Genomic DNA, 57,671 nt, shown 5'->3' on the forward strand with positions numbered 1-57,671 from the left:
AGCTAAAAGGCAAATACGGAAACGTATTCTATGATGTAACGAACAACAAATTCTACTATATCAAAGAGGATGGAACCCAAGGCGAAATCGATTGGTCTTCGATCAATACCACCAACGTAAGTTTTACGCTTGACGCTGATATGTTGACGATTACCGATTCGGATGGAAATACAGTACAGTTAGACGTTAAGGAAATTGCGAACAACTCAACGTTCATTACAGAATTGACGAACAATGAGGAATTTATCACAAGCTTAACGAGTAACGAAACGTTGATTACCGAAATCGTTAATAAGCTGAAAGGCAAATATGGAAACGTATTCTATGATGTAACGAATAACAAATTCTACTACATCAAAGAGGATGGAACCCAAGGAGAAATTGATTGGTCATCGATCAATACAACCAACGTTAGTTTTACGTTGGACGCTGATATGTTGACGATTACTGATTCTGATGGAAATACAGTACAGTTAGACGTGAAGGAAATTGCGAACAATTCTACCTTCATTACGGAATTGACGAACAATGAAGAGTTCATCACAAACTTGACGAGTAACGAAACGTTGATTACCGAAATCGTTAATAAGCTGAAAGGCAAATATGGAAACGTATTCTATGATGTAACGAATAACAAATTCTACTACATCAAAGAAGATGGAACTCAAGGCGAGATTGATTGGTCATCGATCAACACAACTAACGTTAGCTTCACTTTAGATGCTGATATGTTGACGATTACTGATTCTGATGGAAATACAGTACAGTTGGATGTTAAGGAAATTGCGAACAACTCAACATTCATTACAGAGTTAACGAACAATGAAGAGTTCATCACAAACTTAACGAGTAACGAAACGTTGATTACCGAAATCGTGAACAAGCTAAAAGGCAAATACGGAAACGTATTCTATGATGTAACGAACAACAAATTCTACTACATCAAAGAGGATGGAACCCAAGGCGAAATCGATTGGTCATCGATCAATACAACCAACGTAAGCTTTACTTTAGATGCTGATATGCTAACGGTTACCGATTCTGATGGAAATACAGTACAGTTGGATGTTAAGGAAATTGCGAACAATGAAACCTTTATTACTGCATTAGTAGCTAATGAAACTTTAATTACCGAGATAGTAAACAAATTATCAGGTAAATACGGAAATGTGTTCTATAATGTAACAGATAGCAAGTTTTACTATATCAAAGAAGACGGATCTAAAGAAGAAGTGGATTGGTCATCGATCAATACAACAAATACTAGTTTCACGTTGGACGCGGATATGTTGACAGTAACGGATTCCGATGGAAACAAAGTACAGTTGGATGTCAAAGAAATTGCTTCGAATACAACTTTCGTTACGGAAGTCATCAATCAATTAAAAGATCAATATGGAAATGTTTACTATGATGTAACCAACAACAAATATTACTACATCAAAGAAGATGGATCAAAAGAAGAAGTTGATTTAGGAAGCACAACCTTAGCTGGAGACGTAACTGGTGCAACTGGAGCAACAACCTTATCTAAAATCCAAGGTAATCCTGTAAGTGCCACAACAGTTGCAGATGGACAAGCTTTAGTGTTTGATGGAACTTCATGGGTACCTGGCACACCAGAGGTTGATGTTACTAAGATTACAGCAGGTAAAGAGTTAAAATCAGATGCGTCAATCACAGTAACAAATGGTACAGGAGTGCTATTAAAAGAAGCGAGTATTAAGGTTGCAGATGATGGAATAACAACTGCACATATCAAAGATGGAACAATCCTACTAGAAGATATGGCTAGATCTCTTTCACCAAATCAAGTGTTAGTGACGAATGGAAGCAATATTCCTAGCTGGGCTGATCAATCTGTACTATCAGCTTCACCATGGTTGGTACAAGGTTCATCTACTATAGCGACATTGAATACACAAAATATTTACCAAACAGGTACGATTGCTATTGGAGCCAGTCAGATTCCTGCTACAGAAACGACTGCTAAGTTATTTGTAGCTGGAGATGTCGTGACAACAGGGAAGTATTTTACAACCAATGCGGTATATGCGGATTACGTATTTGAAAAGTATTTTACAGGTAGCTCAGATATCAAGCTGACATACAAATTTAATACACTAACCGATATCGCAAGATTCGTTAAAGAGAACCATCACTTACCAGGTGTAACACCAATCAGTGAGTTAAATAAAAACGAAAGTGGTTATGGATTTGATTTAACTAATCTTTCTGTTGAGTTATTAGAAAAAGTGGAAGAATTATTCTTACATACAATCGAACAACAAGACCAAATTGATCAATTGAAAAAAGAACAAGCGACAGTCTTAGAACGATTAGAAAAATTGGAGAAATTAATGGAGAAAAAATAAGCAACATCAGTAACAATATCCTTGCTGAAAGCGATTTCAGCAGGGATTTAAAAAAGAAAAATGTATGAAAAAAGTATATTTAATAATGTTTTTCCTATGTTCTATGTTGGTTATGGCTCAAACTCCAGGAGGAGTAACTGGAACAACCATAGAATATTGGTTAAAAGCAGATGAATTGACAACGACACCGATACATGATGGGGATGATGTATCGATTTGGATGGATAAATCTGGAAACACAAGACATTTTACGAATACTACAGGTTATTACCCTAGATTTATTAAATCGGCGATGAACTTTCATCCAGCTGTAGAGTTCTATAATGACGAAGATGCAACTACAGCCAATAATGAAAGACGAAGATTAGAATCGGTTGGGAATTTTCAGATGGACCCTAATAAATCCTATTTTGTCATTTGGATTTCCCGTTTGGAAAATGAATCTTTTTCAGGTTCATTAAAATATGCTCCTGTTTTTACCTTGAATACCGCATCTAGTGGTGATAACTACGGTTGGACAGCAGGTACGGGATCAACGGCTCAACGTTTGTGGCATGAAACGAGAGGAAGCTCCTATACCCACAGCAATGATGGAAATATTTATGGAATTGGTATTGCAATGATGCCAAATAAAACAGCTACACCACAAAGTCAAATACTCAATGGGGTAGCTAGTACATCAACCATGGCAGGGCGAACGATGGCAACGGGACAAACAAAAAGTGTAATTGGAGGAGCGAGTTCAGGAACAACCAACCCCTATTACTACTATGGAGAGATCATGGAGGTTATTGTTTTGTCTAAACCAGCAGGAACTTCTGGAGCGGTTTTAACTACAGATGAGTTGCGTAAAATTAATACCCATTTTGGTGTTAAATATGGGGTAAGTTTAGATGGTAACTATATTTTATCCAATGGAACTCCTATTTATAGTAGCGTTTTACCAGGGTATTATGATTATGCAAAAGATGTTTTTGGTATCGCTAGAGATGACCAAAGTGGATTGTATCAAAAGCAAGCCATGAGTACAGACAATCCAGTACTAGCAGTATCTCTCGGTGATTTTCAGGAAACCAATGCTGAAAATACTTCAACATTAGCAGATAAAAATGCGTTGATGTTTGGAGGTAACGGACTAGAAGGAAATCAACCGTATGCACATTTAGCAGGAACAGCCTTTATGAATTACACCTTACAGGTGCACACAGATCCTGTAACAGGCGTAGTGAAACAAGAAAAACTGACGACTTTATTTAACTATAAACTTAAGGCCAAAGCAACAGGACAAAGTTCTTATACGGTGAATGCCCGTATAGGAATTGGAACTTGGTTATTGGTAAGTGCCAATCCAAACTTCCCTCCAAGTCAGTCGCGCATTTACAAAGTAGTAGATGGAGTGGCCAAAAACGTGGTTATTAACGATGGAGATTATATTGGTTTTACGTCTGAATTTGTTGCTCCAGGAGGAGTAAGCAACGGATTGAGAATGTGGTTGAATGCGTCAAAGAAAAACACCATTACGGTAGATAGTCGAGGAGAAGTGGTAAACTGGGTAGATCACTCGGGGATGGGAACAACCTATAGAAAAAGAGGTGCGAATGGATCAGCTCCTTTATATTTAGACGCTGAAGAGCAAACAAACTTTCACCCAACACCTTATTTCCGTAAGTGGGAAGATTATATGATCACGGATAAAGCGGCCATGTCGAAGGCTGTGCCTGAGGATGTTGCTTTTTATGCCGTAGTGAATCACGATTTTGAAAGTTCATCTAGATCTTATTTTATTGGATTTGGTCAACAGACAATCGGAACTAATGCCAGAAGACCATCTTTTGGTGTATATAAAGGAGGTTCGAATAATGTCGATGGATTAGGACGTATCGGTTCTTCAGGATTGACCAATAGCCCAAGTCGATTGTTTAATACAGGAGCAACGACGATTGCAGGGTATCACTGGAAGGTAGGAACAAATGTTACCTTTGAGTTTGATGGTGGACATTCCGAAACAGTAAACCATAAATATACCAACGTGTTGATGAACGGACCTGGGATGTTAGGACTAGGGAGTTCCTCTAAAAGCTACACCTTAAAAGGGATGATGCCTGAGGTAATTTTATATGAAGGAGCATTAACGGCCAATGAAAAATCGAGAATCAACTCCTATTTAGGAATTAAATACGCCATTACAATCAAGTTAGGAACGTTTGGATCCGAGAATTTCAACTATTTACTTTCCGATAATACATCCATTTGGAATGGTAATGATACATCACATAGAAATTTCCATCACAATGTGGCTTCGGTTGTACGTGATGACGATGCAGACTTGTACAACTACCAATCAAAATCAACCGATTTAGGGTCAATTGTCCACATGGGAGTAGGAACAAAGTTAGGGAATGATCCGATATTAGGTGTCATTAAAAAAGATAGAACGGCATTAACTTGGGGACATAATGATGGTGCATTAACGCGTTTCTCTTTTGCTGGAAATCAAACGATTTGTGGAGAGATGGATTCCAAATTAAGCGGTAGAATCTGGATGGTCGATAATACAGATTTCGATCAGAGTGTACTTGTACGCGCGGCAGATTCACAATTCCCTTTCAATGGTCCCAACTGGCAAGTGTTTTTGCTTGTTGCAGATTCTCCAGGTAAATTAACAGCGAACCAATGGGACCGCGTTATTCCAATGGAATACTTATACGATGGACACCAAGTGAATTATAAATTTCCGAAAGACCAATTCACCTATTTTACTTTTGCAGCAAAAGCATTGCCAGGTATCTGTGAATCTTGCGATTTCAGTGGTGTAAAACGATTAGAATTTACCAAGAATAGCTGGGCAAAAGGAGCTACTGCACAATCGTTTAATTTAGGAGATGGATTTACGGCTGATGTAAAAGTAACCGTAGAGACACCTTCTTCTTTGAGAAGCCGTTATCCTCGACCTTCAACGTATCGCTCTTTAAGAGAATATAGAAGAAGAGGCTCAGGGGATAAGAAAATGGTGACAGAAGTTGTGCTTAAACAGCATGGTTCTTTAAAAGCAGCGGCGAGTTCATTTGAAATTTTTGAAGTTGACCGTTATGGTAATCGCTATAGTAATATCGAAGTATATGGAGTTTGTGGAGAGGGAATCGTCATGCCAAATCTAAGTTATGTTTCTGCTAAACCAACCTATAAAATTGAGGAAAATAGAGCAAAAGGAAATAAATCATCAAGTTATGCTTCTCCTAAAGGAAGAATGTATGTAGAATTTGATGTTCCTGTAGAGAAAATCTATGTTGTTCATACGTTTACAGGTAGAAGTGGTGCCGGAAATATGCGCATGGGAATCGGACCAATGGATTTCTATTGTCTACCTCCATTACCAGAACCTAACGAAGAAGGATTAATCTTCACCAAACAAGGTCCGCCAGAAATGTTACTTTGTGAAGAGGCAACGTATACGTTCCGCATTGCAAATACAAACTGTGCGCCGTACAAGGTGAATTTCACAGATGTATTACCAGCGGGGATGAAATGGGTAGGCGAGTCGTTGTCTATTGATGATACTGCAGTTGCTCAAGCTACGATTAACGCGTATGCGCAAGGCAGTACACTAGATATTCAAAACATAGAAGTGCCAGGTACATCTACCTTGACCTTTAGAGCGAAGGCTATTTTTGACCTTGATGCACCGGCAGGAGTATATGAAAACAGAGGAAAACTGAGTTATCAACCGCTTGATGGTCCGGCTAGAACAGTAGAATTGCTGAGCTGTGATCGCTTGTCTACGGGATGTGAACCAACGCGTACATTAGCAACAGGAGACCCAACAGCAAGACCTTTACCTATAGAAGTGGTAAGTGCATTAACAGATAAAGGATGTTATGTTGAAAATGATGTCGTTACGGTAGCTGTTAAAGTGAAAAACCCAAATGCGTTTAGTATTCAGGATATGATATCAGAGTTCAACTTTAATGAAGAATTTACGTATGTAAATAATTCTTTGACCTCTGCATCTCTTAGCTTTGGAGGTTCAGTGATTGTGGATACTTCTGAAGTGGGTAGTTTGATTATCGAAGATTTTGTACTTCCTCCGGGAGAACATACGCTGACATTCAAAGTGAAAGCACCAAATCGTGCAGGAATTGTTATGGAAGATATTGATCCGCTTAATCCTGCTTTAGGACAAAGAGAATCACACCTGTATATTGATTTTGAATTGCTGAATGAATCGGATGATTTGTGTTTAAATAGCACAACATCAGAAGTATATGGATCTTTGGAGGTTGAGTACTGTACTGTTTGTTACTACGATCCAGTAGAAGGAGATAGTGGAAATATATTGGATTCAGCGGGTTATTTGGCGATTACGACGTTAAACAGACCAGATAAAACATGGATTCCGAATCGAGGAAATGCATTCATGGTACTAGAATCAAAAACAAAAGGATTTGTCATTACGCGTTTGACTACAGCTCAAATCGAAAGACTAAGCCCAGTAGAAGGTATGCTAGTATATGATACAACAATCAATTGTCTGAAGATGTATAACGGAACCAATTGGGGCTGTTTAGATCAAGGATGTGTGGATGAATAGTTAATCACTGTGGAAAAGGGAAGGAACACGTGTGAATTCCTTTTTCCACTACTCTAAATTTGAATTGCTATGACAAATATTATAAATAAATCATTCTTTTTCTTTATCCTCTGCTTTTGCTTGAGTGTTACTTCAACGATAGGACAAACAGCTATTGGAAAAAAGATGGTCGAAGGAAGCGATGTAATCCTCGATTTTAAAACTAATGATAATAGAGGTATCATCTTGCCTTGGGTAACGGGAGCACAACAAGTGACTACACCTGTTGGAGGTACTTTAATTTTCGATTCGAGTGATAAAAAAGTAAAATATTATAAAGGAGGCACGGAGTCCACTTGGGTTGATTTATCTATCCAAGAGGGGAATGTCGACTTAGGTATGCAGCAACCCTTTGCTGAAGATGCAGCCGTGACGCCATCTGTTTTAGGAAGCCGAACTTCAACCGCAGCTGGGGTTCTTGTTTTAGAATCAAATAGTAAAGCGATGGTTTTACCAAAAATGGAAAGCCCACATTTGAATATTTTAAGCCCAAAAGCCGGAACGATGGCATTTGATACGGTGTCAAAAATGTTGTGCATTTTTAATGGAAAAGAATGGTCTTTTTGGAAAGTCAAATAAGGATATTCCCTTGTAAATTTGGTAAAAACAGCAAGCACAGTTTAAAATTCTAGAACATGAAAAAGACAAAGTATACAATAGGACTGGCCCTTAGCCTTTTGGCAGGAGGCATAGTTCAGGCACAAAATACAGCGCAACAGGTAATGGTCAATACAGGAGTAATGTTTGTGGCATCTGATGAAACACTCGCAACTCGCTTTGACTTTACCAATACAGCGGAAGGCAAAGTAATTAACGATGGAACAGTCTACTTTTTTCGAAATTTTAATAACGATGGTCACTATGGTTATAGTGGCAGTAAAAGTAGAGCTACGAATAACAGTAAAGCCATTTTTAAGCGATATGAAGGCGAAGAAGGCGTTCAACTGATTAGTGGTAATGCATTCTCTCAATTTTATAATGTCGAATTAGATAACAGCAAACCAGAGGTTGCTTTTGATCTTAAAAACAACATGGATGTTTTTGGTACAGTGGAGTTTAAAGATGGAATTGTAAAAGTAGATGAATCGTTTAATCCTATAACAAAAGGATCTTACGGTATGTTGACGTTCCATGAAGGAGCTATTGCTTCTAGTACAAGTGATCGTTCACATGCAGAAGGAAAGGTAGAAAAAATAGGAAATGAACGATTTGAATTTCCCATTGGAGATCAAACGTATTTTCGACAAGCAATCATTAGTGCTCCTAAGAGCAAAACGGATGCTATTGTAGCAGAATATCGTTTCAATGATACTGCCTTTTTTGAAACGCATAAAACCGCGACAGGAGTTGTAAAAGAAGTAAACAACAGAGAATACTGGAAATTAGAAGGGAAGTCCAAAGAGGTAGAAACGGTTATTTTGAGCTTAAGCTGGGATGAACGTACCACCTTACCTTCTATATTGACCGATGTAGAACGAGAGCTTCATATTCTTCGTTGGGATGAAAAGCAACAGCTCTGGGTAGATGAAGGTGGAGTAGTAGATATGTCAACACAGACTGTTTCTACGCCGGCAAAAATTAAAAATTTTGGATACTTCACTTTAGGAACGGTAAAAGAGGATTGGATTTTAGAAGGAGATGTAGTCATTTATAACTTAGTAACACCTGATGGGGATGGTAAAAATGATTATTTCATAATAGATAACATCCGTAAATATCCGAATAATCGAGTGGAAATTTACAATCGTTGGGGAGTGAAAGTATATGAAACAACGGGATATGATCCAAATGGAGATGGAAGTATGAATGTATTTAATGGATATTCAGAAGGTAAAATTACAGTCGATAAAAAGAAAAAATTACCGAGTGGAACGTACTACTATATTGTGACATACGAACATACCGATGCAAATGGTAGTCGCATGATTAAGAAAGCGGCTAACTTACATTTAGAGACCAATTAAACCACAAAAACATGAGACTAAAAAAGACAACACGTACCGTATTTCTTCTAAGCTTAGGTTTGGTTGGTATAACGCAAACGTATGCACAGCAAGATCCACAATATACCCAATACATGTATAATCATTCTAACATTAACCCTGCTTATGCAGGAAGTAGAGAAGGACTACAGATATTCGGATTGTATCGCACACAATGGGTAGGACTAGAGGGAGCACCTAAAACAGCCACCCTCTCTGTTAATACTCCCTTGGGAGATTCAGGGTTGGGATTGGGAGTAAATTTTGTCAATGATCATTTGGGAGTTATGGATGATAATACGTTGTCCGTTGATTTATCCTATGCGATTGACTTGAATCACCAATATAAATTGGCCTTTGGTTTAAAGGGATCCGCGAACTTAATGGATGTAAATTACAGTAAATTAAATATTTACAATCCAACGGATCCTGTAGCGGAAGATGATATTAAAAACGAATTTTCGCCTAATATTGGAGCAGGTTTATTCTTGTATTCCGATAAGGCTTATGTCGGATTGTCAGCGCCTCATCTCTTAACGAGATCGCGCTATGATGATAACGAGGTGAGAACACTTCGCCAAAAAATGCATATGTATCTAACAGGAGGTTATGTTTTTGACTTGAATCCTAACTTGAAATTCAAACCAGCTGCTATGGTAAAAATGGAACAAGGTTCACCCTTGCAAATGGATGTCAGTGCCAACTTTATGTTCTTAGATAAGTTTACCCTTGGGGCGGCATATCGCTGGGATGCTGCAGTAAGTGGGCTCGTTGGGTTTCAGGTGTCTGAGAATATTTTCGTTGGATACAGTTATGATGCTGAAACGAGTAAGTTAGCTCGATACAATTCAGGCTCACACGAAATATTTATGCGTTTTAGTTTGTTTAACAGCTACAAGCGCGTTGCTGCGCCGAGGTTCTTCTAAAAGAAAGTATTATGGTAAAACAAATCATACAAGTTGGTCTATTGACACTTAGCTTAGGTCTTGGAAACTTAGGTTATGGTCAGATTAGAAAAGAAAAACAAGCCGATAAGAGCTTTGATCGAACGGCCTATATCGACGCTATTCAGATTTATGAACGCATGGCAGAAAAGGGGTATATCAATAGTTCTATCTTACAAAATTTAGCTGATGCGTACTATTTCAACGGAAAATTAACAGAAGCGAATAAATGGTATACGGAATTGTTTGAAGGGCAATACGAGAATAAAAATGTAAGTGAGCTTCCTTCGGAATATTATTATCGCTATAGTCAAACACTGAAAGCGGTTAAGAATTACGAGAAATCTCAAGAATTGATGAATCAATTTGCGCTCATTGAAAAACAAGATCAAAGAGTAGAAGAGTACAATAAAAATCGAGCCTATCTCGAGCATATTGAGAAGCATTCCAATCGCTATGATATTCAGTTGTTGCCTTTGAATAGTGCTTATTCAGATTATGGCGGGACATTACTTGGCAATCAGTTTGTATTCACAACGGCTCGAGATACAGATCATCAAAGTAAAAGTAAGATTCATTCATGGACGAATGAAAGCTATACGCATTTGTACCAAGTAAAAATTGACGAAAATGGAATCGGTAATCCCGAGCGTTTTCCTCTGGATGAAGCAGCTTATGTCAATGAAGCTACTGCTGTTTTTACTGCAGATGGGAACCGCATGTTCTTTACAAGAAATAATGCCAAACCGAGCGGGAAAAGCAAGCAGAATAAAGCGCATAATTCTTCACTGAAAATATACAGTGCTTTAAAGCAAACGGATGGGTCGTGGGGACAAGTATTGGAATTGCCAATCAATTCGGATAATTTCAATACTGCCCATCCTGCTTTAACTCCTGATGGAAAGTGGTTGTACTTTGCTTCAGACCGAAAAGGAACGTTGGGGCAATCAGATCTATATCGCGTTGCAGTCTATCAAAACAACGGCTATGGCCCAGTGGAAAATTTAGGAAAAGCAATCAATACAGAAGGTAGAGAAAGTTTCCCTTTTATTTCTTCAGATTACCAATTGTACTTTGCTTCGGATGGCCATCCTGGATTAGGAGGAATGGATGTCTTTGTTGCTAAAATGTATCCTGACGGTAGTTTTGGTCCTGTCGTAAATATGGGGGAGCCCATTAATAGTAGTCTGGATGATTTCGGATTGTATTTGGATCCAAAAGACGGGAAAGGTTTTGTAAGTTCCAATCGAGCAGGAGGTAAAGGAGCAGATGATATTTATCTATTCACAGCAAAACCATGTAAACAAAGTATTGAAGGAACGGTTTATGACTTAGATACAAAAGAATTACTTGTCAATGCATCTATTATTGTTTCAGATGCCTTGTATCAAAAAAGCGATACACTGCATACAAATAATCAAGGGCGCTATGTTATTTCGGATTTAAATTGTGGAGTGAAATACCGTATAAAAGCAGAAAAACAAGCATATAATACGATCGAATTAGTTTTTACCCCTAATCGTGACCCAGGAGTTAAGACGTTCGATATTGGTTTAGAACGCACAACGAAACCACTAGAAGTTAACGACGATTTATTTAAGCGATTGCAGTTGAAACCGATTTATTTTGATTTTGATAAGGCTATTATCCGTCAGGATGCAGCAATCGAATTGATGAAGATTGTAGAAGTAATGCGTGCGCACCCAACCATGAAAATTGATGTTCGTTCTCATACGGATAGTAGAGGGAATGACACCTATAATTTGAACCTATCTGATCGTCGAGTAAAAGCCACCATTCAGTGGATGAAAGAACAAGGAATAGAAGCCAGTCGTTTAACTGGACGTGGCTATGGAGAAACACAATTGCTCAATTCTTGTAGCAATGGTGTGCGTTGTACAGAAACTGAGCATCAAGTCAATAGACGCAGTGAGTTCATCATTGTCGCCATGTAAGAAGTATAGCATAAAAGCCTATAGTCGCAAGAAGAATCTTTTTAAAAATCTAGTTTAAAAAGAAAGTATATTCAGCTGTTCTACCCCTTGAACAGCTGAATAATTTTTTTGCTTTCCAGTACAGTTGAATCTCATACCCGTCGTTTGGAAATAGATTGTTTACTTGTATTGGAAGTGATATTTAACTTAAAATGATTTAATATTTTTAAATATTATTGATTTTTGTTATTTATTTTTATAAATTTATGTAAAAAATTGCTTTATAATGAAAGACACTATTTTTGATACCTATGCTTTATATGATGCAAGTGGAAATAGACATGATTTTGTATTGATGGAGATTGATCAAGCCTTGCAATTGGGGACTTCTAGTTTAACTGTTTTAAATCAACAAGACTTTTTTAAGGTCATTTACATTACAGAAGGAGAAGGCGTATATTACGCCGATTGGCAGGCATTTGAGTTGAAAAAAGGAGACATTTGTTTTGTTGGTAATTTTGAACAACAACGTTGGAGCGTAACCAAGAGTATTAAAGGATACATCATTAATTTTAAATCTGCTTTTTTGACCAAATTTATTACGAATCATTTATTTGTTCAAGAACTAGCTTTTTTTAATAGATTCACTATGCATAATTTATTAGAAAATAATTCAGTAGGAAACCGGGTAGAGCATGCAATTCAAAGCATTTTACATGAACTAAAACTTGAGATAAATAAGGATATTAACTTGATTCGTATCTATTTATTAGAAATACTTTTGATTTCTAAGCGAAAGATTGATCGGAAAAATCAGATTAAACATGAGAGTGTTAATTCTAATATTCTTCTAGATCACTTTGAGCAGTTGATTGAAAATCATTTTTATGAATATAAGTTCCCTAAAGAATACGCGACTCACTTAAGGGTAACACCGAACTATTTGAATAGTGTTTGTCGAAAGATGAAGGGTAAGTCTGCAGGTGATTTAATTCGAGATCGTATTTTATTAGAGAGCAAAAGGTTGTTGATGACAACGAATTTATCCGCTAGCGAAATTGCGTATCGGCTGAATTTTAAAGACAGTTCCTATTTTACGCGATTCTTTAAAAAATATGTACGCCAAACACCAGACGAATATAGACGAAATAGTTAGCAAATCGCTGATAAAAAGAAGGAAAGGAGTAAGGGCTCATACTTAAAAAAACAAAGCGAAACGCATGTAATTGCTGTTCCGCTTTTAAGTATCAATTAATCTTCTTCTTCAGTTAAAAAATCAGTAATGATTTCTTGCATCTCATCAATAGTTACAACTTGCGTATCGGGATGCTGTTTAAGCCAATTGGCATTTAATAAAACTAAATCTTCCTGAGGGAAATTCTTATCCTCTAATAATTGACTCGTTTCTTTGCCTTGTTCGAAAGGTTGCTGTAAAAATTTAGTTAGTTTAATTTTACTAAAAAGCTTCATTTGACGCATTTGCTTTTCAAAGTAAGCTAAATGTTCAACTGCATTCATGGCTGTTAATCCCGCTTGAATAATTTCAATCAGATCCAAATCCCACTGCGTTTTGTGAATAAAAGCAGCTAATCCTTCATTTTTTACTGTATTGTAATAGTAGTCAACGCAATAGCTTGCGAAGGCATCTGGATGTAATTCATCATCACCTACTTCTGAATGACGTAAATAGTTAACAACTGAAATATTTGAATTCACAACTGCAAGGGCTGTATCATTTTCAATGGCATCTTTAGACAATAGAATAGAGGGAAATTCTCTCATGGTAAACAAAATTAAAAAACAAAGGTAAAGCAATTGAAAGTGAAATCACAAGGGAGAAGCATGGATTTAGTGTGATTTGTAGAACATTTCTACAGAAATTCCACAACTTTAAAATAAAGGTTGTTAAAAGATAATGCTTGTATGGTTGATTAATAGGTGTAAAATGTTAAAAAACATAACAAAGAGAGGGAATAGTGTGATTCTTGTTTTATTATTAAGTAACTAAAAACAAAAACATTATGAAAAACACACTGAAAAGAATTGGAATGGTACTAGCAGGATGTAGTATTATCGCTTTTGTATCCTTATCATGTAGTAAGGATGATGATCCAACAGATAATGATCTTTTTGTTGGTAAATATAAAGGACATATCACCTATACAGAAGGGGAAACGCATATTGATGCTGAAAATGGCAATGTAGAAGTTGTGAAGATTGGCAAGGATTATAATTTTATCTTTTCAGATAAGATTCCCAACCTAACAGGAGTTAAGTTTGAGAAAGACGGTGAAAATACAGTGATTAATATTGGTTCAGATGAAGCCCATCTCATCAAAATTGATGCAAGTACGTTGATTATTGCCTATACGAAGGATGGCAAAATTTGGTCAGCTAATTGCAGTAGATAGTTTGTAATTATATATAAATTGGTTTAAAAAGAGAATGTTTATTTGATAAGCATTCTCTTTTTTTATGTTGCAAGATTAGGGAAAATAGAGCCAGATAGGCAGGACTGCTAAATTGTTTTGAATAGAAAAACTTAGACCTTTCATAACCTCAGGATAATAGTAAGCTAATAGTAATTGTCTTGTTTTGTAGCCATAATTTAAATGGAATTATATGCAAAAAATAATAGGTATACTGCTGTGTTTGCATTCATTTTGTATGGGGGCACAAACAGAAAAAAAAGTAAAATATTACGAGATTCATCAACCTTTTGCTAGAGTAGATACACTAAAATATAAGGAGTTACCAAAGGGAGTTAAGCAAACGGGCAGACACAGTGCAGGTTTGTTTGTTGATTTTAAAACCAACGCTAAACAAATTAGCGCCAAATGGTGTGTTCAACCGTCGACGGTTTATGCTTATTTGAGTGAAGTAAATCGAAGAGGCTTGGACCTCTATGCGAAGGTAGGCACAACCTATCAATATGTTCGTTCGGGATTCCCTGATGCAAAAAGTGATTGTACTGAGGCCATCATTATTGATCAACTAACAGGAGAAGATCGAGAATACCGTTTGTATTTTCCTGTATATAGCGAGTTGGTTAATTTACAGCTAGGAGTAGAAGAGGAGGCAACTTTTAAAACGATAGAACCCACTTACGACAAGCGTATTTTGATTTATGGATCGAGTATTGCACAAGGAGCTTCCGCAAGTCGACCAGGTATGGCTTATCCTGCTCAATTGGAACGAAAATATGGGTATGAGTTTCTAAACTATGGTTTTGGAGGAAGCGCTAAGATGGAAGAGGCAGTAGCTACACTTTTAGCTGATATTCCCAAAGTAGATTTATTTATTATGGACTGTGTACCCAATAGTTCTGTAGAGGAAATTAAACAACGTACAGCGGCGTTTGTCGCTTTGTATCGGAAGAAAAATCCAGATGTACCCATTGTTATGATTCCTTCTGTAATTCGCGAAGTAGGTTATTTCAATACAATCATAGGCCAACGAGTATTGGCACAGAATCAGCAGTTTAAAAAAGAGTATGAAGCCTTGATACAACAAGGTGTTCAAAACCTGCACTATGTAGATGTCGAATACTTATTGGGAACCGATCATGAAGGTACTTCAGATGGGGTGCATCCTACCGATCTTGGTTTTGCTCGATGGATCGAAGCAGTACAGCCCCATATCGAAGCATTATTTCAGCGTTATTTTTAAATTATGTATAGATATCAGTTAAAAAAACAAGTGTTAGGTTTGATTTGTTTCTCTTTTGCGTTTGTAAGTTGTAAAAGTGTACTCCCTAAAGAATCCTCTATTTTATTACAACACGATATGCCGTGGAAACAAGAACGCCTTGTGGATGATTTAATGCTTTATCGCTTAGTAGGCCAATACTATGAACCTTATGAGGCTTATCAAACTGTTCACGTGTTAGCATTGCCTAAAAAAAGTAAATCTTTGCAATTGGAACTGCTAGATATTAGGCCTGAAGATAGCTTGTCTCAAGCTGTAACGGTTGATCCCTCTATTGTTGCGGCAATCAATGGAACTTATTTTGAAAAGGGATTGACAAAAGGAAATTCAACGGCTTATTTGAAAATAAATCAGGTTTTGATTGATAGTGTTGAAGTAGATAAACACCATCAGTTTGGTTGGAAACACGAAGGCGCGTTGGCTTTTACAAAAGACCAAATGCGCATCTTAAGAGGAGACAATCAAATTTATGCGAAGGCTAAAGAAGAAAATATCATGTCAGGGGCACCCATTCTAATTGAAGCAGGAAAACCGGTAGGCGCTCATTTTGTAAAAACGCCTCATCGAGATTTGACACAATTACATTATGAAAATCCTGAACGACATCAAGGCGTTCGACATCCTCGAACTGCAGTTGCACTAACGGAAAAGGAAGTGTTATTGATTACAGTTGATGGGCGAAGTACGAAAGCTGAAGGAATGAGTGCTAAGGAATTGACTGAATTTATTCAAAAGTATTTTCCCGTGCAAGAAGCCTTGAATATAGATGGAGGAGGATCGACAACCATGTGGATATCAAGTCATACAGCCGATCCTATTCACGGGGTAATTAATTACCCTTCAGATAATCGAAAACAAGATCATTTCGGACAGCGACAACTTCGCAATGCTATAGTAATCAAGAAGATAAGATAGCATGCTGCAAAAATAGGTAGAATATAAGTGCAAAAATAAAGGCGAATTTCGAAAAGAAATACGCCTTTATTTTTATATCAAGCAGCAATTAAATTTTGCGTCTTTTCATTTCTGTTTCAATCAAATCCAATTCACGATTTGTTTGACCTTTTACGGATGTATTCTCTTGTGCTCGGCGAATTAAGTACGGAATTACGTCGCGTACTGGACCAAACGGAAGATACTTCGCTACATTGTAGTTTGCTTTAGCCAAGTTGAAACTGATGTTATCACTCATTCCGTATAATTGACCAAAGAAAAGTCGTTTGTCATGATGTGCGATGTTGTGTTTCTCCATCAACTCCATCACCAATTTTGAACTGTTTTCGTTGTGCGTTCCTGCAAATAAAGCCATACAGTCCATATTTTCTAACATGAAAGTAACCCCAGCATCATAATTGATATCTGTTGCTTGTTTGTCTACACAAATAGGCGATTTATATCCTTTTTGTCCAGCGCGTTCTCTTTCAATTTCCATGTAAGCTCCACGAACCACTTTCATTCCAATATGAAAACCTTCTGCTTTTGCAATAACGTGTAAGTCTTTTAAGAATTGTAAACGATCCCAACGATACATTTGAGCCGTATTGTAAATTAATGCTTTTTCCTTGTTGTACTTGCGCATCATGTCCAATACAATCGCATCTGCTGCATCCTGCATCCAGCTGTGCTCTGCGTCAATTAATAAAAGAACATCATTGTCGTAAGCAAATTTACAAGCCATGTTAAAACGGTACACAATGCGTTCCCATTCTTTCTCTTCCTCAGCTGTAAATGGTTTGCCTTCTCCTTTTTTAACAAACATATCGAAACGACCAAATCCAGTTGGTTTGAAAACTGCAAATGGAATAGCATCAGGTCTAGCCTTAGCAAATTCAATCGTTTTGATGGTCATGTTTAAGGCTGCATCAAACTGTTCTTCGGTTTCTTTTCCCTCTACAGAATAGTCTAATACTGATGCAACGCCCCCTTGATTGTACATTTTATCAACTACACTCAAACAATCTTCTTCGTTGATTCCTCCACAAAAATGGTCAAAAACCGTCGATCGTATTAATCCTGTTACAGGTAAATGTGTTTTGATGGCAAAATTAGCTAAAGAGGACCCCATTTTTACAAGTGCGGGTTTGCTAATCATTTTAAATAAAAAGTGAGCTCTTTTTAACTCCTTATTATTCTTAAGTGCAAAAGCTACTTCTGTATTGTTAAATAAATTTTTCATTATTTGCTAATAATAACTGTTGTGCAAATATAGCTACTCTTTTAGTTTTTATTCAAATATTTATACTTTACTTTGTGTAGAAAATGAATTTAAATGATAAAAGTAGAAACAGCTGATTATCCTATTTATTTTGGCGTAGAAAGTTATGCGATTTTAGGTGACTTTTTGAACGAAAAACAATACAGTAAGTTGCTGATTTTAACAGATTCAACTTGTAATGAACTTTGTTTGCCTCATTTTTTAGCGAACCTTCCGACAACCATTCCTTTTGAAATTATTGAAATTGAACCTGGTGAAACAGCCAAAGACCTAGCAACATGTGAAGGTGTTTGGTCTGCAATGCTTGATTTAGAACTGGATAGACACAGTGCGGTTATTGCAGTTGGAGGTGGAGTCGTTTCTGATTTAGGAGGCTTTGTGGCATCTGTTTATATGAGAGGGATTGATTGCTTTTTGGTTCCAACAACGCTTTTGGCTATGGTTGATGCTTCTATTGGCGGGAAAACAGGCGTAGATTTACAAGGAGTGAAAAATGCGATTGGGACATTTACTATGCCTCAAATGGTGGTTATTGATGCTACTTATCTGGAAACTTTAGATCCAAGAGAACTGAAATCAGGCTATGCGGAGATGTTGAAGCACGGACTCATTTATGATGAAGCCTATTTCAATCACCTGAAAAATATTGCCCAAGTAGATTTTGGCGATATTGAAACGCTGATTTACCATTCGGTAGTGATTAAGAACCAAGTGGTGCAAGAAGATCCTCAAGAAATAGGATTGCGCAAAATATTGAATTTTGGACATACTATTGGACATGCGGTGGAAAGTTATTATTTGACAAATCCAACAAAAAATCGTATGTTGCACGGAGAGGCCATTGCTATTGGTATGGTTGTGGAAGCATATATCTCAACTGTTATTTTAGGGTTAAATAATACCACTTATCAAGAAATCAAAGAGTCTATACAATATATTTATGGGAAACAATTATTTACCCAAACAGACATTGAAGAAATAGTGGAATGGTTAAAGTTTGATAAGAAAAATAGGGCAGGAGAGATTCGAATGGTTTTACTAGCGAATATCGGGCAGTGTTCTTACAATAAGGAGGTGTCTAAGGATTTGATTGTGAAAGGGTTCGAGGATTATTTAAAATAGTCGCGATTTTAACCGCGTTTTTGGAAATTCGATTTAATATTTTGTTACATTTGCGCTCGTGAAAATGGATGTTTTATATATTAGATTATGTGTTTCATCTCGAAGGAACATTAAGCGTTTTGTGAGAAAACAAAAGGCTAATTTTGTATATACTATTATTAAATATTCAAAGGAAGCTCTGAACTCATTCCGTTTTAGAAACAAGCTTCCTATTGTATTTGCCAATATTAGAGTTTGAAAAGCGGTTGTAGTACCGTTTAAATTACAATAATTAATAACTTTTAAAATTGACTTTTCAAATGAATACAAAATATGTTGACTTAATCAACCAAACTTTTTACTTCCCGCAAGAGGAGTTCAAATTGAACAAAGACAATCTTCAATTTCACAATATCGATTTAATGGGATTAGTTGAAAAATACGGAACGCCATTAAAATTTACGTACTTGCCTAAAATTTCTGATAACATTGCAAAAGCAAAAGGGATTTTCAGAAAGGCAATGGAAAAAAACAAGTATAAAGGAAATTACTACTACTGCTATTGTACAAAAAGTTCTCATTTTTCTTATGTATTAAATGAAGCTTTTAAAAATGATATTCACGTAGAAACTTCTTCTGCTTTTGACGTAAACATTGTAGAAAGATTATTGGATACTGGTAAAATCAACAAAGATACGTTCGTTATCTGTAATGGTTTCAAACGTTCACAGTACATTGATAATATTGCAAATCTGATTAATAACAAGCACGAAAAAACAATTCCAATTATTGATAATTACGAGGAATTAGAATTGTTGCAAGACCAAATTGAGAAGAAATTCAAAATTGGTATTCGTATTGCATCAGAAGAATCTCCTAAATTTGAATTTTATACCTCTCGTTTGGGAATTGGATATAAAAGCATCTTGCCTTTCTACAGAAAGCAAATTGCAGAAAATCCAAAAGTAGAATTAAAAATGCTTCACTTCTTCATTAATACAGGAATCCGTGATACGGCGTACTACTGGAATGAATTAGTGAAATGTTTAAAAGTGTATATTACACTGAAAAAAGAATGTCCAACCTTAGATAGTTTGAATATCGGTGGAGGATTCCCAATCAAAGATTCATTGGCATTTGAATTTGATTACCAATACATGGTAGATGAAATCATCAATCAAATTAAGATTGTTTGTGAGGAAGCAGAAGTAGATGTACCAAATATCTTTACGGAGTTTGGATCTTATACTGTTGGAGAAAGTGGTGGTGCGATTTATGAAATTTTGTACCAAAAACAACAAAATGACAGAGAGAAATGGAATATGATTGATTCATCTTTCATTACAACATTGCCAGATTCATGGGCAATTAACAAAAGATTCATTATGTTGCCAATTAACCGTTGGAACGATGCTTATGAGCGTATTTTGTTAGGTGGATTGACTTGTGATAGTGATGACTACTACAACTCAGAACAAAACTTGAACGCGATTTATTTGCCAAAATACAACAAAGAGAAACCATTGTATATCGGATTCTTTAATACAGGAGCGTATCAAGATACGATTGGAGGATTTGGTGGAATTCACCACTGTTTAATCCCGCAACCAAAACACATCTTGATTGATAAGGATGAAAATGGAATCATTGCTTCTGAATTGTTCTCTGAGCAACAAACGGCAGATGAAGTATTAGAAATATTAGGTTACAACAAAAATAAATAAACAATAAAATATTAAAAGATTAATAAAATGAGTAAAGGACCAATTAGTCAGTTTATTGAGCATCAATATAGACACTTTAATGCTGCTGCATTAGTAGATGCTGCAAAAGGATACGAATTGCATTTAGCAGAAGGTGGAAAAATGCTTATCTCTATGGGAGGAGCAATGAGTACTGCAGAATTAGGTATTTCATTAGCTGAAATGATCCGTCAAGATAAAGTTCACTTTATTTCTTGTACAGGAGCTAACTTAGAGGAAGACGTAATGAACTTAGTAGCGCACTCTCACTACAAAAGAGTACCAAACTATAGAGATTTAACGCCAGAGCAAGAAAGAGAATTATTAGACAATCACTATAACCGCGTTACAGATACTTGTATTCCAGAAGAAGAAGCATTCCGTCGTTTACAAAAACACTTAGAAGACGTATGGCATGCTGCTGAAGCAAAAGGAGAGCGTTATTTCCCGCATGAATTCTTATACCAAGTGGTAAATTCAGGAGTATTAGAACAATACTACGAAATTGATCCGAAAGATTCTTGGATTGTTGCTGCAGCAGAGAAAAACTTACCAATCGTTGTTCCTGGATGGGAAGATTCAACTTGTGGTAATATCTTTACTTCAAACGTAATCAAAGGTAAATTAAACGTACATACAGTAAAATCTGGAATTGAGTACATGATCTTCTTAACAGAGTGGTACCGTGCTAATTCTGGAGGTAAAGGAGTTGGATTCTTCCAAATCGCTGGAGGTATCTCTGGAGATTTCCCTATCTGTGTTGTACCAATGATGTACCAAGATTTAGAGTGGGAAGATGTTCCTTTCTGGGCGTATTTCTGTCAAATTTCTGACTCTACAACATCATACGGATCTTACTCTGGGGCTGTGCCTAACGAGAAGATTACATGGGGTAAATTAGATGTTGATACACCGAAATACGTAATTGAATCAGATGCAACAATTGTGGCTCCATTAGTGTTTGCATACATTTTAGGTCATTAATGAATAGATAAAAAATCTTGATAAAATAATTGGCATTTTATTTGTTAATTAGGATTTAGCTATTACATTTGAAAACGAAATAAAGCAATAAATATAAAATGAAGAGAGTAATTGTTGATTACGCGAAATTAACAAACGAAATTTTGACACTTCTAGTGGAAAAATTTCCTGATGGTTATGACGATTCAGATATTATTCGTTTTAAAAATATTAAAAACGAAACTGTTGAGGCTGTTGAAGTGAGAACAGAAGACACCATCTATCTAGTTAAAGTAAGTACTAAGTTAGCCGATCGTATTGAAAACTTCGATGACGAGGATGAAGATGATTTTGTAGATCCTGCAGATGATTCATTAGATGCATTAAAAGATTTAGAAATTGCTGACGAAGAAGATTAACAGTTTCAAGTAATATAAAATTTAAAAGGCTATCGCATTGCGATAGCCTTTTTCTGTAAAAAAATAAATGATGGAGTATGGAAATATGCTCCTTTTTTATTTACCTCATGATTTTGTATCTGTGTTAGTAATCGATGGATTTTCAATTTCCCATTTCAACATAACCATATCAATCATTTGCTTGCCATTTTCAAAAATAGGTTCAGGATAATGGTCGATAAAGAAGTTCTTTCGTTTATCGTATTGCACAAACCCATTGCGCTCATAGAAACGTATCTGTGCCTCTCCTGTGTCAGAAGTTCCGACAACGAGGGTTTGATAGTTTTGTTGGCGTGCAATTTCTTTAATCTTCTCAATTAAAAAGCTGCCAATATGCTGATTTTGGTAGGTTGTGCTAACGGCGATGTTTTTAATTTCTAAACAAGTTGTATCCTGGGGATACAGGCAAAAAACAGCCAATTCATCTTCATGATGCCAAACACTATAGACGCGGCTATCATACAAGTACTGTTCAATGGCCTCTACTGTTTCATCCGCAAGTAAAAGTAAATGCATGGGATAGGGCGGGGTATGAATCTCTTTAATTTGAAGGGTTTCAAGTAACATAGACGATAAATTGAATCAAACACAAAAGTACAATCTTTCTGCTATTGAAGGGAAACTTCAGAGCTAAAAAGGGGTGGTTTGCGTTTTTAGAAGGTATTCTTCCTTTTAATGTAGCGGATTATAGAAGAATTTCTGTAAAATTTGAATATATTTGCAACCATTATAAAAAGATACTAAGTTACTAAAGATATGAAAGCAGGTATTGTAGGATTGCCTAATGTTGGAAAATCAACGCTATTCAATTGTTTATCAAACGCAAAAGCACAAAGCGCTAACTTCCCATTCTGTACGATTGAACCCAATGTAGGGGTTGTAAACGTTCCAGATCCACGTTTATTAAAATTAGAAGAATTGGTAAATCCAGAGCGCGTTTTGCCAGCAACAGTAGAAATCGTTGATATCGCTGGATTAGTTAAAGGAGCAAGTAAAGGTGAAGGATTAGGAAATCAATTCTTAGGAAATATTCGCGAGTGTAATGCGATCATTCACGTATTGCGTTGCTTCGATAACGATAATATTGTACACGTAGATGGAAAAGTAAATCCTATTCGCGATAAGGAAACAATTGATATCGAATTGCAATTGAAAGACCTTGAGACAGTAGAAAAACGCTTAGATAAAGTAAAAAAAGCGGCTAAAACTGGAAATAAAGAAGCACAAGTAGAGGCAGATTTATTAGAGCGAATCAGAGAGACATTATTAGCTGGAAAATCAGCTCGTATAGTAGAAGCAAAAAATCAAGACGAAGAAGAATTGTTAGAAGCTTTCCAATTGATTACTACAAAACCAGTATTATACGTATGTAACGTAGATGAAGGAGCAGCGGTAAATGGAAATGCTTATGTTGAGCAAGTAAAAGAGTTAGTGAAAGACGAAAATGCAGAAGTAATTGTATTGGCTGTTGGAACTGAAGCAGATATTACAGAGCTAGAGACATTCGAAGAGCGTCAAATGTTCTTAGAAGATTTAGGTTTAGAAGAGCCAGGTTCATCAAAATTAATCCGTTCAGCTTATCAGTTGTTGAAATTGCAAACGTATTTTACAGCAGGTGTAAAAGAAGTAAGAGCTTGGACGATTAATATTGGAGATACTGCACCACAAGCTGCAGGAGTAATTCACTCTGATTTTGAAAAAGGATTCATTCGCGCTGAAGTTATTGCTTATGATGACTATGTAACATTTGGTTCTGAAGCAAAAGTAAAAGAGGCTGGTAAACTAAGAGTAGAAGGTAAAGAATATATTGTTAAGGATGGTGATGTAATGCATTTCCGCTTTAATGTATAACAATAATAGAAGAAGAATTGAAGAAAGAGAGGTTTACAAAACCTCTCTTTTTTTGTATATTTAGGTTTTGATTGTGTAGAATATGCTAAAAAAAATCGCACGTTTTTTAAAAGTGTTTACCCTGTGTTTCTTTACATTTGTTGCGGTTTACGTGGCAGTTTTCTATGGATTGTCTTTCGTGCCTAGTAGGGGAGTAAGTGAGAAAAGACAAGCAACGGAAGATGAAGTGACTATCTATTTGTCAACCAATGGCGTACATACCGATTTTGTCGTGCCAGTCGTTCATGAAGTCATCGATTGGCGTACAAAAGTGGAGCAACCGCTAAATCGAGCCAAGTGGCTGGCTTTTGGTTGGGGAGATAAAGGATTTTATATCGATACCCCTTCCTGGAGCGATTTGCGTATGTCCACCGCTTTAAGCGCATTATCAGGTGTTGGGGAATCAGCTATGCACGTGACGGCTTATGGCGCATTTGCGCTAGATGAAAATACAGTAGAATTAAAGCTGTCTACAGCCGAATATCAAGCATTGGTGCACTATATTGATGCGAGCTTTGACAAAAAAGAAGGAGCATATCAACGCATTGAAGTGGAAGGATATCATCAATCAGATGCATTTTATGAAGCTAGGGGAAGCTATAGTTTATTCTATACTTGTAACACCTGGGTAAATCAAGGATTGAAACAAATGAACCAAAAAGCAGCTTTGTGGACCTTGCATGATCAAGGAATATTGAGACACTATAAATAATATGATACATATACCCTTTAAGAAAATAGGAACTTTGTTGAAGGATTCAGTGATGGATTTTTTAGATGATAGAGCAACTAAGTTTAGTGCAGCGCTATCCTATTATACCATTTTTGCCTTGCCTCCCTTGATTATTCTAATTATTTCAGCCTCAGGCTTTTTTATAGAAGAAAAAGACGTTTCTGCATTCTTTTACCAACAGGTATCAGATTTAGTCGGACCAAATACGGCAAGAGAAGTAGAAAATGCCATGAACAATGTAACCCTGAATCGATCAGGTGTTTTGCCTACTGTAATTGGAATAGCCATGTTGCTTTTTAGTGCATCAGGAGTATTTGCAGAAATACAAAGTTCAATCAATTACATTTGGGGATTTGTTGCAAAGCCTGAAAAAAGTGTCATTCGAATGATAAAAAATCGTCTGCTTTCCTTCGCTATGATTGCTTCTGTTGGTTTTTTATTATTGGTGAGTTTACTCATCAATTCATTGGCTAGTATTTTATACGATTATTTGGCTGAGTTTTTTGCGGAATCAACAATTTACCTGGTTAAGGTTTTAAATAATGCCATTGTTTTTGTTTTAATAACCTTTTTATTTGCTCTTATTTTTAAAACATTACCCAATGGAATTATACGATTAAAAGATGCTTTTGTAGGGGCAGGCTTTACGGCGGTGTTATTTATGATCGGAAAATGGGGGATTGGAATCTATTTAGGAACAACTGCTACCTCTTCTTTATATGGGGCTGCGGGGTCAATTATTGTAATGTTGATGTGGGTGTATTATTCTGCGATGATTTTGTATTTTGGGGCAGAATTTACCAAAAACTATGCATTGTTATTCGGTGAGCGAATCAGACCAGGGCAATTTTCTTTAGAAATTGATAAAAATGCTATCAAAACAGTTGAAGAATAGAAAGTTTAGGTAGCAAAAAAACGATAATTACAAATTTTTATCATTTTTATTTTAGTTTAAATAGTAGTATTTTAGCACAAATTCCAACAAATTATATGCAAAATCAAAATCAGTATACTGAAGACAATATTCGTTCTTTAGATTGGAAGGAACATATCCGTATGCGTCCGGGTATGTATATCGGTAAGCTTGGTGATGGATCGTCTCCAGATGATGGGATTTATATCCTAATCAAGGAGGTAATTGACAATAGTATTGATGAGTTTGTAATGGGCACAGGAAAAACTATTGAAGTTACATTAAAAGACAAAATGGTTACGGTTCGTGACTTTGGACGTGGTATTCCGTTAGGAAAGGTGATCGATGTAGTGTCGAAAATGAACACAGGAGGGAAATATGACTCAAAGGCTTTTAAAAAATCTGTTGGTCTAAATGGGGTAGGTACAAAAGCCGTGAATGCTCTATCTAATTATTTCCGCGTTGTTTCTGTTCGTGATAATCAACAAAAAGCAGCTGAATTCTCAGCAGGTGATTTGGTGAATGAAGAGGAATTAACGGAAACTACGAAACGCAAAGGAACGAAAGTATCGTTTATTGCGGACGAGAAAATTTTCAAAAACTACAAGTACCGCAAAGAATATATTGAGCGCATGCTCAAAAATTATTGCTATCTGAATAAAGGACTAACCATTATTTTTAATGGAGAAAAGTTTTATTCAGAGAATGGATTAATGGATTTGCTGAATGAAAATATTGATGCAGAAGATCAAGTTTATCCAATCATTCACTTAACAGGTGACGATATTGAAGTTGCTATTACCCATAGTAAAACACAATATTCAGAAGAGTACTACTCGTTTGTAAACGGACAAAATACAACGCAAGGAGGGACGCATTTAGGTGCATTTAGAGAGGCTTTGGTTCGCACATTAAAAGAGTTTTACAACAAAAACTTTGAAGCATCAGATATTCGTAAGTCTATCGTGGCTTCTATTTCGGTAAAAGTGGAAGAGCCTGTTTTCGAATCGCAAACCAAAACAAAATTAGGTTCAACGGATATGGGACCGGATTTGCCGACGGTAAGAACGTTTGTGAATGACTTCGTTAAAACACAATTAGACAACTACTTACATAAGAATCCGGAAATTGCCGATGCGTTATTGCGCAAAATCTTGCAAGCGGAACGCGAACGCAAGGAGTTATCTGGTATTCGAAAAATTGCCAAAGAACGCGCAAAAAAAGCAAGTTTACACAACCGTAAATTACGCGATTGTCGCGTGCATTTAACAGACATCAAGAACCCTAGATATTTAGAAAGTACTCTTTTTATTACGGAGGGGGATTCAGCTTCTGGATCGATTACCAAATCGAGAGATGTGAATACCCAAGCTGTATTTAGTTTACGTGGTAAACCACTAAACTCGTATGGAATGACCAAAAAAATTGTATACGAAAATGAGGAGTTCAACTTGCTTCAAGCAGCATTAGATATTGAAGAAGACTTTGAAAGCTTGCGCTACAACAACATTGTAATCGCAACGGATGCCGATGTCGATGGAATGCATATTCGCTTGCTATTAATTACATTCTTTTTGCAATTCTTCCCTGAATTAATCAAAGAAGGACATTTGTATATTTTACAAACCCCTTTATTCCGTGTGAGAAATAGAAAAGAAACGATTTATTGTTACAGTGAGGAAGAGCGCGTAGCAGCTATCGAAAAGCTAAAACCTAAACCGGAAATCACGCGATTCAAAGGGTTAGGAGAGATTTCTCCAGATGAGTTTCAACACTTCATTGGGGAGAGTATCCGCTTAGATCCTGTGATGCTTGATAAATCGATGTCTATTGAAAAAATGTTAGAATTTTATATGGGTAAAAATACCCCGGATAGACAGGAGTTTATTATTGATAATTTGAAAGTTGAACTTGATGTTGTAGAAGAATAGACTATGAGTACTGAAGATAATTTGAATGAAGATATCCAACCAAATAACCTAGAAAATGGGGAGTTTGTAGAAGATCATACGGAATTACAAGAAGAAGAGGAAAAGGAAACGATTACTAAGGTTACGGGCATGTACAAGGAATGGTTCTTGGACTATGCCTCGTATGTTATTTTAGAACGTGCCGTACCTGCTATTGAGGATGGTTTTAAGCCTGTTCAGCGTCGTATCATGCATTCCATGAAGGAATTGGATGATGGACGATACAATAAAGTAGCCAACGTTGTTGGGCATACGATGCAGTATCACCCTCACGGGGATGCAAGTATTGGAGATGCTATGGTGCAGTTAGGGCAAAAAGAATTGCTCATTGACATGCAAGGAAACTGGGGAAATATCCTAACGGGGGATGGGGCAGCAGCTTCGCGTTATATTGAAGCGCGTTTGAGCAAGTTTGCCTTAGAGGTACTTTATTCGCCTAAAATTACACATTGGCAGTTGTCTTATGATGGTCGTCGTAATGAACCTGTGAATTTACCTGTAAAGTTCCCTTTGCTATTGGCACAAGGAGCGGAAGGAATTGCCGTAGGTTTATCAACGAAAGTATTGCCTCATAACTTCATCGAACTTATTGATGCTTCAGTCAAAATTTTAAAAGGAAAACCGTTTACCCTATATCCGGATTTCCCAACGGAGGGAATTGCTGATGTATCTAATTATAATGATGGATTGCGCGGTGGACGTGTACGTGTACGTGCGCGTATCTCGCAATTAGACAAGAATACTTTAGTTATTACGCAGATTCCTTTTTCAACTACTACGACTTCGTTGATCGATAGTATATTGAAAGCCAATGAGAAAGGGAAATTAAAAATTAGAAAAATTGAAGACAATACAGCGGCAAATGTGGAAATCTTAATCCACTTGCCTCCTGGAACGTCTCCAGATAAAACAATTGATGCTTTATATGCCTTCACGGGATGTGAAACATCTATTGCGCCTTTAGCTTGTATCATTCAAGATAACAAACCACTGTTTATTGGGGTTTCAGATATGCTAAAACGTTCAACACATCAAACGGTTGATCTATTAAAGCAAGAGCTGGAAATCGAATTAGGGGAGTTAGAAGAAAGATGGCACTTCTTATCCTTAGAGCGTATTTTCATTGAAAATAGAATTTATCGTGCAATTGAGGAAGAAGAAACATGGGAAGGAGTGCTTTCATCGATTGATGAAGGATTAAAACCTTTTGTGGTTCATTTGAAGAGAGCAGTTACACAGGAGGATATTATCCGATTGACCGAAATTCGAATCAAGCGTATTTCTCGTTTTGATATTGATAAAGCCAATCAACAAATTGAATCTTTAGAAGGGGAAATCGAACAAGTGAAATATAATTTAGCACACTTGGTTGATTTCGCTATCAAGTACTTTACTAATTTGAAAGAGAAATACGGTAAAGGAAAAGAACGTAAAACGGAATTGAGAAGTTTTGATACTATTGAAGCAACGAAAGTGGTTTTAAGAAACACAAAACTATATGTCAATAGACAGGAAGGGTTCTTTGGAACTTCATTGCGAAAAGATGAATACGTTTGCGATTGTTCTGATATTGATGATATTATCGTCTTTTTACGCGATGGATCGATGGTGATTTCAAAAGTGGAAGAGAAGCGTTTCGTTGGGAAAGATATCATTCATATTGATGTATTTGCTAAAAACGATAAACGCACCATTTACAACTTGATTTATCGCGATGGAAAATCAGGTCCAACGTATATCAAGCGTTTTAACGTAATGAGTATTACCCGTGACAAAGTATACGACTTAACGCAAGGTAATACAGGTTCACAAATCTTGTATTTCTCTGCCAATCCTAATGGAGAAGCGGAAGTCGTAACGATTTTGTTGCGTCAATTGAGTAATGTCAAGAAATTGAAATTTGATGTTGATTTTGCTGATCTATTGATTAAAGGACGTATCGCAAAAGGAAACCTGGTAACGAAATATGCTATCAAGAAAATCGAACTCAAAGAAAAGGGAATTTCTACCTTGCGTCCGCGCAAAATTTGGTATGATGATACAGTAAGAAGATTGAATGTAGAAGGAAGAGGAGATTTACTTGGAGAATTCAAACCAGAAGATCGCTTGTTGATCATCACTCAAAGCGGAAGAGTCAAAACAGTTGTTCCTGAATTGACTACGCATTTTGATGAAGACATGATTGTTTTGGAAAAATGGAAACCGACGAAGCCTATTTCTGCTATTTATTATGATGGCGAAAAAGCAAGATACTATGTGAAGCGATTTGTGGTTGAAAATGAAAATAGAGAAGATGTGTTTATTTCTGAACATGAGAATTCAAAATTGGAATTGATTTCAACGGATTATCGCCCAGTAGTAGAGGTTGTTTTTTCTAAAGTAAAAGGAGTACAGAAAGAAAACTTAGTTCTTGATTTAGAGCAATTTATAACGATTAAGGGAATTAAAGCTTTAGGCAACCAATTAACGGCTGACAAAGTAAAACAAATTGATCATTTGGAATCTTTACCCTATGAAGAAGTAGTGGAAGAAGAGGAAGTAATTACCTATGATGTAGAGAATTTACCAGATGTTAATATAGATGAAGACGGACAAAGTAGCTTGTTTTAACAAGAGGAAAGCTTGAATGTGACATCGTACTAGGATAAGAAAGAAACAGAAATAGAATAGGAGATGGTTAGAAGTATAGCGAAGATAATAAGTGGGTTTATGGCGCTAGCCACAATAGGAAGTGCTTATGGGCAAGAACAAGAATCTGTTCGTGATAACCTATTTGGTGTCCCAGAATCACACTCATTAACTGAGCGATGGGATTTAGCTCCTACAGCAAGGAGTAAAACGTTTACGATTTCTCCTTATAAACCGGTGTATTTGCTTCCTGCGCGTTGGAGTAGTAAACCCAATGATCAGCCTTTTAGCTTTAGTGAGCACATGGGACAACCAGATGCCATTGATTATAATCATGTTGAAATACGTTTTCAATTGAGTTTTAAAACAAAAGTGACGGAAGGACTTTTGTTTGGTAAAGGGGATATCTGGTTGGCATTTACGCAAACAGCGAACTGGCAAGCGTATAATGTGAAAGTATCTCGACCTTTTAGAGAGCTCAATTACGAACCTGAGGTTATTTTTAACTATCCACTAGATCTGTCCTTGTCAAATCTTAAATTTAAGATGGCAGGAATCGCTTTTAATCATCAATCCAATGGGAAAAGTCAACCGAGTTCTCGAAGTTGGAATCGTTTAATTTTCCATTTGGGTATGGAATATAATGATTGGACATTCATGGTTAAACCTTGGATGCGATTAAAAGAAAAGAACAAAAGTGACGATAATGCAAGTATCACAGAATATGCAGGTAAAGGAGAAGTAACGGTTGCTTACCAAAGAAATGGACAAGTCTTTACTTTTATGATGCGAAACAATATGCGTTTGAATTCACACTATAAAGGATTCCATGAATTTACGTATACCTATCCCATCAAAAATAACCTCAAAGCATTTTTCGTGATGAATAATGGTTATGGCGAATCCATGATTGATTACAACTGGAACCAAACCACCATTGGTATCGGAATTTCACTAGTAGAATGGTATTAAAATACAAACATAAAAATAAAAGGAGAGCGGTATCGTTCTCCTTTTTTTGTATTTATTCATTGATAAATGATGATTTTTACTTTTGTTTTGGGCGTATTCCGCTAATTATAGCAGTAACTAATACAATAGAATAAGCCCACATCAACCAAGAACCAAAAGAAGCAGCTCTCGTTGCTGGCATATTGGGAAAGATTGCCTCAAAAAACTGAATGGCAAATGTATCGATAAGCATACCTGGTAATACCAAAAGAATTCCTGCCGCTGTTTTTTCAAATCCAACTAAATTGAATTTCTTAAACGTGAATAAAGAAAGGAAAATCATGGAAGGAACGACAATTAGATACAAGATGGATAAAATTGTAGGAGACTCCGTGAGAAAGAAGAACTGTCCAGCGAAACGAAACGCTAAAGTGGCTAGAAGCCAAACTAAAAATCCGATAAAAAGAACAGGAAGGATAAACGAGGGTGTAGCTTTGTTCATGTTTGCTTTTTTAATGTGAATCAACATTAATTTCCAACTGTAGCTTTTGTTATTATCTTCTTTTCTTGTGTCAAAAGAGTCTTTTTTTAAGCTTAGTAGGGTGGTATGTTTATCTTAATTTACAGAACGAAAGTAAGAAAAAAACAAGAATAAATCCATTCGAATAAGGCTAGAAATAAAAAAAACGACGATAAAAATAGGCTTTTATCGTCGTCTTATTATTTAATAGTAACTCGTTTGTCATAAGGACAAAGAGCTATCTGAATTACTTACTTTCCTTTTTGTAAATCTTGTTGTTTTGCAGCCTTCTTTAATGAAAATATCAAATAGCAAAAGAAAATCAAAAAGGCTAAAAAGGAGAACCAATTGACTTGGATTGACCATAATTGATCGATATCCAATTGATAAATGCCATATACAAGCAGTAACAAAACAAGATAAGTAGTTATTTTTTCAATTTTTTTATTCATAGTATAGCTTAAATAGTCATAGAAAATAAAGCGCGTTCAGGTTTATTGCGTTGTAAGCGCAAATCCAACGCCATACAAATGTTGCGTACAAAGGCACGGCCTAATTTGTTGATGGTAATTACATTGTTTTGAATGGTAATTAGCTGGTCATTTTCCATCTCTTTTAATTCCTCTAACATAGGAGTAAAATCAATCAAATGTAAATCGCTAGTTAAATCCGTTTGTAAATTACACATTAAATGTAGGATATGTTTTCTAATTATCAAATCTTCTTCATTTAAAATGTGTCCTTTGACTACTGGAATCTCATTATTAGCTAAAGCTTCGTAGTAGGCTCCTATATTTTTTTCATTTTGAGCGAAGGCAGTCCAACTATCACTAATAGAAGACACCCCTAAGCCAATCATTAAATCTGTTTTAGAAGAAGTGTATCCCATAAAGTTTCGATGAATGCTATTGGTATTCATTGCTTTGTATAAAGAATCTGTTTTCAACGCAAAGTGATCCATACCAATTTCAATGTAGCCTTTTTCTTCTAACAAGTTTTTGCCAATTTCGTAAAGCTTTCTTTTTTCTTCATCTTTTGGCACATCCTCATCTTTGAATCCGCGTTGCCCATTTCCTTTGATCCAAGGCACATGCGCATAGCTGTAAAAAGCCAAACGATCAGGTGAGAGCGATTTCGTTTTCTCAATCGTATCAATTACGTGCTCAATTTGTTGAAAAGGCAGACCAAATATAATATCGTGGGAAATAGAAGTATACCCCATTTCCTTGGCCCAAAGAGTTACTTTAGCGACATCGTGAAACGTTTGATTACGATTTATGGCCTTCTGTATCTCGCGATTATAATCTTGTACGCCAAAGCTAACTCTTCGAAAACCGAGGTTATATAAAGTTTGTAAATGTTCTCTTGTGGTATTATTAGGATGTCCTTCGAAACTGAATTCATAACCCTCTGCTTTGATTCCACGGGATAAGATGCCTTCAATTAAGGTTTGCAAGTGCGCAGGAGCAAAGAAAGTAGGGGTTCCACCTCCAAGGTGAATTTCCTTGATAATAGGTTTGTCAACTAAAATGTTACAATACAACTCCCATTCCTTTAATATAGCTTGGATATAAGGAACTTCAACTTCATGGCGTTTGGTGATGTGTTTATGACAACCACAAAACGTACATAAACTCTCGCAATAAGGTAAGTGTATATATAGACTAATACCTTCTTGCTCATTGGTTTGATCAAAGGTCTCCTTTACGCTTTTCAACCATTTATCACGGGAAAAACTTGTTTCGTCCCAGTAGGGTACAGTAGGATAACTCGTATAACGAGGTCCTGGTACGTTGTATTTTTGTATCAGAGGGGTAGCCATTTTTCGTATATTTGTAACAAATGTAGCAGGAATCAAAAAGAATAATACTGATATTTGTCACTTGATTAAAAAATTTTTAGATTAAAAATAAGATGAAGAATATAATTTTAACAGCTATCTTACTAATGTTTTCATTTTTTAAGGTTAGTGCTCAGGAAGTTAAAGCGAAAGAATTAGTAAATCCAACCACTTTTGAATCGCAAATTGCGAATAAAAAAGTACAGCTAATCGATGTACGTACGCCAAAAGAATACAAAGAAGGTACGATTTTAAATGCCATCAATATTGATTTTTTAGACGAAGGTTTTTCAAAAAATATCAAACAATTGGATAAGAAACAGCCCGTTTATATCTTTTGTCAATCCGGGAAGAGAAGTGCAGCTGCAGCTGAAAAAATGCAAGAAGCAGGATTTGATGTCATTGAATTAGCTGGAGGCTATAAAGCGTGGAAGGCTGAAAAAGACTAGGTTTAATTTATCAATTATTTAAGAATTGATGGCAGTAGATGATGGAAAAAAATGTTATTTTTGAAAAAAAAGGTAAAGTATGGATATAGCATCATTTGGAAGTTTTTTAAGAACCTTAGTCATCATTGTAGTGATTTATTATGCTTTTAAATTTGCGATGCGTTATTTATTTCCACTTTTTGTCTATAAAATGGCAAAAAAAGTAGAACGAAATTTTCAACAGCAACAGCAAGATTTTTATCAACAAAATAATAGATCAACTCAAGAAGAACCTAATTATACGAATCAATCGTCAGAAGGGAAGGACAAATTTCCACGTTCGACCAAAGTAGTTGGCGAGTATATTGATTTTGAAGAGATTGAAAAAAAATAATGTAAAGCTCCTTTTATAGGAGCTTTTTTTATGCTGTTTGTTAATGGGGTTTCAATCGGTATGTGGTCATAAAAGAGCAAGAAGCATTACCAATCCAAGGATTATATATGAAATAGCGAACACAATTCCTTTGGGAGAATTTAGGTAATAAATAGCGCAAAAATAGGAGAGGGACTTACAACCTATAAAAAGCGACTCATAAAAAAACAAAAAAGCCAAAAACAAAACCATCTAATCTTAAAATTACTTACTTTAGCTAATTGAACAGAATTCAAACCTCGCAAAGTAATTTTATAGCATGAATGCAGTAAAAAAGTATGTACCACATCTCTTGGTGTTGGTCGGTTTTATCGTAGTAGCTTTACTCTATTTTTCACCAGTATTACAGAATAAAGTCATATATCAGTCTGATATTGTGCAGTATACTGGAATGGCTAAAGAACAGAATAATTTCAGAGCCGAATTTAACGAAGAACCTTATTGGACCAATAGCGCATTTGGTGGAATGCCAACCTATCAGTTGGGAGCTAAGTATCCCTATAACTTCGTTAAGCATTTAGATACAGCGATTCGATTTTTACCGCGTCCTGCAGATTATTTATTTCTTTACTTCATCGGATTTTATGCTTTAATGATGGCCTTAGGGGTTCGTCCGTTAAAAGCTTTTATAGGATCTTTAGCGTTTGGATTTTCTACTTACTTAATCATTATCCTAGGTGTGGGACACAATGCCAAAGCACATGCCATTGCTTATATGCCTATGGTGGTTGCTGGGGTTTTGCTCGTATTTAGAAAAAAATATGTTGCTGGAGGGATCTTAACTGTCCTCGCCGCAGCGCTGGAAATCAGTGCCAATCACTTCCAAATGACCTATTATTTGCTATTGTTTCTTCTGGTAGTAGCCATCGCTTATACTTATGAATATAGCAAAGCCAAAGATTGGAAAGGCTTAGGTATCGCGTATGGTATTCTTGTCGGGGCAGCGGTATTGAGTATTGGAGCAAATGCAACCAATATTATGGCCACTGCAGAATACACGAAGTTTAGTACACGAAGTTCAAGTGAGTTGACGTATGAACCCGATGGTTCTCCTAAAACGTCTTCCAATGCAATGAGTTACGATTATATTACAGAATATAGTTATGGCGTTTTCGAGAGTTTAAATCTAATCGCACCTCGATTAACGGGTGGAGCAAATAATGAAGCCCTTGAAAAAGACAATGCGGTATATCGCTATTTCACGTCTATTGGAGCTAATCCACAGCAAGCACAAGATATGAGTAAACAAGCACCAACGTATTGGGGGGATCAGCCTATTGTGGCTGCACCAGCTTATATTGGAGCTGTTGTGTTCTTCTTATTTGTCTTGGGTATGTTTACAGAAAAGCGCAAATTAAAGTATATTTTCTTTGTTGGAGCGTTGATGGCACTAATCCTATCTTGGGGTAAAAACTTTGCGGTGGTTACAAATCTATTCATTGATTTTGTACCGATGTACAACAAGTTTAGAGCCGTATCTTCTATTCAGGTTATCTTGGAAATGTGTATTCCTGTACTAGCTGTATTAGGACTTTATAACTTCTTTAAACTAGAGCAAAAACAGCAAATTGATGCACTGAAGAAATCTGGTTTTATTGCAGGTGGAATCTTGGTATTCTTGTTTGCAATTAAAGGAACACTTTCTTTCACGGGGTTAAATGACGACTATTACCGCATGGCTTATGGAGAAGTAGGACCTGGGTTTATTCGCGCCTTGATTGAAGAGCGAAAAGCAATGTATACGAGTGATTTGATTCGTTCGTTCTTGTTGATTTTAGCTACAGCTGCCATTTTGTTTTTATTTGCAAAAGACAAAATGAAAGAAATGTATGCTTTGGTTATTATCGGGTGTTTATTGGTGGGAGATTTAGTGATGGTGGATCGCAAATACGTAAATGATGAATCATTTGTAGCGGCGAGAAAAATGCAAGAACCTTTTGATATCACACAAGCAGATAAACAAATTTTAAATGATCCAACACACTTTAGAGTATTCGATACGCAAGGGGGATTAAATAGTGCGAAAGCGTCTTATTTCCATCAATCTTTGGGAGGATATCATGCAGCTAAGCCAAGAAGAATTCAGCAGTTGGCTGATTACCAAATGAGTAAAAATCCGATGCCAGTATTTAATATGATGAATGTTAAATATGTGATTCAAGCGGATGAAGAAGGACGTAGTGTAGCGATGTTAAACAACGAAGCAAATGGAAATGCTTGGTTTGTTTCAGCTGTTCAAAAAGTAACTACTCCAGATCAGGAGATGAAAGCGTTGAGTGACCTCAACACAAAAACAACAGCAGTATTGAATACGAATGCGTTTACACAAGCAGTAAAAGATACGTATACTGTAGATTCTTTAGCTTCTATTAAGCTTGTGTCTTATAAGGCTAATCAATTAGTGTATGAAGCAGAAAATACAAATGAAGGTTTGGCTGTGTTTTCAGAGGTTTATTATCCGCAGGGATGGATAGCTAAAGTTGATGGACAGGAAGTGCCTATTTTAGCTGTAGATTATGTCTTGCGTGCAATTGAATTACCTCAAGGGAAACATACGGTTGAATTTGCGTTTGAGCCTCAGGTAGTCAAAACGGGAAGTCGAATTGCCTTAGCTAGTGCGCTGTTGATTTTACTAGCCTCTGCTGGAGCAATAGGTTGGTCAATGAAGAAAAAAAGAAAAGAAGAATAAATTAGGATGTAGGAGATAAAATGGAAATGAAAAAAGAAAAGAAGAAAGTATTAATTATCTGTTATTATTGGCCTCCAGCAGGTGGCCCAGGGGTACAACGTTGGCTGAAATTTGTCAAGTATCTCCCAGATTTTAATATAGAACCCATTGTGTATGTACCAGATGGAGCTAATTATCCGTTGATCGATACACAGCTAGAACAAGAAGTAGATCCTTCGGTTACGATTCTTCGACATAAAATCAAGGAGCCTTATGGACTGGCAAAGAAATTGGCGGGACAACGAGCACAAACAATGAGCTCAGGTATGATTCCCCAAGTTCGCAATCAATCCAAATGGGATAAATTACTGTTGTGGATTAGAGGAAATATGTTTATTCCAGATGCGCGTATTGGTTGGGTTAAGCCTTCAGTGGCGTATTTAAAAGACTACTTAAAACAGCACCCTGATATTGATACCATCATTACGACAGGTCCTCCTCATAGTGTACACTTGATTGGATTGGCTCTGAAGAAAAAACTGAATATTAAATGGTTTGCTGATTTTAGAGATCCTTGGACAACAATAGGTTATCATAAGGAACTTAAACTATCAGATCAAGCAAAAGAAAAACATATTGCCCTAGAACGCGAAGTGTTGAATACTGCCGATCAGCTGATTGTAACCAGTAAAACGACGCGTAAAGAGTTTGAAACCAAAACAGATAAACCGATTGCCATTATCACCAATGGCTATGATGTGGTTCATTTAGGGAAAATTCCACTGGATGAAAAATTTACGTTGGCTCATATTGGATCTTTTCTTTCGAATCGAAACCCAAGAGTGTTGTGGAAAGCCATCAGTGAGTTGAGAAGAGAAAATCAAGCCTTCAAAGAAGCCTTTGAACTGAAGTTAATAGGAAAAATAAGCGAGGATATTCTACATACTTTAGAAGAGTTCAAGCTACTAGAATGTACGGATAATAGGGGATATGTTGAGAATCAAGAAGCATTGAGACAAATGCGTGCTTCTCAGGTTTTGTTACTCGTTGAGATTGATTCTGATGATACGAGAGCGATTATTCCTGGTAAGTTATTCGAATATATGGCAGCAGAACGTCCAATTCTTGCAATTGGTCCAGAAGAATCGGATTTCTTTGAAATCATTCAACAAACCAATGTAGGACGAAATGCCTTGTACAGTGAGAAAGATAAGATACGTGAAATCTTAATGCAGTATTTTGAACAATATCAGCAGAAACAATTACAAGTACACGCTATGGGCTTGCAGTATTTTGGTCGAAAACGCTTGACGGAACGCTTGGTGAGTGTTTTAGGTGGAGATGGGAAATAAGATTATGAGGTTATGTGTTATGAGTTAAAGGTTATGGGGAAATAAGTGATGTGAGATAGATGGGAAATTTAGATCGATTAGATAAATTAAGGTGGAGCGTTTTTAATTTAAACAAGATTTATTCCTTGATAGTAAAGAAAAAAAAGAAGTTCTGATTTTTATCAGAACTTCTTTTTTAGTTTAAGATTTGAGGAGCTATTTCTATTTAAGGAGAAATTAGACTATTTTTCCATTCTCAAACCTTATATATATTGTTAGCTGGATAATAGTTCCATTTGTTAGCCCTCAACATAATATGCAATCTGGAAATACGAAGGTATATCTTGTAAGTTAAAATTCACTCATCACTCATCACCATCATAACCCATAACTTCTAACTCATAACCTCATAACCCATCCTCATACCTATTTCAATTTATTTTTCAAGTATTGTCCTGTACTAGATTCAGCACATTGAGCCACTTCCTCTGGTGTTCCAAAAGCAATCAATTGACCGCCATTTTCTCCTCCTTCAGGGCCAATATCCACGATGTAATCAGCACATTTGATTAAATCCAAATTGTGTTCAATAACGAGAATCGAATGTCCTTTATCAATCAAAGCATTAAAGGCAGTCAATAATTTTTTAATGTCGTGAAAATGCAATCCAGTTGTCGGCTCATCAAAGACAAAAAGTACCTTTTCTCTTGTTGATCCTGCCAGTAAGAAGGAAGCTAATTTAATACGTTGTGCCTCACCACCCGAAAGTGTAGAAGACGATTGTCCCAATTGAACATATCCCAATCCTACATCTTGTAACGGCTGTAAACGCGTTGCAATTTTGGTTTGGTTGTATTGTTTAAAGAAGGCTAAAGCATCATCAATTGTCATACATAAGATATCGTCGATGTTCTTTCCTTCAAAGTTTACCTCAAGTACCTCTTTCTTAAAGCGTTTTCCATGACAAGCTTCACATTCCAAATGAACGTCTGCCATAAATTGCATTTCTACCGTTACATTACCTTCCCCTTTACATACTTCACATCGACCACCATCGACGTTAAAAGAGAAGTGTTTCGGTTGGTATCCTCTTAATTTAGAAGTATTTTGTTTGGCGTATAAATCTCGAATCTCATCGTACGCTTTAATATAAGTTACCGGATTAGAACGCGAACTTCTTCCGATTGGATTTTGATCCACATATTCAATTTGTTTGATGTGCTCAAACTTACCCTCTAAAGCAGTGAATTGTCCTGGTTTATCACTTAAACCCGTTAGTTTTTTCTGTAAAGCAGGGAATAGAATACGCTTAACTAACGTACTTTTTCCACTTCCGGATACTCCCGTAATGACGGTTAAGCAATCCAAAGGGAAGCGAACGTCAATATTTTTCAAGTTGTGTTCTCTTGCTCCAATAATATCAATATAATGCTTGTAGCTTCTTCGTTTTTTAGGTACTTCAATCGCCATTGTCCCATTGAGGTATTGAGCCGTTAAGGAATCCGATTTCAAAATCTCAGCTAATGTTCCTTGCGCCACCAATTCTCCACCAAAAGTACCTGCTTCAGGTCCGATATCGATAATTTGATCTGCTGCTTGCATAATCTCCTCATCGTGCTCTACAATGATAACTGTATTTCCTAATGCTTGAAGTTGCTTCAAGACATGAATCAATTTCTCTCCATCCTTTGGATGTAATCCAATACTAGGTTCATCCAGAATATACATAGAACCGACTAAGCTACTTCCTAAAGAGGTAGCTAAATTAATACGTTGAGATTCCCCTCCGGATAAGGTAGATGAATTTCGATTCAACGTCAAGTAAGCCAACCCAACATTCAATAGAAAACCTAAACGGTTATTGATTTCAATCAACAAGCGTTTGGCTACTTGTTGTTCATATTCATTTAGTTGTAAGTCCTTAAAGAACCCCAACAATTTTTCAATCGGCATATCCACTAAGTCAGAAACGGTTTTTCCACCAATTTTGACATAATTAGCCTCTATTCTCAAGCGTTTTCCCTTACAAGTCGGACATTTTGTTTTCCCTCTATATCTCGATAGCAAGACGCGGTTTTGAATCTTATAATTTTTCTCTTCGAGTTCTTGAAAAAAGGCATTTAAACCGGTAAAGTATTCATTTCCTTCCCATAGTAACGCCATTTCTTCTGCAGTAAGCTGAAAGATAGGACGATGGATAGGGAAGTCGAATTTATACGCATGTTGCACCAATTGATCGCGATACCATCCCATGGATTCTCCACGCCAAGGGAATACGGCATTCTCATAAACTGATAATCCCGTATTAGGGAAAACCAATTCCTCATCAATACCAATCACATTTCCATAGCCATCACACGTTGGGCAAGCGCCGTATGGATTATTAAAGCTGAACAAATGAATATTAGGCTCTAAAAAGGTCAGTCCATCAAGTTCAAAGCGATTGCTAAATTCATGTTGGGTAGCACCTTCCAAAGCGCGAACATAACACGTTCCCTTTCCTTCAAAAAAGGCAGTTTCAATAGCATCTCCCAAGCGATTGAAAAACTCATCAGTATCTTTAACTACAATACGATCCACAATAAGCAATACATCCGCAATGGCAAATTGATTGATCAAGTCTTCTTCGAGTTGTAAAAATTCGTCTAATCGAACTGTTTCTCCTTTTACCAATAAACGCGCATATCCCTGTTTCAATAAAACAGCTAGATGCTCTGCTAAAGAGCGGCCTTCTTCAAAAAGTAAAGGTGCCAATAAGAGCCATTTACTCTCTAAGGGCAACGATTTAATCAATTGAATGACATCCGTTACGGTATCTTTTTTTACCTCTTGTCCAGAAATAGGAGAGTAGGTGCGTCCAATTCGCGCAAACAACAATTTAATATAATCGTAGATTTCAGTGGATGTTCCCACTGTTGATCGTGCATTGGTCGTATTGACTTTCTGTTCAATAGCTATAGCAGGGGCAATCCCTTTGATGTACTCCACCTTTGGCTTATCAATACGGCCTAAGAACTGACGCGCATAAGAAGATAAACTCTCTACATAGCGGCGTTGTCCTTCAGCATAAAGCGTATCAAAGGCCAAAGATGATTTCCCAGAGCCAGAAAGCCCGGTGATAACCACCATTTGATTTCTCGGGATGACAACATCTATATGCTTTAAATTATGCAGATGTGCTCCTTTAATTATAATATTGTGTTTAGGATCTAGTTTAGAAAAATCTATTTTAGACATAGGAGATTCGTGTATTTGAAACACAAAAATACGCTTTTATCTTTGTTTATGAAATGCTTTTGGCAGTAAAGAATAAGCGGTGCGTTTAACAATTTTTTAAAACTATTGTTTTTAACAAAATATTTTATATATATTTGTAGCACTTAACCGATAAATACAAGTGCCTATATAACAGAAATACTTTTTTAGAAATGAATAAAACAGCTATAAAAGAATTTTGTTATGGAATTAATTCAATTACCAGATGCAACTTTAGTGCATCACTATGTAGGAGGCAATGAGCAGGCGCTTGAAATTTTAATCAAAAGACATCAAGCTAAAATTTTTGGATTTATTTTCAGTAAGTTAGATGATGTTGAACTAACCAATGATATTTTTCAAGATACCTTTATCAAGGTAATTAATACCCTCAAAACAGGAAAGTACAACGAAGAAGGAAAGTTTATTTCTTGGGTAATGCGTATTGCACACAACTTGATTATGGACCACTATCGCAAAGAAAAACGAGTGATTATTCACAATGATAGTGCACAAACACCATTTTTTACTTTTTTAAAAGATGATAGTGAAACCATAGAAGAAACATTAATCAGCCATCAAATCACGGAAGATTTACAACAGTTAATTTTGGAATTGCCCGAAGATCAGCAAGAAGTAATTCGCATGCGCTTGTATCAAGATTTGAGTTTCAAAGAAATTGCTGAAGTAACGGATGTTAGTATTAATACAGCTTTAGGAAGAATGCGTTATGCCATCATCAATTTGAGAAGATTAATGGAAAAAAAACAAATTTCACTAAGCCTATAATAAAATCTCAGTTTGCGCGTTTTTAAAAGTGGAAGCTAACAGATTTTATATGGAAAAAAATTACAAATCCCTTTTAAAAGCGAAAGAAGCTAAGTTACCTAAGACTGAAATAATTGAGAAATTATTGACGTATTCTAAGTTTTGGTCTCATTTAGCACTGAGCGATTTTATGGAGCCTAATTTAAAGACTTCAAAAGCGAACTAAAAAAAAGCATCGAATTTATTTCGATGCTTTTTTTTCTTGTTTTTTATAGTATTCGTTGAGTACCGTTTTACGGCCAATTACACTTGTAATAATGTCCAGTTCTAATTTCCACGCTCTCGCAGGAGAATACTGACGTCCATACCATACCAATTGAAGGTGGAGTTTATTCCAATGTTCTTTAGGAAATAAACGTTTCGCATCTTTTTCCGTTTGTTGCACACTTTTTCCATTTGAAAATCCCCAACGATAAAGCAAACGATGGATGTGCGTGTCAACGGGAAAAGCAGGAATATCAAAAGCCTGAGCCATAACCACAGAAGCTGTTTTGTGTCCAACAGCCGGTAAGCGCTCTAAGGCTTCCATATCAGCTGGTACTTCCCCTTGATGCTCTTCAATTAAAATCTTCGATAATCCATAGATCCCTTTACTTTTCATGGGAGATAATCCACAGGGACGAATGATGTCTTGAATTTCTTCAACCGTCATCTTAACCATATCATAAGGGTTATCTGCCTTAGCAAAGAGAATAGGCGTGATTTTATTTACGCGTTCATCGGTACATTGAGCCGATAGTAACACTGCAATGAGTAATGTATAAGCATCCTTGTGATCTAAAGGAACTGGTATTTCGGGATACAAAGCATCTAATGTTTCAAGAACAAAGTTTACTTTTTCAGTTTTAGTCATGATTCAATAGTCAAAATTATAAATAAATCCTTGTTGGATAGGCATACAAATATCGCGAAAAAAGATGACATCCCTCAAGGAGTACCATAGATTTCAGTAATAGTGCAATTGACTATTTTTAAATCAATTTATTACCTTGTATTATTTTAGTATTTTAACTTCTTTTAATATTGAATTGTTTTGTTAATTTGATTTTTAGTCTTTTATGGTATAATTTTATTTATTTTTATTGCTATTTATTTAATAGTTTTGATTTTTAATTGAATCAAATTGTTATGAAAAAAAGAATTCAAATGATAGCTGTTTCGGCTATGTTACTAAGTGGTATGGGAATTATTTCTTGTAGTAGTGATGATAGTAGTCCTACACCTCCGCCACCGATTGAAGAGTTGAAAGTTCCAACGGCTACTAAATTTGGAGAATTAAGAGAAGCGGTTTTAGCTGATCAAAAGCAAGAATTTGTTACTACAATCAATGAAGAAGGAGGATTCCGTTTTGTCAGTAAAAAAGGAGTAGAAGTAGTGGTAAGTAACTTGGGAACTGAAGAGCATTGGGGTGAAACAGGAGATGAAGTAACTTGTACTTTTATAGAATTATATGATAAGGGAGTTATGGCGCTCGTTAATCGACCTACTATGGGAATTTACCCGAATCGAGATGAATCGGGTTATTTTGACGTGACTAAAGATGAGTATGGTCGTATAGCGGCGGAAGGATATCGTGGGTTTATTATTACAGGAGGAGAGTTTTATTTTGATATCAAAGTAAAAGGACAACAAGTAACCAATTACGGGATTCACATGGTGGTGCCTGCTAAGAATACGGGAGGACTTCAGGATGATATGCTGCTTTGGCAAGGGAATGTTAATGAAAAAGATGATTTAACCTTTACTGAAATCCCCGTACAAACCGAAATGGGATTTTTGCATGGAGATGAAGAAAACGATAGCTATGTGCTATATCTAAACGGTTGGAGCAATTTACCCGCAGAAATAGGATGGTCTAATATTGATAAATATGCAGGCTTTGAAGGAGAGCAAACGCAGTTTTTCGTAAAAGTTCCTTCAGGGTATAATTACGAAAATTCAGCGATTTACTTGGGCGTTAAAGGAGAAGAAGGTTTAGCACATTTAGATGTATTTCTTACACATCCTGAGTTAGGTGATGTTTTTACTGAGCATTATGGTTGGGTTCCAGTTGGATTAGAAGGTTATGTATTCTTTATTTCAGTGGATCCAGATACGAATAAAGTTGTATATGCAATCAAGGATATTAAGGTGAGTAAAAATCAAATGGTGCAAATTAAATCGGAAGATTTAAAAACGGGAACCACAGAAGAAGTCATTCAGATTTTAAATGGATTAAAGTAATCGCAGTAGTAGAAAAAAATAAAAGGATAGTAGTTTAAGGGGAATATTATTTTTAGTAAAAAGAGCTCTTTTGTTGATTCAAAGAGCTCTTTTTTAGTTGCTATACGAGATAAATTAAATGTTGATGGCAGGGTGTCCATAAGCCATTCGATAGGCATCCTTTAAAACTTCTGCAAAAGTAGGATGAGCATAAGAAATGGAGAACATGTCTTGAGCAGTTACCTCATATTCTAAGGCTACCACGGCTTGTGCAATTAAATCTGCCGCACGAGCTCCAATGATATGCACCCCTAGAACCTCGCCGTATTTTGGGTCAACCAATACTTTGGCAAAACCATCTGTATCCATCGATGCACGCGCACGTGCATTGGCTGAAAATGGAAATTTACCTACGTTATACACTGTATTTTGCTGCTTTAATTCTTGTTCCGTAGCTCCAACAGAAGCAACTTCAGGCCAAGTATAAACGACGTTGGGAATGCGGTTATAGTGAATGTGGGGTTTTTGTCCGTTGATGGTTTCCACTACATATACCGCTTCTTCCTCCGCTTTATGCGCCAGCATGGCACCACCAATGACATCGCCAATAGCATAAATGTTTGGTGCATTTGTCTGTAATTGTCCGTTGGTTTCAATAAAACCACGTGCATTTAATGTAACAGCCGTATGTTCTAAGCCTAATCCTTCTGTATAAGGACGTCTTCCAACAGCCATTAAAACATAATCTGCTTGAAGTTCATAATCTTCTCCTTGCTTATTTTTGAATTTAACACGTGCTTGTTCTCCTAGGTTATCTACTTGATAGACGGATTGTTCGAGTTGGATTGCTATGCCTTCTTTCTTTAGTATTTTGTGTAAAGTCTTTCCCAGTTCTGTATCCATCGTGGAGATTAGATTGCTTGCATATTCTAGTATCGTAACCTGAGTTCCCATACGGTGATAAATAGAAGCCATTTCTACACCAATTACACCACCACCTACAATGATGATGCTATTCGGTTTTTGTGTTAAGGATAACGCTTCTGTTGAGCTAATGATGCGTTTCTTATCCAATGTAATCCCAGGCAGGGTAGCGGGTTTAGAGCCTGTTGCAATAATGAATCGATCAGCTTCTACCTGTATACGCTCTCCTTTTGGGGAAGTTACGGTAATAGTGGTGTTGTTTTGAAAACTCGCTGTACCATGTAATCGCGTAATCTTGTTCTTTTGCATCAAAAAGTCCAAGCCTTGGGTGTTTTTCAGAATCACTTCATCTTTGCGTTGAAATATTTGATTGAAATTCAATTGAATGTCTTGAATTTCAATGCCGTATGATTTGAATTTATGTTGTGCATCTGCATAGTGATGGGTACTGTCTAACAAGGCCTTGGTCGGAATACAACCTACATGCGTACAAGTTCCACCCAATCCTTCATATTTTTCTACAATAGCTGTTTTATAACCCAATTGGGAGGCTCGTATAGCTGCTACATAACCACCAGGTCCTGAGCCAATAACGATAAGATCAAATTTTTCCATTTTTTGTTGTATTTGATTATAATTTCTCAATAATTAAAGCTGTTGCGCCGCCACCGCCGTTGCAAATTGCCGCTAAACCATATCGTTTGTTTTCCTGTTGAAGGGCATGTGTTAAGGTAACTAAAATACGTGCACCGGAAGCACCAATAGGATGTCCTAGAGCAACTGCACCTCCTCGTATATTGATGCGATCGAGTGGAACATCTAGGAGTTTAGCAATCGATAAAGGAACAGAGGCATAGGCTTCGTTAATCTCAAAGAGATCAATGGCATCTAGGTCTAAATTAGCTCTTTCCAAAGCTTTTGGAATCGCTAGAGCGGGAGCTGTCGTAAACCAAAGCGGATCTTGTGCAGCATCTGCATAAGAAACAATACGAGCCAAAGGCTGGAGCCCATGTTTTTGTATAGCTTCCGCTGAAGCGAGTAGCAACAGGGCTGCTCCGTCATTTAAATTGCTTGAATTTGCTGCCGTTAAAGCACCACCTTCTTCAAAAACAGGGCGCAATTGCGGCAGTTTTTCAGGGATGATTTTATAAATATCCTCATCTGTATCCATCATTTCTTTTTGCTTGGGTAAGGCAATAGGAATGATTTCTGCTTTAAATTTTCCTTCTTCTGTTGCTTTTTGGGCTTTTGTATAGGAGTTTAATGCATATTGATCGAGTTCTTCTCTTGTAAAAGCAAAATGTCGGATGCCAATTTCAGCTGCATTTCCCATGTGACACTGTGCATAAGCATCTGTTAATCCATCTTTTAAAAGTCCATCAATCGTTTGGATATGACCTAATTTATGGGCTTGACGATGGGAAGAGTAGAAAGGAACATTACTCATGCTTTCTATACCACCCGCTAAAACAAGGTGCTCTTGACCCAATTGAATTTGTTGGGCAGCTAGCGATACGGCTTTTAGTCCAGAGGAACATACTTTATTGATGGTTGTTGCTTCTGTATCTGGAGATAAGCCCGAAAGAATACCTACTTGTCTAGCAGGAGATTGTCCAAGACCTGCACTTAACCCATTGCCAATATACAGAGAATCAATAGCCGTGGCTGGCAAGTCTAATTCTTTTCTGATTTCTTGTGCTACTAAACTTCCTAGTTCCGTAGCGGTAAAAGCCTGTAAACTCCCCAAAAATCCTCCTGTGGGGGTGCGTTTAGCGGCTACAATAAATACATCTTTCATATTTTTCATGTTTCTAGTTATAATTATATACCGATTGGTATATTTTAATTTTAAAAAAAAATCATTGCGTTTGATTACCCAATGATTTCTGGGATTAAGAGGACATTTCGATTGTAATCATGCGTTCAATTTGATCCAAGGCGATATCCAAATGTCTTTTGTTGGCCAAAGTACGCGAAAGTAAAACGCCTCCTTCTACTAGCATAACCATCAAAGCAGCGATGTCGTCTGCTGCGATTTCAGGCTTAAAATACCCTTGTACTTGTCCTGCTTTAATTACCTCAACCAAGCGATCTTCCCACGCTTTAAAATTGAGCTGAACACTTTCTTTTAAAAAGAAAAGGTGATCATCCGCTTCTGTAGCAGCATTGAGTAAAACACATCCTCCCGTTTGAACTAAGTATTCCCAATGGTTGCGGTAAAAAGCAACAAAGCTTAATAGCGCTTCTTTTGGATTGTCTCCTTGGTTTAAAGCACCACCAATTTTCTTTCGCAAAAGGGAAACATTGTATTTAAACGCTTCGATAATAACCTCATCTTTATTGCTAAAATTGCCGTAAATACTTCCTTTAGTTAAGCCTGTTATCGCTGTGATATCTGACAAGGAAGTAGCAGCATACCCTTTGGTATTAAATAAAGGGGCTGTTTTTTCAATAATAAATTGTTTGGTTTTTTCGGCTTTACTCATGATGTTGTACTGTATTCGAACACCAAAGGTATAATAAAAATACCAATCGGTATATTAAAAAAATGCAAAGTTTTTGCAAGATGGGACGTAAAGAAACTAGAACGGGGTGATTGGCATTTGCCTTTTTATTTTACTTGCGTAGGTAGCTGTCCATAGTATTTTTTAAAAGCAGCAGTAAAATGATGGCTGTGTTTATATCCTACAAATTCCGCAATCTCATAAATTGTATACGTTTGACTTTGAATCATTTCTAACGCTTTTTTCATGCGCAAATCATGGATGTATTTGAAGGTAGTGGTTCCAAATAAAGACTTGAATCCTTTCTTTAATTTAGTTTGGTTAATTCCCACTTGATGAGCGAGTTCTAGCAGGGTAAAACTTTTGTTGTAATGCAAATTAATGAAGTGTTTGACCTCATGTAAAGCTTCTTCATCCTTTTTGTGAAGGGAGGGATGTTTTTGCTCTTTCTGATAGGACCAATTGGCGTATTGCAAGAGGTGAAGTTCTTCAATTTTATTGTCCAAGTAATGCTGTGCTAATTTACCTTGAAAGGGATTCGCAATCAATTGCTGGAGAACTTGCAACGTGGTTAAATTTAAATCAAAACTAAGTTTTGGTGATTGCTTTTCTAAAAGTTCAGCGAGGTAATCTCTTTCTTCTTCGAATAAAGAGGCAATAAATCGCCTCTCAACTGCAATTTCTAAGAATTCTCCTTTTTTGTTCTGATCTGTTTTCATCAGGTGCTCATAAGGAACAGCTTGTTCTTGAAATAAGAGCGAACCTTGTTCTTGTATATTGAGATTCTCGTGATTCAACGTTAAACTACTGCCTTGTATACAGCTACAAGTCAAAATAGATTCTTTAGTGGGTACTACGGTGTGATAAAAATCGTGTTCAGCGGTATAAATCCCGTGTTTAATTACGGCGAGAGGCGTTTGAATAACGGTTATATCCATTTGATATTCCTTTCCTTCCTGATGGTGCTTGTCAATGGAAAAGGACTGTTGAGGTATGGATTGTAACATAATAAAATGGATTTGATGGTACAAAAATACGTATTTATATTGATTTTAAATAAGATAGAGGGGAGAAGCAGTTTTGTTTGGGTGAATACTTCTCTTGGCGTTGTTTTATGACCGTTTTGCGTGGTCTATTAGCTTATCGAATATAGGACTTTTGCATTTTACTATTTAAAATGAATTTAAATAAAGAAAATGAAAGCGTCATGAAAAAATCAGTTATCCGTTTATCTCTTCTTTTTTTGCTCCAAGGGGCCGTAGTATGGGCACAAGAAGCTCAAGATAGTTTAGCAATTGCCTCTCGTCAATTGGATCAGGTTGTCATCACTTTAGATGAAAATCCGTGGGTTAAAACGAAACCTTCAACATCGCTGCGTTTAAATCAAGCGATTATTAATATTCCTCAAAATATTCAGGTTCTTTCGTCCGAATTAATAGTGGCTCGCCAGATTACAACGCTAACGGATGGAATTATTCGAAATGTAAGTGGAGCCGTGCGTTTAGAAGAATGGGGCGATGTATATGCCCGTATTAATATGCGAGGTTCAAGAGCTTCTGCGTTTCGCAACGGAATGAATGTATCTTCTACCTATGGTCCAATGGCGGAAGATATGAGTATGGTAGAGCGCATTGAATTTGTCAAAGGACCTGCGGGCTTTATGATGTCTAATGGAGAACCTTCGGGTATTTACAATGTTGTTACAAAAACACCAACAGAGCAAACGCGCCAAAAACTCGAACTCAATTATGGGAGTTATGATTTTATGCGAGCTAGTGCCGATATAGAAGGAAAACTAACTCCCGTTACGGAGCAGGTTTTTTATCGTTTAAACCTGATGGGAAGTAGTAAAAATGGATACAGAGATTATCAGGAGAATCAACGTTTGGCTTTTGCTCCTTCTTTTTTATTTAAACTAAGTGATAAAACCTCGCTAACAGCATCGTATAGTTATCAGCGTTTAAAATTGTCTGATTTCGGAGCGGATTATTTATTTTCTAAAGCAGGGTTTGCTACTTTACCGCGAAAGCGAACGTTTGGTGATCCAGGTTTTGAGCCTTCTATTATGAATGATCATAGTTTGAATGCACATCTGAAAACCCAATTGGATACTAGATGGACGTTACAAGCACAAGTAGGGTATTTTAAGTTCAATCAAGAAGGGCAATATATGTGGGTGACTCATATTGATGATGCAGGGGATTTTGTGCGAACTAGCAATTTGTGGGATGCAGAGAACAAAGCATTAGTGGGCCAGGTTTTCGTTACAGGTGAATGGAAAACAGGAAAAATAAAACACAATATTTTAGCTGGATTAGATCTTGGACATAAGCGCTATTTAGTGGATTGGAGCCAAAAGTTTGATTATGACTCCATAGGGAGTTTCAATATTTACAATACGGCCTATCAAAAACCTATTTACGGCTATCCAAACTTTGATCGAAGTCAACCATTAAAACAACGAGTGGCTCAATTTGGTATTGGACAAGCAGATGTTGGGCAAAGTTATACGGGAATTTACATCCAAGATGAACTCGCTTTTTTTGATGATAAGCTGTTTATTACCCTTGCAGGACGTTATACAACTGTCAAAGAGAATGCCAATCGAGAAACGCGAGAAGATCATAAATTCACACCGCGAATAGGGATAAGTTATAAGATTGGTTATCAGATGAATGTATATGCCTTGTATGATAAGACGTTTGTCCCTCAATCCGGTATAAAGCGAAATGGAGCTGCTGTAACACCGCTAACAGGAAATAATATCGAAGTAGGGATAAAGAATAATTGGTGGAACAAGCGCTTTCAGTCTACAGTAGCGGTGTATCGCATCACGAAAAACAATCATTTATCTGCAGATCCTATGAATGCTCCGGGGGAGAATTATGTTTTGCAATTAGGACAAACCCGTACACAAGGTGTAGAAGTGGATATGAGTGGTAAAATAGCTCCTGGGTTGCAAGTCAATGCCAATTATGCCTATACAGATTCAGAAGTAACCAAAGAAACCAAAGGAGGAGTGAAAGGGAGTCGAGTAAGTGGTTATGCTAAACATGTAGCAAATGTGTGGTTGGATTATACTTTTGAGGCAGGACTTCTACGCGATTTCTCGTTGATGGCTGGAATTACTTTTATGGGAGATCGTCAAACGTGGGCTTTTGGTGGTGGTGAACCACTTCCAGACTATACTCGTGTAGATGTAGGTGCAAGTTGGAAAAAGGATGATTTGAAAATTTCATTGCTCGTGAATAATCTTTTTGATCGCTATTTATACAATGGAGCATACTACAATTCTAGAGGAGGATTTTATTACTGGAGACCGGAAGATCCGATGAATTTAAAGTTGAGTTTTACCTATAGTTTTTAAGGATGAGAACGTGTGGTGGACTCCTTTTGGGAACTTTTCTTCTTTGCCTTGTCGGTTATAGTCAAACGGCAGATCGCGTGGTTTTATTTGGTCAACCTGCTTTAGAGATGGTGAAGCGCTTTGGCGGAAAAGAAAACGTTGTTGGGGTGGGATATTTGGATCGTAAGATTAAAAAAGGAGAGGAGGTAGGTTGGCCTATTTTGACTTCCTTATGGCCTTCTATTGAATCGATTATTCAAACTCGTCCTACTCATCTTTTTGGAATGGAATCTGCGTTTAAGGATAAACGCAGTGGAAGTCCTTCTTTTTGGCAAGAGAAAAAGATAAAAGTAATACCTGTTTTTGATTTCAATCAACCGCGAACGTTATCTGTATTCTTTCGCGATTTAGAAGCTTTTGGTACCGTTTTTCACAAGGAAAAAGAAGTGAAGCAATTTATTGAACAAGAGACTCAGAAAATCAATCAACTCAAAGCAAAAGTCGCAAAAACCTCAAAAGAAAAAGAAAAACGAGTCCTTTTTTTAGCCAACGTTCGATCGAGTGATATTTTTTATTGTTACACCCAAGATAAATGTATCATCGGATCGTTATTAGAAGATTTCAACGTAACGTTTTTAACAAGTGATACGATGGTGATTCCCATCTCTTTAGAATATTTAGTTCGGTTAAACCCGGATTATTTGATTCTGTCTAGTTTTCAGGCGAATAGCTTACCTGAATTACTTCGTTATTTTCAAGAACATCCCGTGCTCAAACGCTTGGATGCAGTAAAAAATAAACGACTCATTACTGTTGATTATTCTAATGCAGTGAGTGGAGGACTAGAATTTGTGGCTTTATATGAACAATTAATCCATTTATTATACCCAGAATGAGTATGAAACAAAGAAAAAGAAAATACGGTTATTTGGTTTGCCTTCTTTTTGCCGTTGGGAGTATGGCACTTTGGGCTGTATTATCGGGGCAGATTGCCATTACCACTCAAGATGTATGGGCGATTTTAGCTGCAGAATCACCAGCGAAGTTAGTGTCACAAGAAGGCATTCAATTGGATATTATTCAAGAAGTATTGTGGACCATGCGCATGCCTAGAGTGGCTATGGCTATTGTTGTAGGAGCCGCTTTATCTATCGGAGGGGTTGTGATGCAATCAACCGTACAGAATCCATTGGCGGATCCCTTTTTATTGGGGATTTCTTCTGGTGCTTCTTTAGGAGCAACTGTGGCTATTGTTTTAGGATGGGGCATCAGTAGCTTTTGGGGAATCCCCTTGATGGCTTTTCTTGGCGCGTGTGGAGCAACCTTATTTATTTTTGCATTGAGTCTCCAAAATCGAGGCGTATCAACCTTGTATTTGATTCTCGCAGGAACAGTAATCAATGCATTCTGTGCCGCACTTTCCAACGCTCTAGTATATGTAGCGGAAGATAGTGAAAAGGTGAGAGCTGTTGCTTTTTGGAGTATGGGCAGTTTAGCACAAGTAAGTTGGCTCGAAGTTGGAATTATCTTTATAGCGCTTCTTGTGATACTGGGGTATTTCTTATTACATGCAAAAGAGTTAGATGCCATGATGATGGGAAATGAATCGGCCATTACTTTGGGAATTAACCCCAATAAACAACGTCTTATACTGATTTTGTTGGTTACGCTACTAACTAGTTTAGTCGTTTCTTTTTGCGGCGTGATTGGGTTCGTTGGCTTGACCATTCCTCATATTGTGCGAAATCTAGTTGGTAGTAAACACCATTGGACGCTGTTGTTTAGTGCAGTACTAGGCGCTTTATTTTTAGTTGGTGCCGATTGGCTGTCGCGTGTTTTAATTCCACAAAGCGAAGTTGCCATTGGTATTGTAACCGCATTAATCGGTTGTCCAATATTTGCCTTAATCCTTGTAACGAATAAAAAGAAAGCATCATGAGTGAAAAGCTATTAGAAGTGCAGAATATTTCATTTCATTATCCATCAAGAGCGATTTTAAACGACGTTAGTATTCAAGTCCAACCCCAACAATTTGTAGGAATAGTTGGGAGTAATGGCTGTGGAAAATCTACCTTATTGAAAATTGTATATCGCGTATTGAAGGCCAAAGAAGGCCGCGTTTTCTATAAGGGAGTTCCCATGCAACAGTATAGCTTAAAACAAATGGCACGAAAAATTGCTGTAGTTGGACAATTTAATGATACCCCTTTTGATGCTACTGTTTTAGATGTGGTTTTAATGGGGCGAATCCCTTTTAAATCAAAATGGCAAGCCTTCAATGAAGAGGATTATCAATTGGCTTTAGCAAGCTTAGAAAAAGTGGATATGCTAGCGTATCAAAATACGGCTTTATCGATGTTGTCGGGAGGAGAAAAACAACGTGTTTTCTTAGCAAGAGCCCTGACACAACAACCCGAGTTAATCATCTTAGATGAACCAACCAATCACTTGGATATTCGCTTTCAATTGGAAATTTTAAAAATTGTCAAATCCCTTCGTATTGGCGTCTTAGCAACCATGCACGATTTGTCGTTGATCGCTAATTTTTGCGATTATATCTATGCCCTAAAAGATACTCAAGTATACTGTAGTGGAAAACCGATTGACTTGTTGACACCGGAGCAAATTCAATCTATTTTTGGCGTGAATTGCAATGTAATTCGGACAGAAAAGAACGAATTGTTTTTCAGCTATTATTAAATGATTAACGCTAAAAGCTCATCTTGCGTATTTTATGCTTCTTCAAGCGTTATATGCATGTTCTCAAGCTTTCAGACTTTTGTATTAACGTAAAAAGAACACAAAAATAACGTGTGTTTTTATAAAAAAACGAAGAGTATGATGCTGAAAAACAAATGGTTTCTGTTGTTTATTTTATTACTAGCAACGATTTTATCTCCCTTGGATTTTTATATTGTCAATTTAGCCTTGCCTGCTATACAACAATCCCTCCAAGCAACTAATAGTGAACTGCAGATGATTGTTTCCTTTTATACCTGTGCTTATGCCGTATTTCAAATATCGGGAGGGCGATTGGGTGATATTTATGGGCGAAAAAATGTGTTTATACTAGGACTTTTTGGGTTTGTCTTTTTTTCCGCCCTTTGTGGATGTGCTCAATCCTCCACGATGATTATTGTTGGGCGTATTGGTCAAGGAGTCTCCGGTGCGATTATGATTCCACAAGTACTCGCAATTGTACAGGGAATATTCAATGAGAAGGAAAAGCGATTGGTCATGGCTTTGTATAGTTTTACTTTCGGTATTGCTGCGGCCTTGGGGCAATATTTAGGCGCTTTGCTCATCGAATGGAATCTATTTGATTTGGGATGGCGTATTATCTTTCTCGTCAATCTTCCTGTAGGAATTTTGGCCTTGCTCTTGGCACTTGTAGCTTTACCTAAACAAGAAATAAAAACAGGAGAGACTATTGATTACCAAGGGACCTTATTCCTAACTTTAGGTTTAATGAGTTTTATTTATCCTTTAACGACTAGTATTGAAGATGGAATCACCTTACACACGATAGGGTATTTACTTGGTGCAATTGTTTTTATTTATTTGTTTGTTCGATTTGAAAAAGAGAGAAAAAGAGAGGGGAAAAGTGTATTGGTCGATTTTGATATTTTTCAATACAGAAATTTAAAATTGGGAGTAATAATTAGCTTTCTGTATTATGCAAGTGGGGTGTTTTACTTGGTTTTTGGGATCTATTTACAAAAAGAATGGCATTGGAGTAGCATGGAGGCAGGAAAAGCCATTATCCCTTTTGGTGTAGGATTTATTGTCATGTCTTTGTGTTCTTCTATACTCAGTAAATACCTCAAAGAGGCACTTTTATCCGTGGGATTAATGCTGTATATGTTGGGATTCATTCTTTTGATGATTACGTTATATCAGTATCACCCTATAGTATTTAAAGTAAATTTATTTGTAATCGGTTGTGGGATGGGCTTAACCTTAGCCTCTGTTGTTCGTCTTAGCTTAAGCAATATACCTATTCAATTTGCGGGCTTAGCTTCTGGAGCAGTTAATTGTGGACTGCAAATCGGTTCCGCCTTTGGAGTAGCTGCTTTGGGAAGTGTGTTTTTTGCTCTAACTGAAATAAAAAATTACACCTTTGCTTTTGCCTTCGTTTTAGGATTGATTTGCCTGTTATTGCTGATTGCTTTTTACTTGAGTCTTAGGATGAGGAAAGGTTGGGGCGAATGATATTTGCTTTTTTGCAACAATCCTCTTTAACCGATAAATTTTGCAAATTCACAACTTCACCCCACCGCGTCTTACGCAAACTTCTTACTTGCAGCAACACATAAAACCACCCCTAAGGTAACGCCAATCATCCCAATTGAGATATATTCTTTTAAGAAAAAGGCAGCTAAGGCTAAACCGAAAAAGGGTTGTAGTAGTTGTAGTTGTCCTACTGTCGCAATTCCCCCTTGTGCGAGTCCTTTATACCAAAAAATGAACCCAGTAAACATGCTCATGGTACCTAGATAAAGTAAACTTACCCAAGTATCCATTTGTATCGTTTCAAGAGAAGCTGGAATAAAGAAGAAAAAAGTAGGAACTAAAACGGGTAAAGCAAAAATAATCGCCCAAGAGATCACTTGACTTCCTCCCATGGTTTTTGTCAGTACTGCTCCTTCTGCATAAGCCAATCCGCATAACACAATAGCAGCGAGCATTAACAAATCTCCCGTTAAGGAACTTGTCGCATGTTGCATATAAGCGAATCCTACTACGAGTGTACTACCTAAAAAAGCAAAAAGCCAGAATAAAGGTTTAGGGCGTTCTTTTCCTCGCAATACCGCAAAAATAGCGGTACTCAAAGGCAAGGTCCCCACAAAAACTAAAGACCTGGCTGCAGTCATATGTTGTAAAGCCAAAGAGGATAAAAGAGGAAACCCGATAACTGCACCTGCAGACACCAATAAAAGCGATTGTGATTCTTGCTTACTTGGCCAAGTTGCTTTTGTATAGAACAAGAAAAGCGCAGCAAGTATAGCAGCGATTAATGCGCGTACAAGGGTTACAAAAACGGGATCTAAGCTCAATACGGCAACCTTCGTTGCAGGCATGGATCCACTAAATAAAAGTACGCCAATTAATCCGTTCATCCATCCATTCGAAGCAGTGGCTGTTACTATTGTTTTCATTAGTTTGTTATTTTTTTCAAAAGTAAGAGGATTTTATGGACAAACACAGTCGCAGTTTTGTATATTTGAATGGATACAGTTGATGATATGAATCAGAAATATATTTACGTAGACTTAGCAGATCAATTAGCCCATCAAATTCGAAAAGGGGTACTCAAAGAAGGCGACCGAATGCCTTCAATTCGCACGTTGTGTAAAACGCACAACATTAGTATGAATACAGCGAAACGAGTGTATTTAGAACTGGAATCAGAATCACTGGTACAAGCTATTCCCCAATCGGGCTATTTTGTTAGTCACGTCAATTATACCCATTTTCCTTTACCTCAGGCGAGTAATCCTACACCCTTAGCGGATAGTACAATTCCTAAGGACATTATTAATAAAGTTTACGCCAATATGGGAAATGAAGCGCTGACTCTATTTTCTTTTAATTCACTCTATGGTGAGTTTCTCCCTAGTGCACAAATGAAAAAGGAAATTGTTCAGGCGAGTAAAGCCTTAACTTATGGCGGAATTGATTACGAATCTGTACAGGGAAATCTAAATTTACGCCGTATGATTGCTTCGCGTTCCATGAATTGGGGAGGGAATTTAACGGAAGATGATATTGTAACAACCAATGGGAGTATTAATGCCATCTCGCTTTGTCTTTTGGCTTTAGGAAAGCCTGGAGATACGGTAGCGATTGAAAGCCCTTGCTATCCAGGTATTTTTCAACTGGCTCTTGATTTGGGATTCAAAGTGGTAGAATTACCTACTGATCCTGTTACAGGAGTGAATATAGAAGCACTAGAACAAGCTTGTTCAACCATCGATATTTGCTTGTTGGTATCCAATTATAGCACCCCTTTTGGCAGCTGTATGCCTACTGAAAACAAAAAGAAAATTGTAGCCTTATTAGAGGCGCATCAAATACCGTTAATTGAAGATGATGTCTATGGGGATTTAAACTTCAATGGCAAACGCCCGATGTGTTGTAAGGCTTTTGATACCACAGGGAATGTATTGTTGTGTAGTTCCATTTCTAAAACACTAGCTCCAGGTTATCGCGTGGGTTGGGTAAGTGCAGGAAAATACCAAGATAAAATAATCCACC

General features: G+C 36.8%; 45 protein-coding genes and 1 pseudogene (1 of these 46 running past the window's edge). 33 read left to right on the forward strand and 13 right to left on the reverse strand.

Annotation, left to right across the window (positions count from 1 at the left end; genetic code table 11):
• The 7 genes from ACUTSE_RS14015 to ACUTSE_RS14045 all read left to right on the forward strand — a co-directional run.
• Positions 1–2,375, forward strand: a 2,375-nt coding sequence (locus tag ACUTSE_RS14015; RefSeq protein ID WP_445640691.1) for a hypothetical protein, incomplete at its 5' end; no start/stop codon positions are given.
• Positions 2,376–2,439: 64 nt separating this feature from the next.
• Positions 2,440–6,963: a hypothetical protein gene (locus ACUTSE_RS14020; protein WP_445640692.1), complete on the forward strand. Its 4,524-nt coding sequence runs from the start codon at positions 2,440–2,442 to the stop codon at positions 6,961–6,963.
• A 69-nt stretch (positions 6,964–7,032) separates the two neighbouring features.
• Positions 7,033–7,581: a hypothetical protein gene (locus tag ACUTSE_RS14025; protein WP_445640693.1), complete on the forward strand. Its 549-nt coding sequence runs from the start codon at positions 7,033–7,035 to the stop codon at positions 7,579–7,581.
• Between the two features lie 56 nt (positions 7,582–7,637).
• The gene (locus tag ACUTSE_RS14030) at positions 7,638–8,966 is read left to right on the forward strand and encodes a gliding motility-associated C-terminal domain-containing protein (protein WP_445640694.1); all 1,329 of its coding nucleotides are present in this window, start codon (positions 7,638–7,640) and stop codon (positions 8,964–8,966) included.
• A gap of 11 nt (positions 8,967–8,977) precedes the next feature.
• On the forward strand, positions 8,978–9,910 hold the full coding sequence (locus ACUTSE_RS14035) for a PorP/SprF family type IX secretion system membrane protein (RefSeq protein WP_445640695.1): 933 nt from the start codon (positions 8,978–8,980) through the stop codon (positions 9,908–9,910).
• An 11-nt stretch (positions 9,911–9,921) separates the two neighbouring features.
• A complete protein-coding gene (locus ACUTSE_RS14040; RefSeq protein ID WP_445640696.1) occupies positions 9,922–11,883 on the forward strand; it encodes an OmpA family protein in 1,962 nt (653 codons plus the stop codon).
• Positions 11,884–12,148: 265 nt separating this feature from the next.
• Complete coding sequence (locus ACUTSE_RS14045; protein ID WP_445640697.1) at positions 12,149–13,018, forward strand: AraC family transcriptional regulator; 870 nt, start codon at positions 12,149–12,151, stop codon at positions 13,016–13,018.
• Between the two features lie 95 nt (positions 13,019–13,113).
• On the opposite strand, the gene ACUTSE_RS14050 is transcribed toward ACUTSE_RS14045, so the two are convergent.
• Positions 13,114–13,644, reverse strand: a complete 531-nt coding sequence (locus tag ACUTSE_RS14050) for a DMP19 family protein (protein WP_445640698.1) — start codon at positions 13,642–13,644, stop codon at positions 13,114–13,116.
• A gap of 239 nt (positions 13,645–13,883) precedes the next feature.
• Here ACUTSE_RS14050 and ACUTSE_RS14055 point away from each other — a divergent pair, with 239 nt between their 5' ends.
• The 3 genes from ACUTSE_RS14055 (at position 13,884) to ACUTSE_RS14065 (ending at position 16,485) form a co-directional block, all read left to right on the forward strand.
• A complete protein-coding gene (locus ACUTSE_RS14055) occupies positions 13,884–14,273 on the forward strand; it encodes a hypothetical protein (protein WP_002985071.1) in 390 nt (129 codons plus the stop codon).
• A gap of 211 nt (positions 14,274–14,484) precedes the next feature.
• A complete protein-coding gene (locus ACUTSE_RS14060; RefSeq protein WP_445640699.1) occupies positions 14,485–15,531 on the forward strand; it encodes an SGNH/GDSL hydrolase family protein in 1,047 nt (348 codons plus the stop codon).
• Between the two features lie 3 nt (positions 15,532–15,534).
• Entirely contained in the window at positions 15,535–16,485 is a 951-nt protein-coding gene (locus tag ACUTSE_RS14065; RefSeq protein ID WP_445640700.1) for a phosphodiester glycosidase family protein, read from the forward strand.
• Positions 16,486–16,573: 88 nt separating this feature from the next.
• On the opposite strand, the gene ACUTSE_RS14070 is transcribed toward ACUTSE_RS14065, so the two are convergent.
• Entirely contained in the window at positions 16,574–17,746 is a 1,173-nt protein-coding gene (locus tag ACUTSE_RS14070) for a proline dehydrogenase family protein (RefSeq protein ID WP_259190376.1), read from the reverse strand.
• 93 nt (positions 17,747–17,839) lie between these two features.
• On the opposite strand from ACUTSE_RS14070, the gene aroB reads away from it, so the two are divergent.
• The 4 genes and pseudogenes from aroB to ACUTSE_RS14090 all read left to right on the forward strand — a co-directional run.
• Positions 17,840–18,907, forward strand: a complete 1,068-nt coding sequence (gene aroB / locus ACUTSE_RS14075) for a 3-dehydroquinate synthase (RefSeq protein ID WP_445640701.1) — start codon at positions 17,840–17,842, stop codon at positions 18,905–18,907.
• 299 nt (positions 18,908–19,206) lie between these two features.
• Positions 19,207–20,610, forward strand: a complete 1,404-nt coding sequence (locus tag ACUTSE_RS14080; protein ID WP_002985061.1) for a decarboxylase — start codon at positions 19,207–19,209, stop codon at positions 20,608–20,610.
• A gap of 27 nt (positions 20,611–20,637) precedes the next feature.
• Positions 20,638–21,612 carry a deoxyhypusine synthase family protein gene (locus ACUTSE_RS14085; RefSeq protein ID WP_115090459.1) on the forward strand — a complete coding sequence of 325 codons (975 nt, stop codon included), beginning with the start codon at positions 20,638–20,640 and terminating at the stop codon, positions 21,610–21,612.
• Between the two features lie 98 nt (positions 21,613–21,710).
• Positions 21,711–22,007, forward strand: a pseudogene (locus ACUTSE_RS14090) (DNA primase); the annotation flags it as partial.
• Between the two features lie 108 nt (positions 22,008–22,115).
• On the opposite strand, the gene ACUTSE_RS14095 reads toward ACUTSE_RS14090, so the two are convergent.
• On the reverse strand, positions 22,116–22,616 hold the full coding sequence (locus ACUTSE_RS14095; RefSeq protein WP_445640702.1) for a GNAT family N-acetyltransferase: 501 nt from the start codon (positions 22,614–22,616) through the stop codon (positions 22,116–22,118).
• 189 nt (positions 22,617–22,805) lie between these two features.
• On the opposite strand from ACUTSE_RS14095, the gene ychF reads away from it, so the two are divergent.
• The 6 genes from ychF to ACUTSE_RS14125 all read left to right on the forward strand — a co-directional run bounded on the left by ychF (position 22,806) and on the right by ACUTSE_RS14125 (position 31,155).
• Positions 22,806–23,900 (forward strand): redox-regulated ATPase YchF, encoded by a 1,095-nt coding sequence (gene ychF, locus ACUTSE_RS14100; RefSeq protein ID WP_002985036.1) that lies wholly within the window; start codon positions 22,806–22,808, stop codon positions 23,898–23,900.
• A gap of 82 nt (positions 23,901–23,982) precedes the next feature.
• Complete coding sequence (locus ACUTSE_RS14105) at positions 23,983–24,651, forward strand: TIGR02117 family protein (RefSeq protein WP_445640703.1); 669 nt, start codon at positions 23,983–23,985, stop codon at positions 24,649–24,651.
• A 1-nt stretch (position 24,652) separates the two neighbouring features.
• Positions 24,653–25,567: a YihY/virulence factor BrkB family protein gene (locus ACUTSE_RS14110; protein ID WP_445640704.1), complete on the forward strand. Its 915-nt coding sequence runs from the start codon at positions 24,653–24,655 to the stop codon at positions 25,565–25,567.
• A gap of 95 nt (positions 25,568–25,662) precedes the next feature.
• On the forward strand, positions 25,663–27,516 hold the full coding sequence (locus ACUTSE_RS14115) for a DNA topoisomerase IV subunit B (RefSeq protein WP_115090453.1): 1,854 nt from the start codon (positions 25,663–25,665) through the stop codon (positions 27,514–27,516).
• A gap of 3 nt (positions 27,517–27,519) precedes the next feature.
• Positions 27,520–30,165, forward strand: coding sequence for a DNA gyrase/topoisomerase IV subunit A (locus tag ACUTSE_RS14120; RefSeq protein ID WP_445640705.1), 2,646 nt, complete (start codon positions 27,520–27,522; stop codon positions 30,163–30,165).
• Positions 30,166–30,228: 63 nt separating this feature from the next.
• On the forward strand, positions 30,229–31,155 hold the full coding sequence (locus ACUTSE_RS14125) for a phospholipase A (protein ID WP_445640706.1): 927 nt from the start codon (positions 30,229–30,231) through the stop codon (positions 31,153–31,155).
• A gap of 76 nt (positions 31,156–31,231) precedes the next feature.
• Here ACUTSE_RS14125 and ACUTSE_RS14130 read toward each other — a convergent pair whose 3' ends face one another.
• The 3 genes from ACUTSE_RS14130 to hemN all read right to left on the reverse strand — a co-directional run bounded on the left by ACUTSE_RS14130 (position 31,232) and on the right by hemN (position 33,476).
• Entirely contained in the window at positions 31,232–31,636 is a 405-nt protein-coding gene (locus ACUTSE_RS14130) for a DUF5367 domain-containing protein (RefSeq protein ID WP_445640707.1), read from the reverse strand.
• A gap of 269 nt (positions 31,637–31,905) precedes the next feature.
• The gene (locus ACUTSE_RS14135) at positions 31,906–32,106 is read right to left on the reverse strand and encodes a hypothetical protein (protein ID WP_445640708.1); all 201 of its coding nucleotides are present in this window, start codon (positions 32,104–32,106) and stop codon (positions 31,906–31,908) included.
• Between the two features lie 8 nt (positions 32,107–32,114).
• Positions 32,115–33,476 carry an oxygen-independent coproporphyrinogen III oxidase gene (gene hemN, locus ACUTSE_RS14140; RefSeq protein ID WP_115090448.1) on the reverse strand — a complete coding sequence of 454 codons (1,362 nt, stop codon included), beginning with the start codon at positions 33,474–33,476 and terminating at the stop codon, positions 32,115–32,117.
• Between the two features lie 92 nt (positions 33,477–33,568).
• Here hemN and ACUTSE_RS14145 point away from each other — a divergent pair, with 92 nt between their 5' ends.
• From ACUTSE_RS14145 to ACUTSE_RS14160, 4 genes are all read left to right on the forward strand, one after another.
• The gene (locus ACUTSE_RS14145; protein ID WP_445640709.1) at positions 33,569–33,943 is read left to right on the forward strand and encodes a rhodanese-like domain-containing protein; all 375 of its coding nucleotides are present in this window, start codon (positions 33,569–33,571) and stop codon (positions 33,941–33,943) included.
• A 79-nt stretch (positions 33,944–34,022) separates the two neighbouring features.
• Entirely contained in the window at positions 34,023–34,316 is a 294-nt protein-coding gene (locus tag ACUTSE_RS14150; RefSeq protein WP_002985005.1) for a DUF4834 family protein, read from the forward strand.
• Between the two features lie 298 nt (positions 34,317–34,614).
• On the forward strand, positions 34,615–37,044 hold the full coding sequence (locus ACUTSE_RS14155; protein ID WP_445640710.1) for a YfhO family protein: 2,430 nt from the start codon (positions 34,615–34,617) through the stop codon (positions 37,042–37,044).
• A 26-nt stretch (positions 37,045–37,070) separates the two neighbouring features.
• On the forward strand, positions 37,071–38,375 hold the full coding sequence (locus tag ACUTSE_RS14160; RefSeq protein WP_445640711.1) for a glycosyltransferase family 4 protein: 1,305 nt from the start codon (positions 37,071–37,073) through the stop codon (positions 38,373–38,375).
• A 405-nt stretch (positions 38,376–38,780) separates the two neighbouring features.
• Here ACUTSE_RS14160 and uvrA read toward each other — a convergent pair whose 3' ends face one another.
• The gene (gene uvrA / locus ACUTSE_RS14165) at positions 38,781–41,591 is read right to left on the reverse strand and encodes an excinuclease ABC subunit UvrA (protein ID WP_445640712.1); all 2,811 of its coding nucleotides are present in this window, start codon (positions 41,589–41,591) and stop codon (positions 38,781–38,783) included.
• 222 nt (positions 41,592–41,813) lie between these two features.
• Here uvrA and ACUTSE_RS14170 point away from each other — a divergent pair, with 222 nt between their 5' ends.
• Entirely contained in the window at positions 41,814–42,398 is a 585-nt protein-coding gene (locus ACUTSE_RS14170; RefSeq protein WP_115090443.1) for a sigma-70 family RNA polymerase sigma factor, read from the forward strand.
• A gap of 49 nt (positions 42,399–42,447) precedes the next feature.
• Complete coding sequence (locus tag ACUTSE_RS14175; protein WP_445640713.1) at positions 42,448–42,603, forward strand: hypothetical protein; 156 nt, start codon at positions 42,448–42,450, stop codon at positions 42,601–42,603.
• Between the two features lie 15 nt (positions 42,604–42,618).
• Here ACUTSE_RS14175 and ACUTSE_RS14180 read toward each other — a convergent pair whose 3' ends face one another.
• Positions 42,619–43,290, reverse strand: a complete 672-nt coding sequence (locus tag ACUTSE_RS14180; protein WP_115090442.1) for an endonuclease III domain-containing protein — start codon at positions 43,288–43,290, stop codon at positions 42,619–42,621.
• 275 nt (positions 43,291–43,565) lie between these two features.
• On the opposite strand from ACUTSE_RS14180, the gene ACUTSE_RS14185 reads away from it, so the two are divergent.
• Complete coding sequence (locus ACUTSE_RS14185) at positions 43,566–44,660, forward strand: hypothetical protein (protein ID WP_445640714.1); 1,095 nt, start codon at positions 43,566–43,568, stop codon at positions 44,658–44,660.
• A 114-nt stretch (positions 44,661–44,774) separates the two neighbouring features.
• On the opposite strand, the gene lpdA is transcribed toward ACUTSE_RS14185, so the two are convergent.
• The 4 genes from lpdA to ACUTSE_RS14205 form a co-directional block, all read right to left on the reverse strand.
• A complete protein-coding gene (gene lpdA / locus ACUTSE_RS14190; protein WP_445640715.1) occupies positions 44,775–46,178 on the reverse strand; it encodes a dihydrolipoyl dehydrogenase in 1,404 nt (467 codons plus the stop codon).
• A gap of 16 nt (positions 46,179–46,194) precedes the next feature.
• The gene (locus ACUTSE_RS14195; RefSeq protein WP_445640716.1) at positions 46,195–47,370 is read right to left on the reverse strand and encodes a thiolase family protein; all 1,176 of its coding nucleotides are present in this window, start codon (positions 47,368–47,370) and stop codon (positions 46,195–46,197) included.
• A gap of 85 nt (positions 47,371–47,455) precedes the next feature.
• The gene (locus ACUTSE_RS14200) at positions 47,456–48,049 is read right to left on the reverse strand and encodes a TetR/AcrR family transcriptional regulator (RefSeq protein WP_445640717.1); all 594 of its coding nucleotides are present in this window, start codon (positions 48,047–48,049) and stop codon (positions 47,456–47,458) included.
• Between the two features lie 125 nt (positions 48,050–48,174).
• Complete coding sequence (locus tag ACUTSE_RS14205) at positions 48,175–49,074, reverse strand: helix-turn-helix transcriptional regulator (protein WP_445640718.1); 900 nt, start codon at positions 49,072–49,074, stop codon at positions 48,175–48,177.
• 200 nt (positions 49,075–49,274) lie between these two features.
• On the opposite strand from ACUTSE_RS14205, the gene ACUTSE_RS14210 reads away from it, so the two are divergent.
• The 5 genes from ACUTSE_RS14210 to ACUTSE_RS14230 all read left to right on the forward strand — a co-directional run bounded on the left by ACUTSE_RS14210 (position 49,275) and on the right by ACUTSE_RS14230 (position 55,625).
• A complete protein-coding gene (locus ACUTSE_RS14210; protein ID WP_445640719.1) occupies positions 49,275–51,434 on the forward strand; it encodes a TonB-dependent siderophore receptor in 2,160 nt (719 codons plus the stop codon).
• 2 nt (positions 51,435–51,436) lie between these two features.
• Complete coding sequence (locus tag ACUTSE_RS14215; RefSeq protein WP_445640720.1) at positions 51,437–52,309, forward strand: ABC transporter substrate-binding protein; 873 nt, start codon at positions 51,437–51,439, stop codon at positions 52,307–52,309.
• A gap of 2 nt (positions 52,310–52,311) precedes the next feature.
• Entirely contained in the window at positions 52,312–53,352 is a 1,041-nt protein-coding gene (locus ACUTSE_RS14220; RefSeq protein ID WP_353101497.1) for a FecCD family ABC transporter permease, read from the forward strand.
• Positions 53,349–54,113 (forward strand): ABC transporter ATP-binding protein, encoded by a 765-nt coding sequence (locus tag ACUTSE_RS14225; protein WP_445640721.1) that lies wholly within the window; start codon positions 53,349–53,351, stop codon positions 54,111–54,113. The genes ACUTSE_RS14220 and ACUTSE_RS14225 overlap by 4 nt, the downstream gene beginning before the upstream one ends.
• A gap of 138 nt (positions 54,114–54,251) precedes the next feature.
• Positions 54,252–55,625, forward strand: a complete 1,374-nt coding sequence (locus ACUTSE_RS14230; protein WP_445640722.1) for an MFS transporter — start codon at positions 54,252–54,254, stop codon at positions 55,623–55,625.
• A 71-nt stretch (positions 55,626–55,696) separates the two neighbouring features.
• Here the strand turns inward: ACUTSE_RS14230 and ACUTSE_RS14235 are convergent, their stop codons facing one another.
• A complete protein-coding gene (locus ACUTSE_RS14235; protein WP_445640723.1) occupies positions 55,697–56,572 on the reverse strand; it encodes a DMT family transporter in 876 nt (291 codons plus the stop codon).
• 87 nt (positions 56,573–56,659) lie between these two features.
• On the opposite strand from ACUTSE_RS14235, the gene ACUTSE_RS14240 reads away from it, so the two are divergent.
• Positions 56,660–57,671 carry the 5' portion of an aminotransferase-like domain-containing protein gene (locus ACUTSE_RS14240; RefSeq protein ID WP_445640724.1) on the forward strand. The gene runs 404 nt beyond the window's last position, so only the first 1,012 of its 1,416 coding nucleotides appear in the window; it begins with the start codon at positions 56,660–56,662; the stop codon falls past the right edge of the window.

This window comes from Myroides sp. TSA_177.3 (genome assembly GCF_052691955.1).

Bases quoted from the DNA above. Each gene is read 5' to 3' on its own strand.
- ACUTSE_RS14020 (WP_445640692.1), top strand. From the start codon at position 2,440: ATGAAAAAAGTATATTTAATAATGTTTTTCCTATGTTCTATGTTGGTT.
- ACUTSE_RS14025 (WP_445640693.1), top strand. From the start codon at position 7,033: ATGACAAATATTATAAATAAATCATTCTTTTTCTTTATCCTCTGCTTT.
- ACUTSE_RS14030 (WP_445640694.1), top strand. From the start codon at position 7,638: ATGAAAAAGACAAAGTATACAATAGGACTGGCCCTTAGCCTTTTGGCA.
- ACUTSE_RS14035 (WP_445640695.1), top strand. From the start codon at position 8,978: ATGAGACTAAAAAAGACAACACGTACCGTATTTCTTCTAAGCTTAGGT.
- ACUTSE_RS14040 (WP_445640696.1), top strand. From the start codon at position 9,922: ATGGTAAAACAAATCATACAAGTTGGTCTATTGACACTTAGCTTAGGT.
- ACUTSE_RS14045 (WP_445640697.1), top strand. From the start codon at position 12,149: ATGAAAGACACTATTTTTGATACCTATGCTTTATATGATGCAAGTGGA.
- ACUTSE_RS14050 (WP_445640698.1), bottom strand. From the start codon at position 13,644: ATGAGAGAATTTCCCTCTATTCTATTGTCTAAAGATGCCATTGAAAAT.
- ACUTSE_RS14055 (WP_002985071.1), top strand. From the start codon at position 13,884: ATGAAAAACACACTGAAAAGAATTGGAATGGTACTAGCAGGATGTAGT.
- ACUTSE_RS14060 (WP_445640699.1), top strand. From the start codon at position 14,485: ATGCAAAAAATAATAGGTATACTGCTGTGTTTGCATTCATTTTGTATG.
- ACUTSE_RS14065 (WP_445640700.1), top strand. From the start codon at position 15,535: ATGTATAGATATCAGTTAAAAAAACAAGTGTTAGGTTTGATTTGTTTC.
- ACUTSE_RS14070 (WP_259190376.1), bottom strand. From the start codon at position 17,746: ATGAAAAATTTATTTAACAATACAGAAGTAGCTTTTGCACTTAAGAAT.
- aroB (WP_445640701.1), top strand. From the start codon at position 17,840: ATGATAAAAGTAGAAACAGCTGATTATCCTATTTATTTTGGCGTAGAA.
- ACUTSE_RS14080 (WP_002985061.1), top strand. From the start codon at position 19,207: ATGAATACAAAATATGTTGACTTAATCAACCAAACTTTTTACTTCCCG.
- ACUTSE_RS14085 (WP_115090459.1), top strand. From the start codon at position 20,638: ATGAGTAAAGGACCAATTAGTCAGTTTATTGAGCATCAATATAGACAC.
- ACUTSE_RS14095 (WP_445640702.1), bottom strand. From the start codon at position 22,616: ATGTTACTTGAAACCCTTCAAATTAAAGAGATTCATACCCCGCCCTAT.
- ychF (WP_002985036.1), top strand. From the start codon at position 22,806: ATGAAAGCAGGTATTGTAGGATTGCCTAATGTTGGAAAATCAACGCTA.
- ACUTSE_RS14105 (WP_445640703.1), top strand. From the start codon at position 23,983: ATGCTAAAAAAAATCGCACGTTTTTTAAAAGTGTTTACCCTGTGTTTC.
- ACUTSE_RS14110 (WP_445640704.1), top strand. From the start codon at position 24,653: ATGATACATATACCCTTTAAGAAAATAGGAACTTTGTTGAAGGATTCA.
- ACUTSE_RS14115 (WP_115090453.1), top strand. From the start codon at position 25,663: ATGCAAAATCAAAATCAGTATACTGAAGACAATATTCGTTCTTTAGAT.
- ACUTSE_RS14120 (WP_445640705.1), top strand. From the start codon at position 27,520: ATGAGTACTGAAGATAATTTGAATGAAGATATCCAACCAAATAACCTA.
- ACUTSE_RS14125 (WP_445640706.1), top strand. From the start codon at position 30,229: ATGGTTAGAAGTATAGCGAAGATAATAAGTGGGTTTATGGCGCTAGCC.
- ACUTSE_RS14130 (WP_445640707.1), bottom strand. From the start codon at position 31,636: ATGAACAAAGCTACACCCTCGTTTATCCTTCCTGTTCTTTTTATCGGA.
- ACUTSE_RS14135 (WP_445640708.1), bottom strand. From the start codon at position 32,106: ATGAATAAAAAAATTGAAAAAATAACTACTTATCTTGTTTTGTTACTG.
- hemN (WP_115090448.1), bottom strand. From the start codon at position 33,476: ATGGCTACCCCTCTGATACAAAAATACAACGTACCAGGACCTCGTTAT.
- ACUTSE_RS14145 (WP_445640709.1), top strand. From the start codon at position 33,569: ATGAAGAATATAATTTTAACAGCTATCTTACTAATGTTTTCATTTTTT.
- ACUTSE_RS14150 (WP_002985005.1), top strand. From the start codon at position 34,023: ATGGATATAGCATCATTTGGAAGTTTTTTAAGAACCTTAGTCATCATT.
- ACUTSE_RS14155 (WP_445640710.1), top strand. From the start codon at position 34,615: ATGAATGCAGTAAAAAAGTATGTACCACATCTCTTGGTGTTGGTCGGT.
- ACUTSE_RS14160 (WP_445640711.1), top strand. From the start codon at position 37,071: ATGAAAAAAGAAAAGAAGAAAGTATTAATTATCTGTTATTATTGGCCT.
- uvrA (WP_445640712.1), bottom strand. From the start codon at position 41,591: ATGTCTAAAATAGATTTTTCTAAACTAGATCCTAAACACAATATTATA.
- ACUTSE_RS14170 (WP_115090443.1), top strand. From the start codon at position 41,814: ATGGAATTAATTCAATTACCAGATGCAACTTTAGTGCATCACTATGTA.
- ACUTSE_RS14175 (WP_445640713.1), top strand. From the start codon at position 42,448: ATGGAAAAAAATTACAAATCCCTTTTAAAAGCGAAAGAAGCTAAGTTA.
- ACUTSE_RS14180 (WP_115090442.1), bottom strand. From the start codon at position 43,290: ATGACTAAAACTGAAAAAGTAAACTTTGTTCTTGAAACATTAGATGCT.
- ACUTSE_RS14185 (WP_445640714.1), top strand. From the start codon at position 43,566: ATGAAAAAAAGAATTCAAATGATAGCTGTTTCGGCTATGTTACTAAGT.
- lpdA (WP_445640715.1), bottom strand. From the start codon at position 46,178: ATGGAAAAATTTGATCTTATCGTTATTGGCTCAGGACCTGGTGGTTAT.
- ACUTSE_RS14195 (WP_445640716.1), bottom strand. From the start codon at position 47,370: ATGAAAAATATGAAAGATGTATTTATTGTAGCCGCTAAACGCACCCCC.
- ACUTSE_RS14200 (WP_445640717.1), bottom strand. From the start codon at position 48,049: ATGAGTAAAGCCGAAAAAACCAAACAATTTATTATTGAAAAAACAGCC.
- ACUTSE_RS14205 (WP_445640718.1), bottom strand. From the start codon at position 49,074: ATGTTACAATCCATACCTCAACAGTCCTTTTCCATTGACAAGCACCAT.
- ACUTSE_RS14210 (WP_445640719.1), top strand. From the start codon at position 49,275: ATGAAAAAATCAGTTATCCGTTTATCTCTTCTTTTTTTGCTCCAAGGG.
- ACUTSE_RS14215 (WP_445640720.1), top strand. From the start codon at position 51,437: ATGAGAACGTGTGGTGGACTCCTTTTGGGAACTTTTCTTCTTTGCCTT.
- ACUTSE_RS14220 (WP_353101497.1), top strand. From the start codon at position 52,312: ATGAAACAAAGAAAAAGAAAATACGGTTATTTGGTTTGCCTTCTTTTT.
- ACUTSE_RS14225 (WP_445640721.1), top strand. From the start codon at position 53,349: ATGAGTGAAAAGCTATTAGAAGTGCAGAATATTTCATTTCATTATCCA.
- ACUTSE_RS14230 (WP_445640722.1), top strand. From the start codon at position 54,252: ATGATGCTGAAAAACAAATGGTTTCTGTTGTTTATTTTATTACTAGCA.
- ACUTSE_RS14235 (WP_445640723.1), bottom strand. From the start codon at position 56,572: ATGAAAACAATAGTAACAGCCACTGCTTCGAATGGATGGATGAACGGA.